We start from the raw sequence: 57671 nt of genomic DNA, 5'->3' as shown, positions 1-57671 counted from the left end.
GCTGCTGCCTTTAAAGCTATGGGCCATCATGCCCAACGGCTGCAATTGCGCGGCCGACTCGGCCGAGAAACCAGGTGTGCGGATGAGCTGGTTCAACGCCCTGACGCGCTTCTCCGAATCTTTGATGAAAACGTCCAGCAATGACGGGTATTCGCTCTCCATCACTTCACGCAACGTTCCGAGAACGCTCATATCCACATGCTCTTCCGACACTTGCTCGCTCCTTGATCAAGAATCGCGGGATTATGCCAGACCCTCCCACGCAAACTCCACACAGGCCGTACGGCCATCCGGCGACCACTGGCAGCGGTCGCTGAGTTGACGGACCAGGCTCAAGCCACGGCCGGACAACTGGTCAATCGCCGGCGGCAGCGACAAGACCTGCTGAGCGTCGAAGCCACTGCCGCTGTCCTGCACCTCGACGATGAGGCGACCACCCTGCCCGACCGGGATTATCTGAAAATTAAAGCGGATGAACCCTTGCGCCAGCGCGTCCAGTCGCTCGCCACGTTGCTGGTAGTAAAGCGCAAAACCTTCAGCATCGCGTTTGAGCGCGGAATCCAGTCCCAGCACGCCATGTTCAAGCGCATTGCTGTAGAGCTCGGAGAGCACGATGTACAACTCGCTGCTCTGCAGGCGCAACCCGTGAACCTCTTGCAGCAGTTGCAACAGGTACGGCAACGGATTGAAGCGTTTGAGCGTCGAGGCGCGGAATTCGAAACTCGCCGACCAGTCCAGCGGGCTTGAATCGCCGCTGTCGGTGTAAATGACCGACGGCGGCCCCAGCAACTCAGGCTGGGTGAAGCCGACTTCGACCATGCTGACGTCATCACGCACCTGCCCGCGGAACCGCGCCAGCGCCCACTGCACTTCCTCGATCAGCATCGCGGGATTGCGGTTGGACACAAATACGTTCTGCAGGCGCCGGGTGCCAAACATCTCGCCGCTTTCGTCGGTGCTGTCGACCACCCCGTCGGACAACAGAAACACCCGATCCCCCGCGCCAAAGGGATACACTTGGGTGTTGTCGTCAAAGCTGTTGGCGCTCAACACACCCAACGGCAGGTGCGCTGACACCAGCGGCGTATGCGGCCGGCCATCGGCGTGCAGCAGATAACCGTCCGGCAGACCGCCGTTCCAGACCTCCACCAGGTGCTGTTTGAAATTCACGCTGATCAGCGCCGCGCAGCAGAACATGTCCACCGGCAGGATGCGCTTGAGCTTGGCGTTCATCTCGCGGAGGGTCTCCGGCAAGCCGTAGCCCTTGGCAGTCATGCCGTAAAACACTTCCGCCAACGGCATTGCCCCCACCGCCGCAGGCAAGCCGTGGCCGGTAAAGTCGCCGAGCAACACATGCATGTTGCCGGAGGGCGCCCACGCCGCGAGCAGCAGATCGCCGTTGAACAACGCGTAAGGCGATTGCAGGTAGCGAATGTTCGGGGCGCTCAGGCAACCGGAATGGGCGATCTGGTCAAACACGGCCTTCGCCACACGCTGCTCGTTGAGCAGGTATTTGTGATGCCGGGCGATGAGATCACGCTGCTGCAAGACGGTTTCCTGAAGCAGTCGCAGGCGGTTCATCGCATTGATCTTGGCGGCCAGTACGCCTTGGTTGTAAGGCTTGGCGACGAAATCGTCACCGCCGGCATCCAGGCAACGGGCCAGCCCTTCACCTTCGGTCAGGGAGGTCAGGAAGATGATCGGCACCAGCGCTTCGCCTGCCAGCGCCTTGATTTGCCGGGCCGCCTCGAAACCGTCCATGACGGGCATCAAGGCGTCCATCAGCACCAATTGCGGACGGTTGCGCTCGAACAGCGCCACCGCTTCGGCACCATCACTCGCGCTCAGTACCTCATGCCCCTGGCGACTGATAATCGCCGAGAGCAGCATGCGGTCAGTGGCGTTGTCGTCGGCGATGAGAATCTTCAGGCGCTCAGGTGGCACAGATCCCGTCATTTGCCGATTGTGAAGAGTTTGGAGAAGTTGGAGATGGCGAGGATTTTGACGACGTCGGCACTGCAGTTTTCCAACCGCACATCCGCCCGCTCGCCCCCGGCGTGATCGCGCAACAGCAGCAGCATGCCCAACGCCGAGCTGTCGAGGTAATTGGTTTCTTTCAGATCGACCACGTAACGCTTGGCCTTGGTCTCTTTTTCGTAAGCACCGCGAAAGTCCTGATGCGTCGAAAAATCGAAGCGTCCCTTGATCTTGATGGTCAGTTGCTGCTCGTCTGGTGAACGATTGGAAGTTACTGACATGGACAAATCCTTTATATGAAACGACGTCAGACGGTTGAAGTTTTAGCACTGCTTGTGCGGCGCGGCAAATGGAAGATTGCGGGTTGCGCGCTGTTCTGAGTTCTGGCTAACGCCAGACCTGTTTCGCCTTCGGCGGGTTAATTGGAAAAGTCGGGTTGCCGCACCACCCAGGTAGCCCGGGAGCTTGCGGTGATTCTGGCTAACGCCAGACCTGTTCCGCCTTCGGCGAGTGACCTAGAAAAGTCGGGTTGCCGCACCACCCAGGAAGCCCGGGAGCTTGCGGTGATTCTGGCTAACGCCAGACCTGTTCCGCCTTCGGCGGGTTACTTGAAAACCCCAAGTAACCAAGGGTTGGCTCCCGGTTTGGCGACTCCTTCGTCGTCGTTCCTTCACTCCGGCGACGCTCCGTGGGCCCGCCGCCATCCGCCATCCATGGCGGGGGGCGGCTCTCGCGGCATCCATGCCGCTCGGCCCACTCCACGCCACCTGCGTTCAGCCTGCACCCAGGTCGCGCGTTGTGGTGTCTGGACTGACGAGGCAGGAAAATCAAAAGCAGGAGCAGGAGCAGGAGCGAAAATATCAGGCTGATGCAGTCACTGTAGGAGCGTGGCTTGTCCCGCGATCTGCCGGGAACCGGCAGCTAATCCTGTGGATGCGGTTTACCTGATACTGCCAAGGTGTCCGGTTTTACTGCTGCTTCGCAGCAGATCGCGGGACAAGCCACGCTCCTACAGTGACTGCATTAGCCTGATATTTCGAACCGGCAGCAAGACCGGTGCATGTGGTGTGTCAGGCATGATCGAGTCGCATGGTTTTGCTACCGCTGCGCGGCAGATCGCGGGCAAGCGCGCTCCTACAGGTATCGCGTCATCCGATGCTTTTGATTTTGCTCTTCGACATCAATGGCCCAAACACCACAAAACGCGACTTGGGTGCAGGCTGAACGCAGGCGGCGCGGAGTGGGCCGAGCGGCATGGATGCCGCGAGAGCGCCGCAAGGACATGGATGTCCGTTCGGCGCGGGCCCACGGAGCGTCGCTGGAGTGAAGGAACGACGACGAAGGAGTCGCCAAACCAGGAGCCAGGGACCCTTGGTTACTTGGGGATGGTCCGGCATTCCGGTTTTCAAGTAACTCGCCGAAGGCGAAACAGATCTGGCGTTAGCCAGAACCCAATCGCCCCAACCGAAAAAAAGGATCCACACGCAATCCAAAAGCCAGATAGCCCAAAAACTCAAAACCTCAAAACGCCTCATGCCGAGGCAACCGCTGCGACAACTCATCCAGCAGCTTCTGCTCGCGCCTGTCCTCCAGCGCACGCGCCTCATCGATATACCGCTGCACCAGCTTGCGCAAACCCTCGACCCGCGCATAAGCCTTCTGCCACTCACCGCGCGCCTTGTTCACATTGTTCTGATGCCAGGCCAGGCTCTGACGCTGCTGACTGACCGCCGTTTCCAGTTGATTGAGAAAGCGCTGATAGTTCATCAGCCACTGACCCGACACACCATGCGCGCCCTTGTCGATCCACTGCTGCTGGTAATCGGAACGAAACTTCTCCAGATCGCCCAATTTCGTCTCGGCAAGCCGGACCTGCCCCTGAAAATGCCCCAGACGCTGGACCGCGGTTTTTTCGGCTTTTTCAGCCATGTCCACCACCGGAGCCAGGCGGGCCGCGCGACTCTGCGTCATGACCTATCAGCTCCCACCCTGGGGATTGAAGATCTTCGCCAACTGAGCTTCGCTGCTCTGCATGCTTTCGTTATCGTGCAGGCCCTGACGCAAGTACTGCACCAGTTGCGGCTGCAGGTTGATGGCGAGGTCGGTTTCGCGATCACCGCCGGCCACATACGCACCGACACTGATCAAGTCGCGGCTCTGCTGATAACGCGACCACAACTGCTTAAAGTATTGCGCCTGCACCATGTGCTGCGGATCGACCACCGACGGCATGACCCGGCTGATTGACGCTTCGATGTCGATGGCCGGGTAATGCCCCTCCTCGGCCAGGCGCCGGGACAGCACGATGTGCCCGTCCAGCACGCCCCGCGCCGAGTCGGCGATCGGGTCCTGCTGGTCGTCGCCTTCGGACAGTACGGTGTAGAACGCCGTGATCGAACCACCGCCCTTCTCGGCATTACCCGCACGCTCCACCAGTTTTGGCAGCTTGGCGAACACTGAAGGCGGATAACCCTTGGTCGCCGGGGGTTCGCCGATGGCCAGCGCGATTTCCCGCTGGGCCTGGGCGAAACGGGTCAGGGAGTCCATCAGCAACAGGACGTTCTTGCCCTTGTCGCGAAAATATTCGGCAATGCGCGTGCAATACATGGCCGCGCGCAGACGCATCAGTGGCGCGTCGTCCGCAGGTGATGCCACGACCACAGAACGCTTGAGGCCTTCTTCGCCCAGGATGTGCTCGATGAATTCCTTCACCTCCCGGCCCCGTTCGCCGATCAGCCCGACGACGATGATGTCAGCCTCGGTGAAGCGGGTCATCATGCCCAGCAGCACACTCTTACCCACGCCGGTACCGGCGAAGAGGCCAAGACGCTGACCGCGACCGACCGTCAACAAACCGTTGATGCAACGAATGCCCACGTCCAGCGGCACGCTGATCGGGTCACGCTTGAGGGGGTTGATGGTCGGGCCGTCCAGCGGCACCCAGTCCTCGGCCTTCATGCCGCCTTTGCCGTCCAGCGGACGACCCGCGCCATCGAGCACGCGGCCGAGCATGGTCATGCCCATCGGCAGACGCCCGGTGTCCGGCAACGGCACCACGCGCGCGCCCGGCGCGATCCCGGCGACGCTGCCCACCGGCATCAGAAACACCTTGCCGCCGGCAAACCCCATGACTTCGGCTTCGACTTCCACCGGGTGATGGCTGTCGTCGTTGATCACCACACAGCGGCTGCCCATGGCGGCGCGCAGACCTTCAGCCTCGAGGGTCAGGCCGACCATGCGCAGCAGGCGCCCTTCGACCACCGGCTGTACCGGCAGTGTAATCGCGTCGGCGTAGGTGCTCAGGCGCTTGCCGAAGCTGGTGCGATCAAGACGCATCGGAAGCGTCCGCGTGCTTGTGCATCACTTCTTCGGCGCTTTTGATCGCCGCTTCCAGGTCGACACTGACGTCCGGCGCAGCCGGGTGCAGGGCCTGTTCATGCAACTGATCGAACATCTTGGCGATCGCCACGCTCAGCCGGGTCTCGACGGTGGCGTCGATGCGGCTGTGTTCGGTTTCGACCCGGCAACCGCCTGGCTGCAAGGTGTCGTCTTCAAGAATGCGCCAGCTTTCCTCGTGACGCTCACGCAGGGCTTTGACCTGGGCGAAGTCTTGTGAATTGACCAGAATGCGAACGTTGTTGGCGCCCATCGGCAGCAGGCGCAATGCGTCCTGCAACACTTTGCCGATCTGGCTGGAGTCGGTTTTCAATTCGCGCTGGATCACTTCGCGAGCCAGATGCTCAACCAGTTGAATCATGGATTTTTCGATCTGCGCGTCCTGATCGGCGATGGGCTCGAACAGGTGCGTCATCAAGGTCTCCAGGCCCTCCAGCTTGGCGGTCAGGGCGATTTCCGCCTCCTGACGCACCTTGAGCTGCGCGCTATGGAAACCTTCTTTCTCACCGATGGCGAAACCTTCGTTGTAGGCGTCCTGGCGGATGCTTTCCAACTCTTCCAGGGTCAGTGGCTGGACTTCTTCCAGCGGCACTTCTTCGCTTTCGGCAGGCTCCGGCTCTTCAGCCACCGGTTCAGGCTCTGGCTCCGCCACCTGAGGATCGAAGCTGGGCAAGGCCCAGACATCCAATCCGCGCAGGTCCTTGGCGCGGATGAGCTCGCTGGGTGCTTCTTTATCGGAGCTGAACATCGACTGCACCTACTGTTAAATCATTTCCTCGCCACCTTTGCCGCCGAGAACGATTTCCCCGGCCTCCGCCATACGACGGGCAATGGTGAGGATCTCTTTCTGAGCTGCTTCCACGTCGCTGACGCGAACCGGGCCTTTGGCTTCCAGATCGTCGCGCAGCAGCTCGGCGGCACGCTTGGACATGTTCTTGAAAATCTTTTCCTTGATGGCGTCGTCCGACCCCTTCAATGCCAGAACCAGCACATCGGAGGACACTTCGCGCAGCAAGGCCTGAATGCCACGGTCGTCGACGTCGGACAGGTTGTTGAAGACGAACATCAGGTCTTCGATCTGCGTCGACAGGTCTTCGTCCACTTCGCGGATGGAATCCATGAGCTGGCCTTCGATCGAGCTGTCGAGGAAGTTCATGATGTCCGCTGCACGCTTGATACCACCCAGGGTTGTACGCGACGTGTTGGCGTTGCCCGAGAACTGCTTCTCGAGGATCTGGTTCAATTCCTTCAGTGCCGCTGGCTGCACGGTGTTCAACGACGAGACACGCAGGATGATGTCCAGGCGCACCTTGTGGTCGAAATGGCTCAGCACTTCGCCGGCCTGGTCGGCGTCCAGATACGCAACGACGATGGCCTGGATCTGCGGGTGCTCGTAGCGAATGACGTCCGCCACCGCGCGCGGCTCCATCCACTTCAGGCTGTCCAGACCGCTGGTGTTGCCGCCCAGCAGGATCCGGTCGATAAGGCCGTTGGCCTTGTCTTCGCCCAAGGCCTGGGTGAGCATTTTGCGAATGTAGCCGTCCGAGCCGATGCCGACGCCGGTCTGGTCACCGATGACGTCGACGAACTCGCTCATCACCTGCTCGACCTGCTCGCGGTGCACATTGCGCATTTGCGCCATGGCCACACCGACACGCTGAACCTCTTTAGGGCCCATGTGACGCAGCACCTGCGCAGCATCTGTCTCACCCAGGGTGAGCAGCAGGATGGCGGCCTTATCAACTCGGGTCATTTTGACCGCTGCAGCGCGACTATCACTCATCTGTGTTGATCCACTCTTTTACGACCTGAGCCACACGAGCCGGGTCTTCAGCCACCAGGCTCTTGATTGCGTTGAGCTGCGCGTCATAACCCTCGCTCGGGCTAGGCAGCAGAATGCTTTGCGGACCGCCCAGACTTACGCGGTCGTTTGCCAGCTCACCGTCCAGGCCGACCATGCCGCCCAGTTCGACGTCACCGTCACCGTGCTTGCTCTTCGGATTGGTGATGTTGTTCAGCACCGGACGCAGCACACCGAACACCAGCACCAGGATGAACAGCACGCCCATGGCCTGTTTGACGATGTCCCAGAACCACGGTTGCGAGTAGAACGGAATGTCCGGAATCACTTCGCCGCGATCGGCCGAGAACGGCACGTTGATCACGCTGACGCTGTCGCCACGGCTGGCGTCGAAGCCCACGGCGTCCTGCACCAGACGGGTAAAGCGTGCCAGCTGGTCGGCGGTCCACGGCACCATGGTGGTTTCACCATTGGCCGCGTTCACTTTCACCTGATCGTCCACGACCACCGCAACCGACAGGCGATTGATCTTGCCCTGCTGTTGTTTGGTGTGGCTGATCGAACGGTCCAGCTCGAAGTTCTTGGTCGACTGGTTACGCTTGTCCGACGGGTATGGCGCCAGCATTGGCTGACCGGTGGCCGGGTCCATGATCTGTTGACCGTTGGCGTCCAGCAGCGGCTGACCGGGAGCGATCGGGCCTGTGGCACCACCCGCACCAGCGGTCGCGTTCTGCGGAGCAGTCGCCGGGCCAGGTGGCTGGTTGCTCAGCGCACCCGGAACGCCTTGCGGACCGCTGCTGCTGGAGCGCTGTTCATTGGTGGTCTGCTCACTGCGCAATGCAGGTTGGTCAGGGTTGAAGCTCTCAGCGGTGGATTCGACTGCACTGAAGTCAACGTCTGCCGAGACCTCAGCCTTGTAACGGTCATTGCCCAGCACCGGCTGCAGGATGTTCTGCACGCGTTGAGTCAGCATGCTCTCCATGCGACGGGTGTAGTCGAACTGCTTGCCGGCCATGGTCAGCTCGGAGTTCTCCGCCTGATCGGACAGCAGGTTGCCTTTCTGGTCGACCACGGTGACCTGGGACTTGGTCAGCTCCGGAACACTGGTTGCCACCAGGTTGACGATGGCCATGACCTGACCCGGCTCAAGGCTGCGACCGGCGTACATCTCCACCAGCACCGAAGCGGTGGGTTTACGATCGTCGCGAACGAACACTGAGCTTTTCGGAATCGCCAGGTGCACACGAGCGGCCTTGATGTTGTTCAGGCTGGAGATGGTACGCGCCAGCTCGCCTTCCAGACCACGGCGATAACGCGTGGCTTCCATGAACTGGCTTGTGCCCAGCCCCTGGTCCTTGTCGAGGATCTCAAAACCGACGTTGCCATCGGTCTGCGCGATGCCGGCACCGGCGAGCTTGATGCGTGCGCGGGCCAGGTCATCGGACTTGACCAGCAGCGCACCGGAGTTCGGTTCGACGGTGTACGGAATGTCGGCCTGCGCCAACGTGTCCATGACCTGCTTGGTGTCCATCCCGGACAGACTGCCGTAAAGCGGCTTGTAGTCCGGCTGTTGCGACCAAAGCACGACGGCAAAACCAATCGCCACGCTCGCAGCCAGACCGACCATGAGGCCGACCTGCCGCAGCATGGTCATCTCGGACAGATTTTGCAGGAACGCCAAACCGAACATCGGCGGTTTGCTTCCTGTCGCACCCGTTTTGGCGGGTACGTTATCGGCGACGGCTTCAGCCATGACTTAGATCGTCCTCAAACCGGCATTTGCATAATGTCTTGGTACGCCTGAACCAGCTTGTTGCGTACCTGGGTCAGCGCCTGAAACGACACGCTGGCTTTCTGCGAGGAAATCATCACGTCGGTGAGATCCACGCCGCTCTTGCCCATCTCAAAGGCCGTCGCCAATTGGCCTGACGCTTGCTGGGTATCGTTGACCTTGTTCACCGCCATGCCGAGCATGTCGGAAAAGCTGGTCGCGCCCGTCTGCTCCGGCGCCTCGATAGCCTTGGGCTTGGCCATGGCGTCCATTTGCATGGAGCGCATGTCCAACATCAAGCGATTAAATTCAACACCTTGGCTCATGGACTTCTCTCTCAAAGGGCCCGCAAATTTTTGACACGGATTTAGCGATTACCCATGTAGTAGCAACAACGGTGCCAGACCAATGGAGGCACAGTGCCAGCTTTCATGAAAGTATTGGGAGGATTGCAACGCTGCAGGTTTTGAACCTGCAGGAGCGCGCTTGCCCGCGATCGCAGCAGGTCAGTCAACAAAGACCTGGCTGACTGACCGCAATCGCGGGCAAGCGCGCTCCTACAGGCTTGCGTTCATTCAGGAAGCGAACAGATACCCCTCGACATCCATTCCGGCATCGCGCATCTGCGCCAGCTTGTAGCGCAACGTACGCGGGCTGATACCCAGGCGCTCGGCGGCTTCTTTACGGCGACCGCGCTCGGCCCGCAGGGTGTCGATGATCATCTGAAACTCACGACGCCTCAGGTCCTCACCCAATGCACCGCCCGGATCGCCGCTGGGCGTCTCGAACGACGAATCCATGGCGCCGGAGGGTGTCGGCACCGTCGGCAGAACCTGAAGGACCGGCGCAGGCGTCGGCAGGGATGCGAAGGTGATGGGGCCGGTCAGGCAAAAATCTTCCGCCTGAATCACCCCGCCCTGCTGCAGAATCAGCGCCCGCTGCACTGCGTTGTCCAGTTCGCGCACGTTGCCCGGCCAGCTGTATCCGACCAGACACTTTTGCGCGTCGGCCGAGAGACGCACCGGCGCGTGCTTCATTTTATTGACGTGTTTGGCCAGGAGACGCTCGGCCAGCGGCAAAATATCGGCGGGACGCTGACGCAGCGACTGCCACGCCAACGGGAATACCGACAGGCGATAGAACAGGTCTTCTCGGAAGCGTCCCGCAGCGACCTCACCCGCCAGATCGCGGTTGGTGGTCGCCAGCACTCGAATGTCCAGCTCGATGGGCTTGCGCGCACCGACCCGCTCCACTTCCCGCTCCTGCAGTACGCGCAGCAGCTTGGCCTGCAAACCCATGGGCATTTCGGAAATTTCGTCGAGCAAAATGGTGCCGCCATCGGCTTGTTCAAATTTGCCGGGCTGGGCCGCGATAGCGCCGGTGAACGAGCCTTTTTCGTGACCAAACAGGGTCGCTTCGAGCATGTTGTCCGGGATCGCCGCGCAGTTGATGGCAATGAATGGCTTCCCGGCACGAGGCGATTGCTGGTGAATAAAACGCGCCAGCACTTCTTTACCGGTTCCCGACTCACCCGAAATCAACACCGTGGAGTCGCTCTTGGCCACGCGGCTCGCCAGGTTCAACAGTTGTATGCTGGCGGGCTCGACCGCAATCGGCCCCTCGCCGTCGGCCGGCCCGAGACGCCCAAGGGCGTGGCGCGCTACCAGGGCGAGTAATGCCTTGGGCTCGAACGGCTTGACCAGGTAATCGGCGGCGCCTTGACGCATCGCCTCGACCGCACGGTCCACCGCGCCATGCGCCGTCATCAGCAGCACAGGCAGCTGTGGGTAACGCGTTCGCAGCTGATTGAGTAATTGATGCCCGTCCATGCCAGGCATGTTGACGTCGCTGACCACCAGGCTGAACGACGCCTGGGCAGCGGCCAGAAGGGCCTCCTCCGCCGAACCGACCGCGTGGTAGTCATGCCCCGCGAGCGTCAGGGTTTCGCCCAAGGCTTCGCGCAGTGAAGGGTCGTCCTCGACCAGCAGTACGTTGATCGTCATGAGTCATCACCCACCGTGGCGACCGCTGCGCTGAGACCCGGAATCAGCGGCAAGGAAACGATGGCACAGGTGCCGCGCCCCGGACGCGAACGAAATTGCACCTGCCCCTGATGAGCCCGCGCAACGGCGGTGACCACGGCCAGACCCAGCCCGGTGCCCGTCGTCTTGGTGGTGAAAAATGGCTCACCGATGCGGGCCAACGCAGCAGCGTCAATGCCGCTGCCATTGTCGCTGATACACAGACGCAGCGTATTGCCACGGCTGTACGCATGAACCTTGATGCGCGACCGACCGGCGCTCGCCTGCACCGCGTTCTCGATCAGATTGAGCAACGCGCCGACCAACGTGTCCCGGTTGCACAGCAGTTCGCCATTGAGGTCATCGCACTGCCAACGCACCGCCGCATCACGCACATGGGTCTGCGCGGCAGACTCAAGGGCACCGACCAGTTGACTGGGCGTGAGGCGGTCAGTCAGCGGCAACTCGCCGCGCGCGAACACCAGCATGTCGCGCACCTGATGTTCGAGTTCGTGCAGCCGCTCTTTCAAACGGCCGGCGAAACGCTGCTGCGTTTCCACATTCAGCGCCTGTTCGGTCAAATGACTGGCGTAAATCATCGCGGCAGACAAGGGCGTGCGAATCTGATGCGCCAACGAAGCCACCATGCGGCCCAGCGACGACAGACGCTCATGGCGCGCCAGCTGACTTTGCAAATGACGGGTTTCAGTCAAATCGTTGAGCAGCACCAGTTGGCCGGGTTCTGCATCGAGGGATCGGGTCGCAATCGACAGGCGACGACCGTCCTTCAGCGAGATCTCGTGACCATCGTCCTCTCGCGGCGCAAAGCAACGCGCGATGACATGGCGCCAGAGCATGCCGATCAGCGGCTCGCCCAGCAGATCGAGGGCTGCCGGGTTGGCCTCGCGGACCCTGCCGTGAGCATCGATGACGATCACACCGCCCGGCAGCAGGTCGAGCAGGTTCTGCAGGCGGTTGGCCAGACGCTCTTTCTCGGCCAGCTCCTGCATCCGCTGAGCACTGACGACCGCCAGCTCACCCTTGAGCTCGGTGACCCGCGCCTCCAGCAAACTGTAGGAATCAGTCAGTTGTGTCGACATCTGGTTGAACAGGGCAAATGCCTGTTCCAGTCCTTGGCGACTTTCCACTTCCGGGGACGGCTGCACTTGCGAACCCGGTAAAACAGGTTCGGAAGACATCTGAGCGGCCTGGGGCATAGTGTTGATCTCTCGCGTGGCGAACCGTCAGTAAACGGTATGTTGCAAGAGACTTAGCAATCCTCGTGCCGAAAAAAAACCGCTGAGAAATCAGCGGCTTATTTTTAGCGCGTCAAACGAGTGTCAGTCGTCGACCTGATCATCGCCGTCGCGGCGGCTCATGCCGTACTTGCGCATCTTCTCCACCAGCGTGGTGCGGCGGATACGCAAGCGCTCGGCGGCGCGCGCCACGATACCGTTGGCATCGTCCAGCGCCTGCTGAATCAAGCCCTGTTCCAGACCACCGAGGTAGTCTTTCAGGTCCAGGCCTTCCGGCGGCAGCATCGCACTGTTGGCGAAGTTGGGCGTGTGACCGTTGATCGCCACGCGCTCTTCCAGATCGCTGCGCAGGCTGTCCACCAATTGCTCGTCTTCATCGTCGACGTAGCGGAATTTCTTCGGCAGCTCGGCAACGCCAATCACGCCGTAGGGGTGCATGATCGCCATGCGTTCCACCAAGTTGGCCAGTTCACGCACGTTGCCCGGCCAGCCGTGGCGGCACAGGGACATGATGGCGGCCGAGTTGAAACGGATCGAACCGCGTTTTTCGTGCTCCATGCGCGAAATCAGCTCGTTCATCAGCAGCGGGATGTCTTCCACGCGCTCACGCAACGGCGCCATTTCGATCGGGAACACGTTCAGGCGGTAATACAGGTCTTCACGGAAGCCACCGGTCTCGATCATGTCTTCGAGGTTTTTGTGGGTCGCTGCAATGATCCGCACATCGACGCTCTGGGTCTTGTTGCTGCCCACACGCTCAAAGGTGCGTTCCTGCAAGACCCGCAGCAACTTGACCTGCATCGGCAACGGCATGTCACCGATTTCATCGAGGAACAGCGTGCCGCCGTTGGCCAGCTCAAAGCGCCCTGCCCGGCTGGTGATCGCGCCCGTGAACGCGCCCTTCTCGTGGCCGAACAGTTCGCTTTCCAGCAGCTCGGCCGGAATCGCGCCACAGTTGACGGGCACGAACGGCGCATCGCGACGTTTTGAATGGTAGTGAAGGTTGCGTGCAACCACTTCCTTACCGGTGCCCGACTCGCCCAGAATCAACACGCTGGCGTCGGTGTCGGCCACTTGCTGCATCATCTGACGCACGTGCTGAATCGCGCGGCTGGTGCCGACCAGGCTACGGAACAGGTTGGGTTCGCGCTGACGACCCCGCTCACGGGCCTGATCGTACATTTCACGATAGACCTGGGCGCGGTGCAGGGAGTCCAGCAATTTGCTGTAGCTGGGCGGCATCTCGACGGTGGACAACACGCGTCGGCGAAGGTCTTCGGCCAACTCGGCAGAAGAATTTTCGCCCATCAGCAAGACAGGAAGGAACTCATCCCATGCAGCGACGGTCTTAAGCAGCCCTTGAAGACTGCCCGGCGAATTCACCGAGCCGACCAGCACGCAGAGGACTTCTCGAGTGGAGGTCAAAGAACCCACGACTTGCTGCCAGTCAGTGCTGGAGCAGGAGAGGTTCTCATCGCCGAGAAAATTCAGAATCACCGCCATGTCACGGCGGCGCTGGCTATCGTCATCGATCAGCAGAATCTTGATTTCACGCCACATGCAATAGCAACTTCCCTAGTCAACTCGATGCCCATCAGGGGCAAGCTTGGCATTTGTACTGTCCGCAGGACGCTACATCAACCAGAAATTAGTGAACATCACTAGTTAAGTCAAAAAACCGTACACAGTCAATTTTATGGCGCACAAATTTTTCAGATCAACCAAGCGTCAACCAAACAGATGGTAAACCTTTGCAGCGCTTTTCGCTCGCTGGATCTGCGACATTTCATCGACAATTGCCTGACGCTCGCCAACAGCGCTGTCAATGAGCTGTCGATAGACACCTAGCAGCTCCTCCAGATTGCTGCGCAATTCATTTTCATCCATCGATTTCTCGTTGATGACGTCATCCATGCACGCTCGGCACGCCTGATCCAGCTTGCCGATTGCCTCCCAGTCACGCTCGGCGAGTGCGTCAATCAAGGCTTCCCGGGTTTCTTCGATTCGCTTGAGTGCAGCGTTCATGGACGTATCCTCACAACGCAGGTTGGGGTTCGCCGATGGCGTCCCATCCCTGCTTCACAGTAATCAACAGGCGGGCGACTTCATCGACGATTTGCACATCGTTTTTCAAATTGGCTTCTATCAACCGATTTGTCATGTAGGCATAGAGGCTATCGAGTTGCTGCACATAGGCAGGATCGCCACTTTTTTCAGCGTCCAGGCCATCACGCAAACCAATGATGATGTCAACGGCCTTGCCCAGCATCAGACCTTTTTGAGCGATGTCGCCGCGTGCAAGTGCACCCTTGGCTTGTGCCAAACGATCAAGCCCGCCCTCCATGAGCATCTGGACCAGACGATGAGGACTGGCCTCGGAGATCTGGGCGTGTGAATTGACCTTTTGGTACTGACGAAGGGCTCGACTCGGATGCATGGTGATATCTCGTGACAGTGACAAAAAAACGGAGGCTCAAGCACCACCGCTACTAATTATCTTTACTTTTATTCAACGCATTGAGGGTGGCCAGGACGCTGTCGCTCTGCTGACGCAATTGGGCAACGAGAGTGTCCATGGCGTTGTACTTATCGGAGAGGCTTTTGGTCAAGGCATCCATCCGCTCATTCAACGCATCTTGCTGCTTGGCCAAATCGGTCAAGTTGTCCTTCAACGTGGTGCTGCGCTGTGCCATGACGCCAGTCGTGGCTTTCGCGAAACCATCGGTCGCGGCGGTCATGCGGGCCAGCAGACCAGTACTGCCGGTAAAGATGCTGCTGATATCCGCAGCATTGGTCGCAACAGCTTTATCCCATTTCGCATCGGTAATGCTGAGTGTGCCGTCACTTTCAGAGGTGGTGACACCAAACTGAGCCAGTGACTTCAGCGTTCCGCTTCCAGACAACGTGTTCAACTCGCCACGAATCGCCGAGGTTAACGAGCGCATCGTCGAGTCGCCGCTCAGCGCGCCAGCGGTGATAGAGCCATCGGGATTCGTGGTGATTTTCGTTTCAGCATTGATCGCGGTCATCAACGCGTTGTAGGTATCCACAAAGCCTTTGACGGCTGACTTCAGCGCAGTGGTGCTGGTAGTCACAGAAATAGTGGTGGCGGTCGGACTGGTTGCGCCGCTGGCCGTTGGCGATACTGACAAGAGCTTGATGCTAATGCCGCTCACCGCTTCATCGATCGAGTTGCTTTTCGATGTGTTGGCGATGCCGTCGATGGTGTACTTGGCGTCCTGCGGCTTGTCTACCACGGTGTAACCGGTATCAATTCCCGAATTACCGGAGAGCGTGAGGTCCGAGCCCTCCCCCATCGTAGTGGAGGTGATGATCAGCCGGGAACCGGTGGAGTCGGTGAGCAAATTCGCACTCAGGCCGGAGGTACCAAATTGTGAGTTGAGCGAGTCGCGTACTTGTTGCAATGTCGCACCGACGGGGACGCTCAAATCGTACTTCTTGGTCCCTTGAGAAACAGTAAGGGTCGTGGGTGAAGTGCCTTTGTTGACAACAGCAGACGCGCCATCCTTATAGCTCGCAGTACTCAGCTTTGAGGCCGACGCGAGCTGGTTCACGACCAACGAAAAACTTCCATTGGACGCTTTTGAACCTGCCGTCATGGTGGCAACACTTTCATTTGAAGACTTGCCGACAAGTCCGCCATAGCTGGTGTCTGTTGCCATGGACGTCATGGCGCCACGGAATGCATCAAGCGCGGCTTGAATCTTGCCGATGGAGGTGAGTGTGGTGGTTGCTTTCAGCGATTGGGTGTTGATTTGCGATTGCTTCGGCGCCTTCGCGGAGTTGACCAGCGAGGTTACGATGGACTGCGTGTCAATATTGGAGCCGATGCCGCTAACGGTTGAACCCGCCATTTTGCTTCTCCTAAACGGTGAGCGTCGCTTCCTTGGCTAAAAGCGCCCTGGAAGCGACTTATTCACGATCCATGCCACTCAGACTTTTGCATCAAAGAACAGGCTGCTGGCTTGAGTCAGGCTTTGCGCCAGCTTTAGGGCCGTTTCCGATGGGATCTGGCGGATGACATCGCCGGTGTCGCTGGCGATGACCTTGACCACGGTTTGGCCCGTCGAGTCATCAATGGAAAAATCAAGCTTGCGCTGCAGGTTCTGGACGAACTTGCGGATGTCGGCGATGGCGTTTTCCATTTCTTCGCGCTTTGGCTGAGACTGCACCGCATCAGGCACAGAAGACGGCGCAGATACCGATGGGACTGTATCAACCGGCGGCCGGGCATCTAGGCTCGGCAGGACGGATGGATAAGACAGGTTCAGTTTGACACTCATGTCCATGACCAATCTCCTCTGAAAAACGAAAGGGCACGTATACGCGCCCTTCCGTTATCACTCAGACGTTTTGATTACTGAAGCAGTTTCAGTACAGCGGATGGCAGTTGGTTAGCCTGCGACAGGATCGCAGTCGAAGCCTGCTGCAGCGTCTGCTGCTTGGTCAGTTCGGCAGTTTCGGAGGCAAAGTCGACGTCCTGAACAGTGGAGCGTGCAGCGGTGGAGTTCTTCTGAATGTTCTGCAGGTTGTCGGCAGTGGTGGTCAGACGGTTCTGGGTAGCACCCAGGCCCGAACGAACGCTGTCGATGGAGCCAATTGCCTTATCGATAACAGCGAGAGCATTCTGCGCCATGGTGGCGCTGGTTACGTCGGTGTTCGAAATAGTGGTTTTGGTGGATGCGAAAGAAGTACCACCGCCACCAAACAGCACGCCTGCACCAGTAGCAGCACCAGTGATCGAGTAACCCTTAGCAGAGTCCAGAGAAACTTGGCCAGTGACTACAGTTGCGCCGGCTGCGGTAGCGTTAAGGGTAGCTGCGGTACCGTAATTACCGTTGCCATCTTTAGAACTTACAGAAACTGCGGCTGCGTCGGTAGTAGTACTGGTAAACACCAAGTTATCGCCAGTATCAGATTTGACCTCCAGCGTTTGAGTGGATTGGTCGTAGTTAACGCTGATACCCAGCTTAGCAGCGTTAGACTTCAATTGATCGGCCAAGCTGGCGTTATCAGTTACCAGGAAATTAACAGCGGTGCCACCACCAACAGCCAGAGAGAAGCTAGCTGGAGTGCCCGGCGCTGCTGCTGCCGCGCCAACCGAAAGCTTCACTTCTGTGCTGGCTGTAGCAGTCAAGCCACCAATTGCGCCGTTCAGGCCAGCAGCAATAGTCTTAGCCGAAGCACCGGTAGTGTAGGTGAAACCTTTTGTTGTGCCATTGCCAGTAACTTGCAGCGTATCGCCAGTCAGACCGTTGGCGTTGATTGGAATACCAGCCGACTTGAGCTGCTGGGAACCGATCTGGTTAGCAGCAACGTTATCCAGGCTAACGTTGATGGTTTCGTTGGCGTTGGCACCAACCTGGATTGCTTTTGTACCGAACGAACCGTCCAGCAGCTTCTGGCCGCCGAAAGTGGTGGTTTGCGAGATACGGGTCAGTTCCGAAGTCAGCGCCTGGTATTCGTCGTTGTTCGATTTACGGTCATCGGCGCTCAGGGAGCCGGTCGCCGAGGACAGAGCCAGGGTACGCATTTTCTGCAGGATGTCGGTCGAAGCTTGCATCGCGCCTTCAGCAGTTTGAGCGATGGAGATACCGTCGTTAACGTTTTTAACGGCTTGGCCCAGGCCGTTGATCTGGCTGGTCAGGCGGTTGGCGATCTGCAGGCCAGCTGCGTCGTCTTTGGCGCTGTTGATACGCAGGCCGGAAGACAGGCGTTGCATCGAAGTTGCCAGGGCGCTACCAGCCTTGTTCAAGTTGGCTTGAGTAGTGATCGACGCAATGTTGGTGTTAACGGTTAAAGCCATGATGAATTCCTCGTTGTATTGGGGTACTACGGCTTTCCGGCCCTGGCAACCGCCGGGTGTGGCCTAGAGAACCTTCGTAATGTTTATCGTCGTATTTGCCAGGAGCTTGAGGGCAATTTGAAAATTTTTTGCCACCGCTTTGCCACCGCTTGCCATCCCCTGAAATCCATGGGACTTGCAAAGGATTTCGGCCATGGCGCCACAACCTTTAGGCCCGACGATCAAACTTCCCCAATGGGAGGAGCCGCGCGCCCCAAAAGCGCGCGGATACACTGTGGTTGCTTCCCTTTTTTCAAAGGGCATGGAATCGATTATTAAAGAGCGCGTAGTACTTTTGGACTACTGCAGGAGTTTGAGCACCGCTGCCGGCAGTTGATTGGCCTGCGCCAAAATAGCAGTGGACGCTTGCTGAAGGGTTTGCTGCTTGGTCAGTTGGGCTGTCTCGGCTGCAAAGTCGACATCTTCGATGCGCCCACGGGAAGCCGTGACGTTTTCAACAATGTTGTTGATGTTGGCAACGGTAGAAGCCAGCCGATTTTGCTTGGCTCCCAATTCAGCCGTCGCTGCGGACACCGTTGCCAGAGCACCGTCCAGCCATGCGATTGCATCGTCGATGTTTTTTGCGGCGACCGCCGACTCAAGCTGCAGCTCCGCCTTGGTCGGCTTGAGTGGATCGACGCGCGCGATGCCCTCATAAATACCGGTCCCGTCAATCCTCGGCGTTACAACATCCCCCGCCTTCACGTCTTTTTTTCCGACCACTTGAGCGACGGAAGTTGCTGGATCTCCGAGAAGGGCAACCACCGCAGCATCATCCTTCTTCGCGGTAAAGAGTGCGTCGGCGGAAAAATCTTGCGTCAACTCCAGAGTGATCTCTTCATCCGTACCGATATTGGCACCGACGTGAAATGTCAGAACACCCGCTGTTCCATTCAATAACTTCAAGTCCTGACCGAATCGCGTACTGCCGGCGAGACGATTCAACTCGGCCATTTTTTCACCGAACTCTTTGTTGGAGGCCTCACGGTCGCTTGGGCTGTTTGTGCCATTCTTCGCCTGAATGGCCAACTCCCTGAGGCGTTGTAGGTTGCCCAATGACTCCTGCAACGCACCTTCCGTAGTTTGAATTACCGAGATAGCATCGTTTGCGTTTCTCGCGGCGACGGTCAGCCCCTTGATTTGCGTGGTTAAGCGCGTGGCGATCTGCATGCCAGCCGCATCGTCCTTTGCGCTATTGATGCGCAGCCCCGTTGAAATTCGGGTCATTGACGTACTCAGCGCATCGGATGAGCGATTCAGGTTTCGCTGCACAGACAGAGAGGCAATATTGGTATTTACGGTCAAAGCCATTTCAAGTTCCCTCGTTGATAGAAATGGTTGGCTTTCAAAAACGGGGAAGTCCATTTCTCCCAGAAAACCTACACTTTCGTTATCGACGACAGACTTATTGGCTTTAACGGTACACCTCGCACAGCAAACCCATATCCCCTACACATGTAGGGCTAAAAATGACGCAACTTACTCACTGGGCTGCAATTAAAAAAAAAGAAAAATATTTAATAAAAATCCGGTAGACATCTATAGCCCGTCAGAGCATTAGAAATATGCTGTAAGACGTTTCGTAGATTAGTTTTGGATATAGAGATAATCCAGACATAAAAAAACGGCGACCTGATTGTCAGCATCGCCGTTTCAACTGCTGCCCGCGAAAGATCAAGGACGATAAATGATCGCCGAACCCCAGGACAAGCCTACGCCGAAACCACTGAGTGCCACGCGCTTCCAGGTGGCGTTGAGCACGTGTTTTTCCAGCAGCAGCGGAATGCTCGACGACACGGTGTTGCCCGTCTCGAGCATGTCCTTGACGAACTTCTCAGGCGAGCTGCCTTCTTCGAAACGGCGGGCCACCGCGTCGACAATCGCGGCGCTGCCCTGGTGGATACAGAACGCATCGATGTCCGTCGATTGCAGACCCGAATCGGTGAGCAGCTCGTTCAGATGCGCCGGAACCTTGACCAGCGCGAAGTTGAACACCTGACGACCGTTCATGAAGAAGGCGCCGTCGGTGGTTTTGAGGAATTCTGCGCCACCGCCGTCAGTGCCGAACTTGGATTTGCCCAGTTGCCACGGCGCGCCCTCGCACATCCAGGTCGCGGTCGCGGCGTCGCCGAACAGCATGGTGGTGTTGCGGTCTTCGGGGTCGACGATCTTCGAATACGGGTCAGCGGTGATCAACAGGCCATTTTTCAGGCCAGTAGCTTCCATGAAGCCTTTGAGCGCGTAGATACCGTAAACGTAACCCGAGCAGCCCAACGAAATGTCGAAGGCCGCCACATGGGTCGGCAGGCCGAGTTTATGTTGAACGATGGCTGCGGTGTGCGGCAGGCCTTCTTCGTCACCGTTCTGGGTGACCACGATCACAACATCGATGGCGTCGCGCGAAAGCTCAGGGTTGTTGGCGAACAGCTGGTTGGCTGCTTCGACGCACAGGTCGGAGGTTTCCTGAGCATCGTCCTTGCGTGGCAGAAAAGCAGAACCGATCTTGCCGAGGATGAAGTCTTCATCCTTCCCGAATTTGGCACCCTGCGCGTAATTGTCAACGCCGGCTGCTGGCACGTAACTCGCTATGCTTTTAATGCCAATCATCATGGCTTCCCAATCAAAAACTGCTGAACATCACCCGTCGCCCAAAGGCGGGGCATTAAAAATCCGGGGCTTGAAGCCGAAAAAAAAGGCAACCGGAAGACTCTGGCCGCTTCAGAAAGTCTCTGAAATCAGCCTGATGCCTTCATCGCCTGCAAGCACGATACAGTGAAGATGCCCGTTATGACTCATAGGTCACCAAAAGTTTTACAAGCTTTTAGCTGACCGATGGGTCCGGTGCAAGGGTCGATTGCCTATCAGACAGGGAATAGACATGAAGATGTCATGAATTACGCGGATCGAGGGTGGTAGGAGCGGCCCCGATTCAAGAGAGTCCGCCCGCTTTGCGGAAGCGACCACTGAGGTCGGCAAAGCGGGCCGGAAATCGCAATAGGCTAAACCGGTGTCACAACTGACTAAACAGATTCAAGGTCGAGATTTTCGTAAAGACCAACTGTGATGCCTGGAGCATGCTTTGCTCCAACGTCAGACGGGTTATAGCTTCTGCGGGATCCGAGGCCGTGATCGAACTGGATTCCAGTTTTCCGTTGTCGAGCAACGTCTGATTCGTAACCTGCTGTTTTGTCGCCGCATCCGTCCGGGCGCCGATATCACCCAACGCCGTCCCGATCTGCTCTGATGCGCTTTGCAGGTTGCCGATTGCGGAAGAAAGGCTGGCCTGAAGACGTTGCTGCCCTAAAACATCCCCATCAACCGGCGTTGTCAGGGCGTTTATCACGGATGACAACGTGTTGAGAATATTCTGGTTTTGCTGCGTAGACCCTTGCGCGGTGAATTGATCGCCTGCAATCCGTGGACCGCTGAAATTGAATGTCACTCCGGCAACCGTGGCGGTATTACCGACCACAGTTCCCGTGGTAATTGGCTTGCTGGTCGCTGCGTCATAGGGAGACGCATAAACCTCGAAGTCATCTGCGGTGGTGAACTTCAGTATCGCTCCGCCCTGGGGGAAGGACTCGTTGAACGCAACCGGATCGGTCACGCTGGAGCCGGTGATGACTGACGAAGAAGCGTTCCCCGGCATGCGCGCCGTCGAAATGGAACTGGGGGAAATAGCCAGATCGAAGCTGTGAGTTTTCATCGCAGCGTCCGCCAGCCCCTTATCCGCCTTCTGGGCATCCGTCAGGTTCACGTTCAAACTAAATTGCAACCCGCGGAATGTCACGTTCTGGCTGGCAGCAGAGTCTGAAGAAATAGAGCCCTTACCAGACGCTTCGGCCGTGACATCGTTAAGGTCTTTATCCCGTATCACGAACTCTGTACTGCTGGTAAACGTGATGGAATAAGGCTGACCGCCTACGAATTTGGCGTTGTAATCGGCACTGGAGGTCACTACGCCTCCAGACATCGACACCAGTCCATCATTGGTGGCTGGGGACGTCAGGGTCGCGCTCGTTCGGGTCGTGTTTACTGCCTGCTCAAAGGCTTCCCACCCCGTTGTATTGGTTGCGGTCGAAATACCGTTTCCAATGTCAACGTTATTCTTGGACTGGTCGCCCTGATAGCTGTAGGTCCCGTCAGGATTAATTGCGTACGGCACCGTCGTAGATTTAGACCCCGCAAACAGGTAGCTACCATCAGCATCCTGGCTGTTCATGAGCCCCAGAATCTGCGATTGCAACTCTTTGAGTTCGGCCGCGTTTGCCAGCCTGTCTTTGTCAGAAAAAGCCGCACTGCCCGCGCCAATCACCAAATCCTGCGCGCGCTGAATCGCGGTATTAATTGAACTCAACACCGATTCAGCATGCGTACCTTTGGTATTCACCGCGCTAGCATTCGTCTGATACTGGGTCAGCATGGCATTCATTTGCTGAAGCTGGAGCACACGCGCCGCGCCTACCGGGTCATCGCCAGCGGTATTGAGTTTTACCTGGCTGGAGACTTCATCGCCTGACTTGATGACGTTCGCGTAATTACGCTGATAGTTTGCTGCGCTGGCTTCGTAATACTGAGCAGTTGAAATACGCATGATTACGCCCCCTTAAAGACTGTTGATCAGTGTGCTGAAAATGGCTTGGGCCGCTTTGATGATTTGCGATGAGGCGGTGTAGTACTGTTGATACTTGACCAGGTTTGCCGCTTCCTCATCCATCGACACGCCAGAAACACTGTCCCTTGCGCTTTTGGCCTGCCCCACCACTGCGGTGGTGGCATCAGCATCGCTTTTCGCCTGAGCTGCCTGTGCGCCTACTGAGGAGATCAGGTGCGTGTTAGCCCCAACCATGCTCATACCGGTGCCGTTGTCCGCAGCAATATCGACCGTTTGTTTGGTTTGAAGACCGAGCGTCGTGAGCGCATTACGGTTGTCGGATGATCCAGCGCCAGTAACGTCAATGTTATAGGTGTCGCCTGACGTCGGCGAGCCCGAGACCGTCATACTGAACTCATAGAACTGATCGTTGTTGGCCAAGTCCTTGTAGCCGACCTTGAAACTCAAAGGGTTACTCTGCCCAGGCGTGATGTTGCCGGTGATTGCTACACCCTTGTCATTGAGCACTGGCTTCCCGGACGCATCGAGCAACTTGAAACTCTGCGCCCCGGTGGTTGCGTCCTTATCCCCCATCACCATGCGAATGGGCATGGAGTTTTTCAACGCATTGCGCATGTCAGCCATGGCTGCGGGCGACTGGTAGATGTCCGTACGGCTCACAAGAACGGGCTGGCCGAATTGACCGGTACCTTTATTGCCGTCACCGACGCTGCCGGTTAGCGGCGCAGCGGCGGCGAGCGTCTTGGGATCAGTCATGACGGTTTTGATACCGTCGGCACCTGTCTTCGTCGGGCTGACCTGGAAGCTGTCACCCGCCTTGAAAGTAGCAGGTCCAGACGCGCTATTTGCCTGTACGAAGGAAAGCGAAAAACCTCTGTCCGTCAGTTCTTTAGGTGCACCGTCGTTGATGCTAAATGGCCCAAGACTCGCACCATTGGGCATCACCTTGACGCTGTATCCGGTAGCGTTGCCACCGGCATCAACACCGGAGAAAGTCACTTGATAGTCATCAGTGGTGAGCAATCCGGAGTTCGTAATTGACACGGCGAGATTGCCCGACGAGACGTCGTTATTCTTGTTAGCGAGGCTACGCAAAGCGGTCAGGCTAGGGTCATTAATGCTATTGAACAGGTTGGCGCCAAAATCACCATTGGCGTCGATACCCTGATTCAGTTGGCTGTTGATTTGATCGGACACCACTATCGCCAAGCGACCCAGTTCTTTGGCTGCTGGTTGCAAGACGTCGCTGCGATACCGGACCAAGCCGCCGAGGGTGCCACCGGTCACTACAGACGTAACGTCCAGACTGCTGTTCTGATAATTGACTTTCAGCGAGTAAGCGTTTGGATCAGAGTCACTTGGGCCAGCGGTGAGTGTACTTGCCTTATTCCCGGTCACTAACGGTTGCCCTGTGCCGATGTAGATGTCGTAGCTGCCGTTGTTGTCGACAACTTTGGCACCAACGAGGCCATTAAGCTGACGCACGGCCTCTTCACGCGCATCAAGCAGGGAGTTCGGTTCGTTCCCCGAGGCCCTGGCCTGGATAATCTGCGAATTGAGGTCGGCTACCGAAGAAGCCAAAGAGTTGACTTGCCCAGCAACGCTGGTCATCTGACTGTTGATCTGGGTGTTCTGATCTTTAATCTGCCCAGAGATGCTATTGAACTGAGCTGACAGGCTCTGAGCACTTTTCAGGAAAGTATTACGGGCGGCACTGTTGGTTGCATCGGTGGACATCGCCTGCATGGCAGTGAAAAAGCTGCTCAATACCTTGCTTACGCCGGTAGAGCTGTCCGACAAGATCGAGTCAAGTTTGCTCGCCTGGCCCAGATAGGCTTGGGCATCAGCATTCAGGGAGGTACTGCTTTGCAACTGGGTATCAAGGAAACTGTTGTAGATCCGGCGGACATCGGACAGCGTCGTGCCTGTGCCGATAAAGCCGACGCCGATGTTCTGCTGCGCGCCCGCGCTGGTCATTACCTGTTGACGCGAATAGCCCAGCGTACCCACGTTCGCAGTGTTGTTGCCGATGGTGGTCATCGCTGCACTGCTGGCGTTCAGTCCCGAAAGCCCAATTGAAATCAGTGACATGGTTCAAACCTTATAAAGTCGTGGAAGAGCCCGATGCGGCTGCGTAATTCTGGTAACTCTTCATCTGTTTCGCGATTTGAGAAATCTTGCTGGCATAGTCCGGGTCCGTGGCGTAACCGGCCTTCTGCAGCTCTTTCACAAACTGTTCCGGGTTATCGGCCGATTTCAGCGTGGCTTGATAGCGATTGTTGTTCTGCAGGAAGCTCACCAGGTCATGGAAGCTGCTGGCGTACGAGTCGTAGGAACGGAAGTCCGCCGTCTCCTTGACCATCTTGCCGTCACGGAACTCGCTGGTGATCGCGCGGGCTTCAGGGCCTTGCCAGTTACCCTGTGCCTTGATGCCAAACAGGTTGTGACTGCTGCTGCCGTCGGACTGACGCATGATCGATTTGCCCCAGCCGGTTTCGAGCGCCGCCTGCGCCACCAGCACGGTCGGATCGACGCCGATACGCGCGGCGGCGTCCTTGGCCAGCGGCAGCATGGTCGAGACGAATTCGTCGGCGTTGGCGAACGCCGCCTTGCCCGGTGCCAACGGGGTCTGCACCCGGCTGCGCACATAGGCATTGGCCTGGGCGTTGAATTCCGGGCCGATGGTCCAGTCGCCATTGCCCTGACTGCCCGCTTTTTTGGCGGCGTCGACGGCATTGGCAACGGCGATGCGATTCTTCAGCGTGGTCGCACTGGCAGCGGCATCCTGCGTGCCCGAGGTGTTCGGCACGATACCTGCCAGGATCCGGTCGCTGAGCTTGCTCGGGAGTGACAGGCGACGGGAATTCAGGGCGGCGACGTCGTTGTGCGGCGTGCCGTCGGCCGACGTGGCAGGCGCGGCAACGGAACGTGTGGCCCACAGCGGACGCTGGGCAATTCGAGTTGCCAACCCCGGCTGTGCCGAAGCGGCGTCAGGCTTGGCAGCGGCATTAAGTGCGTTGGTCGCTGGCGCGATTTCGGTGGTCTTGTTCTTGGACAGTTGACGCATCAACACGTCCTGCAGACCGATACCACCGCCCTCGCGAGACATGCTCACCGACAATTGCTGGTCGTACATGTCCTGATACTGCCGCGTGGCTGCGGTGTTCATCGGGTTGTCCTTGGCCAGCACTTCGTTGGCCGAACGCATGGCCTTGAGCATCTGGCTGACGAACAGCGACTCGAATTCCTGCGCCACCTTCTTCAGGTTGGCATCGCTGTCGCGGTCGCCTGTCTTCAAGGCGGTCAGACGATTGAGGTCGGTATACGCCCCCGAATCGCCAGCAGTACTGGACGGACCGCCACTTGGAATACTCATCGCTGCGCCCTTAAATCACGATCAGATCGGCTTGCAATGCGCCGGCCTGCTTGAGTGCTTCGAGAATGGCCATCAAGTCACCCGGGGCTGCGCCCACCTGGTTAACTGCACGCACGATTTCGTCCAGCGTGGTGCCGGGACCGAACTTGAACATCGGGTGCAGCTCTTGCTGCGCGTTGATCTTGGAACGCGGGACCACGGCGGTCTGGCCGTTGGAGAACGCACCCGGCTGGCTGACCACCGGGTCTTCGGTGATGGTCACGGTCAGGCTGCCGTGGGTCACCGCAGCAGGCGACACCTTGACGTTCTGACCGATCACGATCGTGCCAGTACGCGAGTTGATGATGACTTTGGCCGAGGTCTGACCCGGATCGATTTCCAGGTTTTCCAGCACCGACAGGTAATCGACTCGCTGGTTAGGGTCCAGCGGCGCGGTCACGCGCACAGAGCCGCCGTCCAGTGCCTGAGCAACGCCAGGGCCAAGCATGTCGTTGATCTTGTCGACGATGCGCTTGGCAGTGGTGAAGTCGTTGCGGTTAAGGTTCAGCGTCAGCGAGTTGCCCTGATTGAAACCGCTTGGCACCGCGCGTTCCACCGATGCACCGCCCGGGATACGACCCGACGACGGAACGTTGACAGTGATCTTGGAACCGTCACGGCCTTCGGCATCAAAACCGCCGACCACCAGGTTGCCCTGAGCGACCGCATACACGTTGCCGTCGATACCTTTCATCGGGGTCATCAACAGGCTGCCGCCGCGCAGGCTTTTCGAGTTACCGATGGACGACACGGTGATGTCGATCTGCTGACCCGGTTTGGCAAACGGTGGCAGGTCGGCGTACACCGCCACGGCCGCCACGTTTTTCAGCTGCACCGTGCCCGAGCCCGCCGGCACCTTGATGCCGAACTGCGAGAGCATGTTGTTGAAGGTTTGCAGGGTGAACGGGGTCTGGGTGGTCTGGTCACCCGTGCCGTTCAGGCCCACCACCAGGCCGTAACCGATCAATTGGTTGGTCCGCACGCCGGAAATGCTGGCGATGTCCTTCAGGCGTTCGGCGTGTGCGCCCATGGCCGTGGTGAACAGCAGCGCTGCCGCTATCAGTTGCTTGAACGTGATCATGGCTATCCCGGTATCAGAAAGGGAACAACGGGCTGAGGAAGAATCGGTCGAACCAGCCTGGCTGACTGGAATCGGCAAACGCCCCTGTACCGGAATATGTGATGCGCGCATCGGCCACGCGAGTGGACGACACGGTGTTGTCGGTGGCGATGTCATCGGCACGGATGAGGCCCGCGATACGCACCAGCTCGTCACCGGTGTTGAGCGTCATCCATTTCTCGCCGCGCACCGACAGAATGCCGTTAGGCAGCACATCGGCCACGGTAACGGTGATCGAACCGGTCAGGCTGTTGCTCTGCGCGGCCTTGCCGTCGCCCTTGGTGGCGCGGTCGCCGGAGTAACCGGCGTCCAGGCTCAGGTCGCCGCTGCCCACTGGATTATTGGTGTTCACGCCCACGCCAAACAGCGACGACAGGCCGACACTGGTTTTGCTGGTCTTGCTGATCCCGGAACTGGCCGCCTTGCTGGCTGCCATTCTCTCGGACAGGGTGATGGTGATGATGTCACCGACCCGGTAGGCCTTGCGGTCGCCATAGAGGTTCTGCTCGAAACCGGCCTGATAGATCGAACCGTTGTTCGCCGCCGAAGGCAGCGGCGTTCGTGGCAACACCGGCGCGTAGTAAGGGTCATTGGGTTTGGCCGAAGGCGCAACGCAACCTGTCAGCAGCGCGATACCGCACAGCGGTGCTGCCAACAGGGAAAGCCGCAATACAGAAAGCCGTTTCATGACACTTAAAACCTCGCGGTGTAGCAGGCGGTTTTCAGTCGCCCCATCGGATTGATCAGGTGTTTCGTTGAAGAACATCAGGTGTCTCAGGCTCCGTTTACAACGCCGGATTACAAGTTCTGCGTCACGTACTGCAGCATCGAGTCGGCGGTCGAGATGACTTTGGAGTTCATCTCGTAGGCGCGCTGAGTGGTGATCATGTTCACCAGCTCTTCAACGGTGCTGACGTTGGAGTTTTCCAGGGTGTTCTGCTTGACCACGCCCAGACCGTTCAGGCCCGGCGTACCGACTTGCGGCGCACCACTGGAAGCAGTTTCCAGGTACAGGTTGCCGCCTTGCGATTGCAGGCCGGCCGGGTTGATGAAGTCGGCGGTCTGGATGTTGCCGATGACCTGTGGCGTCGCGGTGTTGGTCGACGTGGTGATCGACACGGTGCCGTCTTCACCGACCGTGAAGGTCTGCGAGTCTTGTGGAACGACAATCGCAGGCTCCAGCGCGTAACCGTTGGAGGTCACGATCTGGCCGTTCTGGTCGAGGTGGAACGTACCGTCGCGGGTGTAGGCCAGGGTGCCGTCAGGTTGACGGATCTGGAAGAAACCGCGGCCGTTCACGGCCATGTCCAGCGGCTGGTTGGTGGTTTGCAGGCTGCCCGCCGTGAAGTTTTTCTGCGTGCCGACAATGCGCACACCGGTACCCAGTTGCAGACCGGAAGGCAGCTCGCTGTCCTGAGTGGACTGAGCACCTGGCTGACGCTTGATCTGGTAGAGCAGGTCCTGGAACTCGGCGCGATCACTTTTGAAACCCGTGGTCGAGACGTTGGCCAGGTTGTTCGAAATGGTGGTCAGGTTGGTGTCCTGAGCCGCCAGGCCGGTTTTCGCTACATACAGTGCCGGAAGCATTCGTGTTTCTCCTCGAGCGCCTGATTATCGGCGCAAGCTGTCAGTCATTAGCCCATTTGCAAGACGCGAGCCATCGACTCGTCATCCTGCTCGGCGGTCTTCATCATCTTGATGTGCAGTTCGAATTGACGGGACAACGCCAGCACCGAGGTCATTTCCTCGACGGCGTTGACGTTGCTCGACTGCAGGAACCCGGATTCCACCTGCACATCGGCATCGGCCTGCGCCGGTTTGCCGTCTTTGGTGTGCATCAGACCGTCGGGGCCTTTTTCCATGTTCGCCAGGTTCGGCTTGACCAGCTTGATGCGGTCAATCTCAGCCATGACCTGCGGGCTTTCACCCAGGGAGCGAACGCTGATCGTGCCGTCGGCGCCGATCTCGATCTGCTGCTGAGGCGGCACGGCAATCGGCCCGCTGTTGCCCATGACCGGCAAACCATTGCCATCACGCAGCACGCCGAGGGCGTCAATGTTCATGCTGGAAGTGCGGGTGTAGGCCTCACCGCCGTCGGGGGTCTGGACCGCCATCCAGCCATTGCCCTTGACGGCAACGTCCAGTTCACGACCGGTGTCGATCATCGAACCCTGGCTGAAGTCGGTGCCCGGACGCTCGCTCATGGCATAGGCGCGCGACGGGTTAACCTCGCCAAACACCGGCATCGAGCGGGCCTGTTCAAGGTCGCGCTGAAATCCGTTGGTCGAGACGTTCGCCAGGTTGTTGGCATGGGCCTTTTGCGCAATGGCGTTTTCCGACGCACCGCTCATGGCCACGTAAAGCAACTTGTCCACAGTCTTCCTCCTCCGACAGACGTTTGCCGCCTGTAGCTGTACTGCAGAGGTCATAGCAATAATCGAACCAGTTTTTCAGCGGCGATACAAAGTGCTGATTTTCCAATGCTTACGGGGCCAAATCACTGTCGCTGACCGAGACGATTTCCAGCCGCGACGGTGGACCGCCGCTTTGTGCGAAATCCGTCGTCTGCGCCGCCAAAAAAATTTCGCGTGAGGCGCTTTAACCGAGGAGCGATAATTGCAGCGATTTGCTCACCGGCCTTTTTTGCCACAGGAACCTGCCATGCGCTTGCCGCTCGTCCTCGCCCTCCTCCTCGCCTGCTCCACCGTGGCCGTTGCCGCGCGAGCGCCGTATTACCTTTGGCAAGGAAAGGACAAAACCGTCTGCGCACAGACCAGCCCTGGCAAGGGCTGGACCAAGGTCAGCAGAGGGTTTGTGAAGGCTGATTGTTCTATTTGAGTTGAATCGGGTGCTGGCACAATCATTAACCCTTTAAGCAAGCATCCAGTCCACGCCTGTGGGAGCGAATTCATTCGCGAGAGGCGTGGGCAGGCGATAGAGATCCATCGCCAGCTCGACCGCATCGCGAATAAATTCGCTCCCACAGGGTTAGTCGATAGCCTTTGGAAAGGCGGCGCACCCGGCATCCGCGCACGCCGCCATCCTCTCGATCACGTCGCCCGGATCAACGTCTGCATCAACTCGGCCTCAGTGGACAGCGTTTTCGAGTTCGCCTGGTACGCCGTCTGCGCCTGAATCAGCTCCACCAACTCCTGCGACAAATCGACGTTGGAGCCCTCCAGTGACTGCTCGGCGATACTGCCCAGACTGCCGATCGCCGCCCCGTCGTACTGGGCGACGCCCGATTCATGGGTTTCTTTCCAGCGCGTGCCGGTGATGGCCTGCAGACCCTGTTCGTTGGTGAAACTGGCAAGCATGACCTGACCGATCTTGCGGTGCAGGCCGTTGCTGAAACCGGCACTGATGACACCCGTGCGATCAATCGAGATCGCCCGGATTTCCCCCGGCGCATGCCCATCGACCACCGGCGAGGTCAAGGCCGTGGGTGCGCGGTACTGGCTGAGCTTGCTCATGTCCATGACGATCCCGTCACCGTTGGCCGAAGCGCCATTGCTGCCCCACGAACTGCCGGGGCGACCGCCCTCCATCGGCTTGGCCGGCACCCAGCCCGTCAGGGTCAATGTCTGGCTCGCCCCCACCAACCCGGCACCGCCAACCAACGACTGCAAGTTGCCACGACTGTCGAACAGCATGCTCGCCGTCACCGGATCCTTGCGGCTGGGGTCCTGGGGGTTCAGACCGTCGACCAGCACATGCATCTTCCAGCTGTTGCTGCCATCCTTGACGAAGTACTGCGCCATCGGGTGCGCGTTGCCAAGGCTGTCGAATACGGTTGAGGTGAACACCTTGTTGTAGGTGGACAGGTCGTTCGGGTTGAACGTCGGAACCGGACGCGGTATGACGGCGTCCGTCGGGCTGAGCAAACTGCCGCTGGCATCGCTGAGCGGGATGGAAATCGGACCGGCATTGGCCGCGTCACTCGGCACCCAGCCGCCATTGACCTTGATTGCCGGGCGCCAGTCTCGCAGGGCCAGTTCAGTGTTGGACGTCTTGTCGATCGCCGCCGAATTGCCGGTCAGCGAGAGTGCACCGTTGGACTGGGTGTGCAACCCGACCTCCAGCGGTGACCTGTTGGACGGGTCCAGCGGGTTGATGCCGTCGATGAAGATGTACGAGGTCCAGGTGTTGTCGTCGAGCTTGACGAAGTACTGCGTGAGCTCATGATCCTGCGGTGGCACAGCGGCTTTTGCCGGGATCACGACGGTGCTGTTCCCCGCAGCGTCGATACCCAGAACCTCCTTCACTTCCGGCACGCCCGCGTCCTGAATCGTGCGGCTGACCATACGTGTATACGTACGTGAATCATCGGGATTGAAACGCGGAACAGCCGCCAGCGAAGCCGTGGCGGCGTCAAGGTTCACGGTCTGCCCCACCTTGCTCGTGGGCTCAGGTGCAAGATTGGCGGTGTCGATTTTCAGGTCACTTCGCACCCCGCTGATGAGCTCGCCTTCGTTATTGACGCCATACCCTTGCAACCGACCGCCCTGGGCATCGACCACGAAGTTTTCCTTGTCCATGTGAAAGGCCCCCGAGCGCGTGTAGCTCAATGCGCCGCCGTCGCTCATCACAAAAAACCCCTGGCCCTGGATCCGCATGTCTAACGGGCGTCCCTCGCTCGATTTAGCGCCCCCCTGCGCGAAGTTTTGCGAGACATCCGCCACGCGTACGCCATCACCTGAAGATCGACCGCTCCCCAGGCCTGCAGAAGAATAAACCGCGGCGAATTCCGCGCGCGAAGACTTGAAACCTGAGGTATGGACGTTGGCAATGTTATTGCCGGCAACTTCCATTCGTTTATGCGCCGCGTGCAGACCGGCCACTGCGATGTTGAATGACATGAACTCTCCCTGAGCCGCTATGCACGGCACGTCCGTCAATGCATGGGTTTCGCAGGCAAACGAATGCGATCGAAAGCGACCTTTCAATGGCATTAATTTGTCAGCGAATTTGAGTCTCGCATTAACGGAAGTAGGAAATTTCCAGGAAGAGAGTGGGATGACTCTTGATGTTTTTTGCACCGCATGGGGCGGCTGTGCTGCTGTGATTCGGATGAAGATCCTGTTTGGAATGACGCTGATGGTTCGTCCTGAGGGCCGAACCCGATTCAGTTTCTAACACTCAAAAAAAAAGCCCCTCCAAGGAGGGGCTCAATAAAAAAGAACCGTTATCAGGTCATCTGAATCGTGGTCTGCATGATGGTGCTTTCAGTCGAAATGGTCTTCGCGTTCGCCTGATAGTTACTTTGCGCCTTGATCAGCTCGACCAGTTCGGTGGTCAGGTCAACGTTGGATTCTTCCAGCGCCGAACCGGTAATGTTGCCCAACGTACCGGACTCCGGCGCGCCGGTCACGGGAATGCCCGAAGCGTAGGTTTCACGCCACATGGTACCGCCCGCCGGAGACAGGCCCTGGACGTTGGCGAAAGATGTCAACGCTACCTGGCCGATAGTCTGAGACAAACCATTGGTGTAGGTAGCGAACAGCTTACCCGAGGAGTCAACGCTCATCGCACTGATCTGGCCGGTGTAGTTACCATTTTGATTCTTGGAGATCGCACCGCCAGTAGCATTGGTCTGCGTGGTCGCTAACATATCAAACTTCATGCCACCCGCTGCTGCGGCGGCGCCGTTGGCTGCCCAGGTAGTGGTGGAGCCTACGGTCTTGCTTTGGCCTGGGATCCAGTTCGCGATGGTGAACGTACCGTCGGCGTTCACCACCATGTTGGCAGTCGAAGTCGGCGCTGGCGTGGTGACCATGTTACCCGCCGAATCGAACGTCAGATTGGTCACATCCGGTGTGGTCTGCGTCGGGTCACTGATGCTGCGGCCGTCGATCTGTGTGTACATGTCCCAGGTATTGAGTCCCGTCTTCCGGAAATACTGGTTCAGCTGGTGTTCGTTACCCTGACTGTCGTAGATCTTGGTGCTGTAGGTCAGGTCATAGGTCTCGACCTTCGCCGGATCGAACGCCGCAGCGGTGTTGATTTCTGTAGCGGAATTCAGGTTCGAGCTGATGGTGATCTCGCTGGTCGCCTTCGGCGGCATGTTCGAGGTGTCGACCTTGAGGTTGGTCAAAACGCCCGTCTTCACGTTGCCATTGGCATCAACGCCATAACCCTGCAGATTATTGCCGTTGGTGTCGATGACGTTGCCGGCGGTGTCGGTGTGGAAGTTACCGGCACGGGTGTACAGCTTCTCGCCATTGTTGCTGACCATGAAGAAGCCGTTGCCGTTGATTGCCAGGTCGAGATCACGACCGGTACCGGTGGTCAACGCACCTTGGGTGAAGTTCTGCGTGACCGCTGCGGTGGTCACGCCGCTGCCGACGCTGGTGCCACCGGACGTACCGCGAATGGATTGCGCGTACTGGTCGGCGAACTCGGCACGGGACGACTTGAAGCCGACGGTCGCGACGTTGGCAATGTTGTTGCCGGTGACGTCGAGACTTTTATTTGCTGCGTAGAGCCCACTCAGACCGATATTGAAAGACATGTATCACTCCTGCGCCGTCGAGTCGGCTCTAGATTCCGATTTGTTGAACTTTGGACAAGGCGATGTTTTCGCCGTTGGCCAGGTTAAGCGTCATGGCAGTGCCAGCCGTGCCCATGGTGACGCTGGTCACCGTCGCAGGGAGGTAGGTCGTGAGCCCTGTTTTCGTACCGTCCAGACTGCCCGACGCTTTAAAGCTGTAGTTACCGGTCGCCAGTGTCTGGCCCGCGTCGTCTTTGCCATCCCAGGTAAAGCTGGCATTGCCGGCTTTCTGCTCACCGAGGTCGATCGTGCGCACGATGGTGCCGGTGCTGTCGTAAACATCGACGCTGGTCACGGTGCTGGTAGAAGGCAGAACGACCTGACCGGTCATGCCCTTAGTGGTGTCCACGTTGGTCGAACCGCTGTCGACGATCACCGAGCGACCCACCAGCGACGACGCTTGCAGCGCTTGCGATGACTGGTACATGCCGCCAATCGCATCAACCGATGTGCTCAGGTTCTGCATGGTTTCCAGGCTGCTGAACTGCGCCAGTTGCGCCACGAATTCGCTGTTGTCTTGCGGGTCGAGCGGGTTCTGGTTTTGCATCTGGGTGACCAGCAGCTGCAGGAACGAGTCCTTGCCCAGCGTGCTGGCGCCCGTGGCGGAGTCGCCGGTCTTGCCGGAGGTCACCGTCTGCAACGACTTGAGGTAGTCGCTGGTCGTCGTGTCGTTAGTCACGCTCATTGCATTCGCCCCTTATCACTGACCCAGAGTCAGGACCTTCTGCATCATTGTTTTGGCGGTGTTCATGACTTCCGCGTTGGTCTGGAACGAGCGGCTCGCCGAAATCATGTCAGCCATCTCATTGACGACGTTGACGTTCGGGTAATAGACGTAACCGTTCTTGTCGGCTGCCGGGTGGTTGGGCTCGTAACGTGCTTCCAGATTGGAAGAATCTTCGACGATGCCGGACACCTGCACGCCGGTGCCGGCCTGCCCCTGATCTTCGAACAGCGACGCGCTGCCGCCGGACTCCTGCCCTTGAAACACAGTGGCGAACACCGGGTGACGGGCGCGGTAGGTCTTGTCCAGACTGGACGAAACAGTCTCGGCGTTGGCGATGTTACTGGCGACGGTGTTCAGGCGAGTGTTCTGCGCACTCATGCCACTGCCGGCGATATTGAAAACACTGGATAGCGACATGAATTACTCTCCACGCAGGGCTGCTACCAGCCCTTTGAACTTACTGTTGAGCAACGTGAAACTGGCCTGAAAGCCAATGGCGTTCTCGGCGTAGTTGGCGTTCTCGACCTGGGAATCGACGGTGTTCTGGTCCAGCGAAGGCTGCGACGGCGTGCGGTACAGCAAGCTGGCGTCGCCATCGGTCATGCCTTGCGCTTCGATATGACGATTGTTGGTCATGTTGAGGGCGAAGGTGCCGTTGTTGGCCTTGTCGCTTTCAGCGGCCAACACCTTGGAGAAGTCCAGGTCGCGCGCCTTGTAGTTAGGCGTGTCGGCGTTGGTGATGTTGTTGGCCAGCACTTCGGCACGTTGGGCGCGGAAGTTCAGCGCCTTTTCGTGAATGCCCAGTGCTTTGTCGAAGCTGATGCTCATGTCGGGAAACCTTTACCGGTTGACCAGATGTTCGTGACAGAGAGATAGCAAGCGGCGTGCCACTTTTAGAAACGCCCGTATTCCGGGGGGTTCGGAGGCGATCGGCAAGGGTGATGCCAGAAAAGCGGCAAGCGATTTCCGCTGGTGGGGAGGCAAGCGGCAAGGTGGGTGCCGTTTTTTTGCCGCTGACGCGGTAACTGCCAGTTTGTATTTGAGAACTGGGACATATCCGTAAACGCGAGAATTCGTCCTAACGGCCGAACTGTTTCGCCTCCGGCGAGTTACTTGAAAACCGGAATGCCGGACCATCCCCAAGTAATCAAGGGTCTGAACTCCTGGTTTGGCGACTCCTTCGTCGTCGTACCCTCACTCCGGCGACGCTCCGTGGGCCCGCCTGCGTTCTGCCTGCGCCCAAGTCGCGATTTGTGGTGTCTGGACTATCGCGCTAGAAAAGCAAAATCAAAAGCATCGGATGACGCGATACCTGTAGGAGCGCGCTTGCCCGCGATCTGCCGGGAACCGGCAGCACATCCGGTGCATGCGGTGTATCAGGTACAACCGAGTCGCCTGATTTCGCTACCGCTGCGCGGTAGATCGCGGGCAAGCGCGCTCCTACAGAGATTGCGAAATCCTGATGCTTTGTTCCGCTCCTGCTTTTGATTTTGTTCTTGTACACCAACGGGTCAAACACCACAAAACGCGACTTGGGTGCAGGCTGAACGCAGGCGGCGCGGAGTGGGCCGAGCGGCATGGATGCCGCGAGAGCCGCCCCCGGCCATGGATGGCCGATGGCGGCGGGCCCACGGAGCGTCGCCGGAGAGAAGGAACCCGAGGAACGAGGGCCAAGCCAGGAGCAAGGCGCTTTTGGTTACTTTTGGCGCCTTTTCAAAAGTGACCCGCCGAGGGGCGGAAAAGTGAATTCGTGCCGCCATCGATAACGACCAAGCACTCAAAAACCAGCGCCAACAACAACCCAAAACAACTCAAATCTCGTCCATAAAAAACCCCGCCAAAGCGGGGCTCTCGACAAACCGAAATACCAGACTCACTTGGCCTGATAAATAATCCCGGGACTGCACTGAACCATCTGGTAGTGATCCGGCAGACCATTCAACGCCTCCGAAGCCCCCAGGAACAAATACCCGCCTGGTTTCAACGTTGAATGAATCCTCAGCAGAATGTCCTTCTTCACCTCAGCCGAAAAATAGATCAGCACGTTGCGACAAAACACGATATCGAACTTGCCCAACGCCGCATAACTGTCCAGCAGGTTGAACGAACGAAACTCCACACGACTCTTGATAGGCGCCTTCACCGTCCAGCGCCCAGGCGTCTTCTGGTCAAAATAACGCTGCAAACGGTCAGGCGACAAACCGCGCCCGATCGCCAGACTGTCGTATTCACCCGTCTTGCAGTTATTCAACATACTGCCCGACAAGTCCGTGGCCACGATCTGCGCACCGGCCTTCAACTGCCCCGGGTTGCTGCGCTCAAACTCATCGATCGACATCGACAGCGAATACGGCTCCTGCCCCGACGAACACGCCGCGGACCAGATACGAGGACGCAGGCCGGGACTTGCCTTCAACTGCTCCGGCAAGACCTTGTTCTTCAGCACCTCGAACGGGTAGGTGTCGCGAAACCACAGGGTTTCGTTGGTGGTCATCGCGTCCACCACCTGCTCGCGCAACCCGCTGCGCGGCTGGCTCTGGATGCGCTGGATCAACTCCCCAAGGGACTTGATGCCCTGCTGTTCCAACAGCTTGTTCAGGCGACTGGAGACCAGATACTGCTTATTTTCACCCAGCAAAATGCCACAGGCTTTTTCCAGGAAGACCCGGAACTGTTCAAAATCCAAATTACCTGTAGACATGCCGCCTCTCAAATCATGTGAACAGCCGAGGAAGTGCTTCCTCAGCTGATATCTGCCGCCCTGATACGATCTACCACTCTAGCTGCTAGATCGTCCGGCCGAAACTTGGCCAGAAAATCATCGGCACCTACTTTCTTCACCATCGCCTGGTTGAACACCCCGGACAGCGACGTGTGCAAGATGATGTGCAGCTTCTGCATGCGCGGATCGCTACGAATCTCAGCAGTGAGGGTGTAGCCGTCCATCTCCGGCATTTCAATGTCGGAGATCATCATCAAGAACTCCTCTTCCGGTTTCTTGCCCTCGTCCACCAGTTTGCGCAGGAATTCGAGTGCCTGACGACCGTCATTCAACGCAGTGACCTCGACGCCCACCGTTTGCAGGCAACGCGTCACCTGCTTGCGCGCCACCGACGAGTCATCGACCGTCAGTACCCGCAGCGACAATGCCTTGTGCGCGACCTCCTCGGTGACCACACCTGCGGAAATGTTTTCCGACACCGGCGCCACTTCGGCGAGGATTTTTTCCACGTCGATGATTTCCACCAACTGGTTGTCGATCCGCGTCACCGCCGTCAGGTAGTGATCGCGACCGGTTCCCTTGGGCGGCGGATGAATGTCTTCCCAGTTCATGTTCACGATGCGTTCGACCGAATGCACCAGGAAACCCTGAATCTTGGTGTTGTATTCCGTGATGATCACGAACGCGTTGTCAATGCTGCCCAGCTTCGCCGAGCCGGTGGCCATCGCCAGGTCGAGGATCGGAATCGTACCGCCTCGAATATTTGCCACTCCGCGCACAATCGGACTGGATTTGGGCATGTGGGTAAGTTTTGGGCACTGAAGCACCTCTTTTACCTTGAACACGTTGATCCCGTACAACTGCTTGCCGTCCAGACGGAACAGCAGCAATTCAAGGCGGTTCTGCCCTACCAGTTGAGTGCGCTGGTTCACTGAATCCAAAACACCAGCCATGCCCCACTCCTTCCCAAAACGACCAATTGCGCGCTGCCAGATGGCAAACGGCACGGGCCTTGCTATTTATCCCGTCATGAACACACAAACGACAGTATCTCGACGCCCGACATCCGCAACCCGCCATTTCTTGGGCGTGTTGGCTGCAGTGTGCCTGCTGGGCACCGCCGGCCTGAGCCGAGCAGACAACGCGACCCTGCCTGAACAACTTATCGGCGTCACCCAGGGCTTTCTTGAATTCACAGTGGAAGACTATTTGGCGACGAGTCAAACCCAGGGCCGCTATGAAATCGAGGTCAAACAGCTCGATCCCCGTTTGCGGATGCCGCATTGCGACAGGGATTTGACAGCGTCGCTGGAAAGCCCGGCGCAGCCAATTGGCCGGGTCACCGTGAAGCTGCGTTGCGAAGGCAGTGCTCCATGGACGGTGTTCGTGCCAGCCCAGGTACATTTGTTTCGCAACGTGGTGACGGCCATCCGCCCCATGAAGCGGGACGCGATCGTTTCCGAGGCTGATGTGGCGATGCGCGAGCGCGACGTAGGCACGCTGGGACAAGGTTTCCTTGATTCGCTGGATCAGGCGGTCGGGCAGAAAGTTGTCCGACCAACGGTCATCGATCAAGTGCTGACGCCCGTCCACCTGGAACAACCGCAAATGGTTCACAAGGGCGATCAGGTCGTGATCAGCGCACGCAGTGGGTCAATGAGCGTGCGCATGCCGGGCGAAGCCTTGTCCGACGGCGGTTTCAACGAGCAAATACGGGTGAAAAACCTGAACTCCAAACGGGTGATCAAGGCCAACATCGTGGCCCCCGGCCAGGTAGAGGTTGCTATGTGACGGTTATTGACCTCTGGCGCTACGCCTGCGCTTTTTCTACACTCGGAACCGATATGCCCAGTGCGAAGTCAATTCAAGACTGTTTTCGCACGGGCCCTAAAGTTATTCCGGGTTTGGCCGAAACCAAGGCAAGCGTCCTAGAACCCAGAGGTTTTCAATCATGGTCATCGACTTCAGTCGTTTGAATAACTCCACTACCGTTGGAGGTACTCCACGTACCGTCAACACCAAAGAAGCCAGCAAACCCGAAGCCCCGGCGACGGTCAGCACTTCTGGAAGCGTCAGCGGTAGCGGCGAGACAGTCAGTTTGAGCAGTGAAGCTCAACAGTTGCAGAAGATCACTGATTCGTTGCGTGATCAGCCCGTCGTCAACAACAGCCGCGTGGCTGAGTTGAAACAGGCTATTGCGGACGGCAGCTACAAGGTCGACAGCAACCGTGTTGCGAACAAACTGCTTAATTTCGAAGCCCAGCGCTAGCCCCCGGTACGCGCAGGGGCTTCTGGACGCTTAAATCCCAGGGCATGCGATGCAAGACACTACATTGCTTCAACTGATCACGGACGATATTGCGCCGACCCGGCATCTGCTGGACATCCTGAGGGCCGAGTCACTGGCGCTTCACGGCCGCAATATGGTCGAAATGGAACACATCCTGGCGCAGAAGCAGGCGTTGGTGATCGTGCTCGAACAGCACGGACGCAGACGTAGCCAACTGATGACCAGTCTAGGCCTGCCCGCCAATCGCGCGGGACTCGAAGAAGTGGCCAAGCATTCATCGGTCGGTGAAGCGTTGTTGCAAGCGGGTGATGCGCTGAGCGCGCTGATGACCGAATGTCAGGCCGCCAACGAGCAGAATGGCAGTCTGATCCAGCTCCAGCAGCTGACCACGGCCCAACAGCTCAGAATCCTCAACGGTGGCGATACTCCAGCGCTGTACGACAGCCGGGGATCGACGTCCGGGAAGATCAGACCACGTCCGCTCAGCCAGGCGTAAGTTCTTGTATCAAGGCGTGCGACATGATGGCAAAATGCCGCCCGCCGCACGCTGTCGTTTTTTGCCTGGAGATGGATAAACCGTGAATGCCTCAAGCGCGGAAGATGTTCCGCAGCCCCCGAAGGTACTTACTACGCCTTTGGAAATTGCCGCCAACCTGCGGTTGCTGATGGAAAGCCATGATCCCTTGATCATCACCTTCCACGAACGCAGCCAACGCTTCCAGAGCTATGTGATCGACGTCGACCGTGACAGCAACGAGATCTCGCTCGATGAGATGATCCCGCGTGACGGTGAACGCTTCCTGGCCAACGGTGAAGCGTTCCGTGTCGAAGGTTTCCATGACGGTGTGCGCATCGCCTGGGAAGTCAAAGCGCAGATGACCATCATCGAGGACCCGCATTGTTATCGTGGGCCCCTGCCTGAAGAAGTGGTGTATCACCAGCGCCGCAATGCCTTCCGCGCCGCCCTGAAACTGGCGTCTTTGGTCGATATCGAAATCGGTGGCGACAAGTTGAAGTTTCCGCTCAGGGGCAAGCTGCTGGACATTTCCGCGACCGGTTGCAAACTGCGCTTCGAAGGCGATGTGTCCGAACGCATGCAGCTGGGTCAGGTCTACGAGCGCTTCATCGCTTCTCTGCCCTTCGGCAGCATGACCACGCCGGTCGAGCTGCGGTATCTGCACTTCGAAGAACGAATCAACACCACCTTTGCCGGCGTGCGCTTTCACAACATCAGTGGACTGGTGCAGCGTCAGGTCGAGCGTTTCGTCTACCAGCTGCAACGCGAAGCCCGTCGCTTCGATAAAGACGACGACTTCTGATCAGGTCGCTCACAGGGTTTGTAGCCAATGCAAATCCTGTGGGCCTGCCCTCTCTTCATCTGAAAGCCATCAAGCCCACCTGCACGGGATAAACCTGTGGGCGCTGCCTCAACGTCCCACCTGGCTAAAACGCATCCACCACCGGCCCGAAACTGCGCCGTAATGACTGTGGCGATTGCCCGTAGACGCGCAGAAACGCCCGCCGCATCCTTTCCCGATCGCCGAACCCGGTTTCACTGGCCACCGCTTCCAGCGAGTGACGCCCTTGCTCCATCATCAGACGTGCGGCCTCCAGGCGCAGATTTTCCACCGCCTTGGCGGGCGAAATCCCGGTTTCGGCCCGAAACGAACGACTGAACTGACGCGCACTCAAGCACGCGGCATCGGCCAGCTCTTCAACCGACAATTCGCGACGCAGGTTCTTGCGGGCGTATTCCAGGGACATCTGGATCCGGTCCGAGCTGGGGCTCATTTCCAGCATTGCGGAGTGCTGCGACTGACCGCCGGCACGGCGGTGGTAGAGGACCAGATGCTGCGACACCTTGCGCGCGAGCTCCGGGCCATGGTCCTTTTCCACCATGCCAATGGTTAAATCCAGCGCCGCCGACATCCCGGCCGACGTCCAGATCTTGCCGTCAACGATGTAGATCCGGTCTTCCTCGACCTTGATCGCCGGAAAGTTCTGGCGCATTTCAGGCGCCCGCGCCCAGTGCACCGTCGCCCGACGACCGTCGAGCAGTCCGGCTTCCGCCAGCGCAAATGCCCCCACGCACAAAGCGCCCACTCGGCGGGAATGGGCGTAAGCCTCGATCAGAAACGCATTGATGGCCGGCGATGCCGATGAGCGATCCATGGCGCCGCTGATCAGCAAGGTGTCGAACTGCGCATGATCCAATGGCTGGGTCGACACCGACGTGAACAACGAGCTGGCCGCCACAAGGCCGCCGTGCTCTGACAGCAGATGGATGTCATACAGCTTTTTTTCGGCGGCAATGTTGGCGAACTCGAACGCCGACAGCGCTGCCAGGCTCATGACCTGAAAGTCAGGCCTGACAATGAGAGCAACGGTTTGCATGAGGGCTGGGTCCGCCACAAAGATGTCGATTCTAGACCCCGGCGCCTTGCACGCAAGCGTTGCCTGCAAGGCCTCGGTATTGCGCGTTGGATAACGGACGGTTGACCGCCACACCGGTTGATGTGGCGGCGCACTTTCTGGACGATTCAGCCCGCCAGGAATGACTCATTGAAGGCAGTCACGAAACCCATTTCGTTCGGCCCTACGGCGGCGCGCAGGGGAACGGCGCGTTCGACCAGAATTTCATCGGCGTCGGTTGCCAGCACCGCCATGGTTTCTTCAATGAACTCAGCCAGCGGCATGGCGCGCGGTTCGTCGTTGCTGCCCAGCAGGTCGGTCTGAACCCAAGGCGGCGCGATTTCCAGAACCCGTACCGACGTGTTGCGCAGCATGAAGCGCTGGGACATCGAATACGAGTGCATGGCGGCTTTGGTCGCGCTGTACACGGCCGTCACGGCCAGCGGCACGAACGCCAGTACCGACGACACGTTCATGACAACGGCCTGGGGCCTGGTTTTAAGATGCTCGATCAAACCGGAGGTGACACGGATCGGGCCAGACACGTTGGTGGTCAGCGTATCGATCAGCAGTTGTTCGTCAATCGCGCTGCTCGCGTCGTCGATCTGCATGATGCCGGCGTTATTGATCAGCACGTTCAAGTCCGGAAAACGACGGATGATGTCAGCGGTAACCCGGGCGATTTCGGCCGCATCACCCACGTCCAGTGTCACGGCTTCCATGCCCGGGTTGGCGCCGGTCACTTGTTCGAGCAACGCCTTGCGACGTCCCGCAATGATCACTTTGTTACCACGAGCATGCAGCGCTTCGGCCAAGGCACGACCGATGCCGGAAGTGCCGCCGGTGATGAAGATGGTGTTGTCAGTGAGGTTCATGTCGGTTCTCCGAGGGAAAGGGGTGATGCGCAACACGTGCCAGCTCGAGCCGTGTCGTGCATTTCGAGAACCGATGTTAGAGCGATGAACCACCCGGCATCTGTCGTAAAACCACCCTTTTCGGCCATTCGCTGCAAGGCCGGAAAAGACGTCTGGATAGGTGGGTTTTATGGCCGATCTACGGTCGGAGATCCTCTTACCCTTATGCCTGAGAACGCTGCGACAGAAGACCCACCATGTTCAAGCACCGAGGCACCGTCGTCATCACCGGCGTATCGTCAGCCCGCAGCCAGGCCTACGCCCGCCAAATGGCCGTCGACGGTTACGACCTGATCCTGATCGCTCAGGACCTGGAGCGGCTCCACACACTGGCCAGACGCATCACCGATGCGTCAGGTCAGTCCGTGGAGGTGATAGCAGGCAATCTGAGCGTCGAGCAAGACCGCCAGCGCATAGCGCGCGCTTTGAGTCAGGACGCCAGCATCACGCTGCTGGTGAACTACGCCGCTCCCCTGTCCTGCTCCAGCGGCCTCTGGCGGGCGCTCAAGCCAGGATTCATGAGGCGCCGCCGAGGGGCCGTGGTCGAGGTGACCGGCAAAGCCGCGTGCCCGACGGAGGATGTGGCATGGACTGAGTACCTTTTGGGGATGCGCAACACAGGCTTGCCGCATTGAGACGAGCCGCTACAGCGGCCGGTCCACCCCGACGTCCCGTGATGCATCGTGTGCGGCGTCGGGTCGTGCCGCCTGGGGTTCGGCGCTGACGGCTTCATCGACGACCGCCACTGGGCGCACAACGCCTTCGCCTGACGGCACAACCCGCTCCGGCGCCTCACCTTCAACCTCAGGCTCGTGTTCCGGCGGCGCAGCAGGCTCCGTTGCAGTTTGCATCTGGTCCTGAACCACTTGTTCGTCGACACGCGGATCGAGCGCGACCACCAAGGGCGAGCTGGACATGCTGTCAGGCATCGCAATGTGATGCAGCGGCGCGTCCTCGACCTGGTGCAGGTTGGTGACAGCTTTCGGACGAATACGCAGCACAAGCACCAGCGCGGTGACACAGACGAAGGCATAGAGCATGTTGCTGCCAAACTGCTTCATCAACACGCCCGACACCAACGGCCCGATACTCGCCCCGACGCCATAGGTCATCAGCAGCATGGCCGTCAGCGAAACCCGGCGCTCGCCTTCGACGTGGTCGTTGGAGAACGCCACGGCCAGCGGGTACAACGAAAACTGCAGCAGCGACGCGACGAACCCGACGGCGAACAGGACTTCCATCGGCACATTGGGAAAGATCGCCAGCGGCAATGCCGCCAGCACCAGCAACCCCGCGACGCCGCGAATCAACCAGGCACGGTCATAACGGTCCGAGAGCTTGCCCAATGGGCCCTGCACCAGCAGACCGGCGCCGATGCAGCACGCCATGAACAGACCGACGTGTTCCGTAGACAACCCCTGCTGAGCGGCGTACAGCGGCGCCAGGCCATAGAACGAACCGATGATCAACCCGGCGCTCAGTACGGTCGTCAGCGATTGCGGGACGCGGCGCATGAAGAACAACGGCTCAAGCGGCGCAGGACGCATCGGTGCGGGGTGAATGCTGCGGGTCATCGCCACGGGCACCAGACACAAGGTGAAGCACATCGCAACCAGCATCAGCAGTTCCAGCCCCAACTGAGGATGGATGACCAGAATCAGCTGACCGAGCACCAGGCCCATGTAGGACGCAATCATGTAACCGCTGAACACCAGCCCCCGCTGCTTGGGCGATGCCTGCTCGTTGAGCCAGCTCTCGATGACCATGTACTGACACATCATTCCCAGACCGACGATCATCCGCAGGAAGATCCAGGCCGGCAGATAGTTGATCAGGCCATGCCCGAGCACCGCCGCGCCGACGATACCCGCGCAGGTGGCGTAGGCACGGATGTGCCCGACCCGGCCAATCAGCCGGTGACCGATCTTGCCGCCCAGCGCCAGGCCCACATAGTTGGCGGCCATCAGCGCACCGACCCACAGGCCATCGACCTGATCGGCAGCGAGACGCAAGGCAAGGTAGGTACTCAGCAGGCCCGAGCCGATCAACATCATCAGCGAGGCAAAATACAGCGCTCGAAAGGACTTCCAGATTTGGCGCATCGGCTTTCCAAAAGAGGAAACCCTCTTCAATGGAGGGTTTCCGAACCACGGTTTTTAAGCTTGGGCAGCCAACACTCGTCGCTCCCAAGGCGATATTTCGTTGAAGAAACTGGTCAATTCCAGCGTCTTCGACGCGATGTACCCTTCGATGAATTCGGCACCAAACAGTTCCTTGGCCAAAGGGCTGCGTTTCAGACGCTCCAGCGCGGCATGCAAGGTACATGGCAGCGAAAGATTGTCCGGCACGGAGAATTCGCCCTGGATCGCATCCGACGGCTCCAGCCGTTGCTCCATTCCGTAAAGCCCGGCTGCAAGACTAGCTGCAATGGCGAGATACGGGTTGGCATCTGCGCCCGGCAAACGGTTTTCGACACGACGCGCGACCGGTGCGCTGGCCGGAATGCGCAAACCTGCCGCACGGTTATCGTGAGACCAGCACGCATTGTTCGGTGAGGCGAAAGGATGACACAAACGCTGATACGAATTGACGTTGGGCGCGAACAAAGCGGTGAAATCTGCCATCGCCGCCTGCTGACCGCCAATGAAGTGATGGAATGCCGACGTCGGTTCGCCTTGGGCGTCGCTGAAAATGTTCTGCCCGGTCACGCTGTCGACCACGCTCTGATGAATGTGCATCGAGCTGCCCGGCGTATGCGCCAGCGGTTTGGCCATGCACACCACGGTCAGCCCGTGCTTGAGCGCCACTTCTTTGAGCATGTGCTTGAACAGGAACGTCTGATCGGCCAGCAACAACGGGTCGCCGTGGAGCAGATTGATCTCGAACTGACTGACGCCCATCTCGTGCATGAACGTATCGCGCGGCAGGTCCAGCGCCGCCATGCACTTGTAGACTTCGCTGAAAAACGGACGCAGGCCGTTATGGGAACTGACACTGAACGCCGACTGGCCATCTTCACGGCGACCGTCCAGACCAATGGGAGGCTTGAACGGCTGATTGGGGTCGCTGTTGGGCGCAAAGACGAAGAACTCGAGCTCGGTGGCCACCACCGGCGACCATCCGTGACGCGCATAACGGGCAATGACCGACTTGAGCTGCCCCCGCGTCGACAGGTTCGAAGGCTCGCCGTCCAGTTCGTCGGCATCGCAGATCGCCAACCCACGGGGTTCCTCGCTCCAGGGCAATCGATGAATCTGCCGAGGGTCTGCGATCAGCGCCAGGTCACCGTCGTCGCTGCCGTAAAATTTAGCCGGCGGATAGCCGCCCATGATGCATTGCAGCAGCACACCGCGCGCCAGCTGCAAGCGTCGGCCTTCAAGGAAACCCTCGGCCGTCATCACTTTCCCGCGTGGCACGCCGTTCAGATCCGGGGTGACACATTCAATTTCATCAATGCCCATCAATCGCTGCGCGAGTGAATTGTGGCCATCGCTACTCATGACTCAGTCCTTTAATGGTTGTGCAGGCCGTACGGCGGCAAGGCGTACAAAATAAGCATCAGCCGTTCGGAATATCAAGCGCATTGACACCTTTGTGGGGCGTTTACCAAAGACCGCTCGCTTGGCCGATTTATTGCTTCTGCTGAAAACCCTATGTTCAGCGTCATTTTCATGGCAGGCACGTGCCTACAGGGCTCACGGCGCTGAGCCTCACCCTCCCATGTGCATCGGCAAAGGTCATCCTTCGCCTACCGGATACGAAGATGGAATCTCAGCGACTGGTCAGCGTCGTCATTGCTGTCTGCCAAACGGAATACCTCGACGCTGCGCTGCAAAGCGTTATCGAACAGACTTACCCCGGCATCGAAATCGTGATTTGTGACGACACGCTTGGCGGCGTGGCGCAAAGCATTGTCGGCCTCTACCAGTCGTCCTGTCCCTGGCCTATCCGCTATGTACGCAACGAGCGTCGTTTGGGCGAGGCTGCATCGCTGATTCGGGGCGTGAACGAGGCCAGCGGCGGATACATCAAGTGGCTGACCGACAGCGCCACCCTGGCGCCCGACTGCATTGAGCAGATGGTCGAGGCCCTGAGCGCCCAACCCCAAGCGAGCCTGGTCTCGGCGGCCCGTCACTGGATCGACGCAGACGGTGTGCCGCTGGGTGAAAATCTGCTCACGCGGCTGCGTTTCGCCGTCCCCACCTTGTTGAACGGGGCGGACGTCGTCGCGTTTCTGGGGGAGTTCACATGCAACTTCATCGGTGAACTCAGCAGTGTCATGTGCCGTCGGGCCGATCTCGTCGCACTCGGAAATGACCTTTTTTCGCTCAATGGGCAACCGTTGGATGCGCTGAAGGATCTGGCGATGTATGCCCAGTTGCTGCAGCGTGGCGATTTACTGTTGTTGCCTGCCTTGCTGAGCAACACACGCATCGCGCCTAAAAATTTCGTTGATCAGGGGATCGAAACCGCGGGCGTGGAGACTGAATCTGCCCACCAGTTTCATCGGCTGATCCGCGAGGCAGGCTGGGGCAGCCCCTCGCTGGAAAATGGCCGGATTCGTGTGCGCGCGGCCTCGACGCGTGGGCCTTTCAGCGAATTCGATCTGCTCGCGCAACTGAGCACCCCGCTGCCGCAACGACTGACGCCTGAACAGGTTCAGGCATGGCTCGATTTCCGCATGCTCACTGCCCAGGAACGAACGCATATCAGCGAGCATCTGGTTCAGGCGGGCATTCCCCGATTACTGATTGTCGTCCAGAACAGCCACCCTTCCACGGAGCGGGCCCAGCGCACCCTCGACAGTCTGAGTTCGCTCGACACGTTGGGCGACACATTGCAGGTGGTGGTGCTGTGCGAAACGAATCTACCGCTCACCCCGGCACCGGGTATAACGCTGAGCCAGCGGATCAATAACGGCACGAACATCGCCCAGGCTTTGAACCCCATTGTCGATACCTACCATTTCGACTGGATGATCGTGATCGAGGCTGGCACGCAATTCACGCCTTTCGGGCTCACCGCCTGCGCGCTCAAACTCATCGAATCACCGGACCGCCGCGCAGCGTTTGCCGATGAAATGCATCGCTCGCCCAAGGGGGAACTGAGCTCAGCGATGCGTCCCGACTTCAACCTCGACTATTTGCTCAGCTATCCCTTGCTTACGGCCGGACACTGGCTGTTCAGCAGGCAGATGTTGCTCGACATGGGCGGATTCGACCCGCAGTTCTGCGATGCGACGCAATTCGCCCTGATCCTGCGATGGATCGAACGCGAAGGTGCCGGTCAGATCCTGCATATCCGCGAACCGATATTGATCTGTGACACGCCGCTGGCACTGGAAAACACGCTGGAAATTGCGGCGCTGAAACGCCATTTGAAAGTGCGCGGCTATCCGGATGCCAGCGTACTGCAAACGCTGGCACGTCGTTACCACGTGCTGTACGGCCACACTGAAGCGCCTTTGGTGTCGATCATCATTCCGACCAAGGACCAGTTGCCCCTGATACAACGCTGTGTCGAGACCCTGCTGCACAAAACGCGCTATCCCCACTACGAACTGCTGATCGTCGACAACGACAGCTCGACACCCGAAGCACTGGCTTGGCTGGCGGCGGTCGAGGCACAGGGCAGTGACAGGGTTCGGGTACTGCGTTACCCCTACCCTTTCAATTATTCACGAATCAACAACGTAGCGGCCACACACGCCAAAGGCGAATACCTGGTGCTGTTGAACAATGACACGGCCATCGTCCATGAACGCTGGCTGGACGAAATGCTCAACCATGCCTTGCGCCCTGAAGTGGGCATCGTGGGCGCCAAGCTGCTATTCCCCACCGGTCGGCTGCAACATGCCGGCGTGCGCCTTGGCATGGACGGTCCCGCCGGTCATCCCCAATTGGGAGAACCGCATTTCATCCAGGGTTACATGCAGCGCACTCAGGTCGATCAGAACCTGAGCGCAGTCACCGCCGCCTGCCTCATGATCCGGCGCTCCGTTTATGAAGAAGTCGGCGGTCTGGATGAGACATTCGTGGTGTCCTATAACGATGTCGATCTGTGCCTGAAAGTCGGCGAGCGTGGTTACCTGACCGTATGGACACCCCACGCCGTATTGATCCATGAAGGCAATGTGAGCCAGAACAGCGTCGACACCGCCACCCAGCAGGCCAAGAACACACGCTTTCTGGGTGAACAACTGTCCATGTACGCCAAATGGTTACCCCGACTGGCTGACGACCCCGCGTTCAACACCCACTTGTCGTTCGACTTGCCTTCTGTCGAACTGGAGGTCGGTCTGCGTCAGGTCTGGCGCCCTTTGTACTGGCAACAGCGCCCCAATGTGCTGGCCTACACGGACGTGGCGTCGGCATCGCCTCAGGAGCGCGTCATTGCGCCTTTCGAGCACTTACAGCGCTCAGGCCGCGTGAATGGCCTGCTCAGCGGCCATCGGCTTTCAGTCCTGCAGCAGGCGCGGTTCAAACCAGACACCATCGTCTTTCAGGCAGACCTGGATGACGAGCATCTGCGCACCCTTGCCCTGGCCAAGGTGCAGGCTGGCAGTTTCGTGGTGCTGGACCTGAACAATGTTCAACTGGCCTCGGAAGATCCCCATGACGCCTTCTCGTTCAGTGCCCGGCACGTCGAACTGTTGAAAAAGAGTGTGCAGCTCGCCGACCGGGTAATTGCCGCGACGCCTTTGCTGGCTGATCTGGCGCGCGAATTTCATCCCGATGTCCGTCTTTTACCTTCTCGCCTTCCAACCGACCGCTGGGGCAAGCAGGCGCCACGCCAAGTCCCCCACCACACGCCTCGGGTGGGGCTGGTGAGTGATCACTGGCAGGCTGAAGACCTGCGCCTGATAATTCCGGTGATTCAGCACCTGGCCGATGAAGTCGAATGGGTCGTCATGGGCGATCACACCGACGTGCTGCGCGCCTATATCCGCGAACGGTATGCGCTGCCGAATGCCGACGCGTATCCCGCAGCCATCGCGGGTCTGAACCTTGATCTGGCGCTACTGCCAGCCGCCGACAACCTCTTCAATGCCTGCAAAAGCAACATCAACCTGTTGCAACTGGGCAGTTGCGGTGTGCCGGTGGTGTGCAGTGACGTTCGGGCCTACGAAGGGCCGTTCCAGGTCACGCGGGTTGCCGATTCGCTTAGCGCATGGATCGACGCTATACGCCTCCATACGCAAGATCCGGCGTTTGCCACACTCAGTGGTGATCGGCTGCGCGAGCAGGTCCTGCGTGACGGGATGCTAGACGACGCAGCGCTGCAAAGCTGGCAATCGGCGTGGCTGCGTTGACACCGGTCCGGGATGTGTCAGCAGCCGCTCACCCTCAACGTGCAGTCCGGGCGCGATAGCGTCCCGGACTTTCCGCCGTCCACTTCTTGAACGCCCGGTGAAACGCACTGGGCTCCTGAAAACCCACCAGCGCCGCGATCTCGACCACGCTCATGGCGGTTTCTCGCAGCTTCTGCTGAGCGATACCGCGTCGCACGTCATCTTTGATCCCTTGAAAGGCACAGCCCTCGCGTTCAAGCCGACGCCTGAACGTGGTGGGACTGAGTTTCAGTTCATCCGCCATTTCAAGCAATGTTGGCCAATGGCCGTAATGACTGTTTCTCAGACGCTGGTACACCTGCGCCGCCAGCCCTCGCTGATTGCGAAAACGGATGACAAGCCACTGTGGCGCGGTGCGCAGAAAAGACTTCAGTGAAGGCAACGACTGCACCACGGGCAGCCGTAAGTAGTGGCTTGAAAACTCGACCTCGGTGCGCGGCTCGCCAAAGCTCAGGTTGAACCCCCACAGCAATGAGTCGTCGCTCAGCCGGTCACGGCTGTGACGAAACTGTGCTCGATCAATGGTGATACGACGCCCGCCCAACCAGCACAACAGGCTGATCATCAACAGCAGAAAGGTCTCTTCACCGAAGCGCCGTTTGACCGGATCGGTGGCGTGATTGTCCACCGCAATGATCGCGCGCTGTCCGCGCACGATCAGGCTGCCGCGAAAGTCGCGCAGGAACAGCCCGAAGTTCGCCAGGCACTGACGCAGGGCTTTTTCCAGGTTGGGCTCCTGAATCAACCCTCGACAAATGAGCGCGAAACTGCCTGGCGGCATGCCATGGGAATCCAGGTCGAAAAACTCGTCCCCGAGTTCCTTGATCTGAATCAGCCACAGCGTCGCAAATGCACTGGCCGGAACCCGCGACTCAGGATCATTGAGCAGCGCCATGTCGATCCCGGCCGCTTCCAGCACCGATTGCAGGCGCAGCGGTTGGTCGCGTAACGCATGAACCACCAACTGGACGAAGTAGATCGACACCGAATCCTTTTCCCGCATGAGCCGCCTTTCCTTTTCTCGTGGTGCGCTCCAAACGCGCCAAGGCACCGATGGTAAAGAACGCCAGTCGATCTGGACAGTTTTGGCATAGGCCCGCCTCGAACGCCGATCTAGACTTGCCCGCAAACAGCACCTGGCCGAAATGCCGTTTGTCGGTGCCACCCACAATAAATTCAACAGGTTTCAGGAGTCGACATGAGCAATACCGAAGTTTTCGTCGTCAGCGCACTGCGTACCGCCATCGGTGGATTCGGCGGGTCTCTCAAGGACGTCTCGCCCATCGAGCTGGGCACCCAGGTCAGCCGCGCCGCCCTGGCGAAAGCAGGCCTGGCCGCTGAGCACATTGGGCATGTGGTCATGGGGCACGTGATTCCGACCGAAGTGCGCGATGCCTATCTGTCTCGGGTCATTGCCCTGGAAGCCGGCCTGACCAAAGAAACGCCGGCCATGAACGTCAACCGTCTGTGCGGCTCCGGCCTGCAGGCCATTGTCTCTGCTGCACAGTCGCTGATGCTCGGCGATGCCCAGGCCGTACTGGCCGGTGGCGCGGAGTCCATGAGCCGTGGCGCCTACATCATGCCCCAGGCCCGTTGGGGCGCGCGCATGGGCAACGTGCAGGCGTATGACTACATGCTCGGCGCGCTGCATGATCCGTTCGCCAACATCCACATGGGCATCACGGCGGAGAACATCGCCGAGCACTACGGCATCACGCGCGCCGATCAGGATGCGCTGGCGCTGACCAGTCAGCAACGCGCCGCCCGCGCCATCGCCGAAGGCCGATTCGAAGGCCAGATCGTCCCGATTGAAATCGCCACCCGTAAAGGCACCGTGACCTTCGCACAAGATGAACACGTGCGCGGGGACGTCACCGCCGAGCAGCTGGAAAAAATGAAAACCGCGTTCAAAAAGGACGGCACGGTCACCGCGGGTAATGCCTCAGGCCTGAACGACGGCGCGGCTGCGCTGGTCATGGCAAACGGCGACATGGTGCGTGAGCACGGCCTTAAGCCCATGGCGCGTCTGGTCGCTTACGCCCATGCCGGCGTCGAGCCGTCGATGATGGGATTGGGTCCGATTCCGGCGAGCCGCAAAGTGTTGGAACGCGCAGGGCTGACCGTCGCCGATCTGGACGTGATCGAGTCCAACGAAGCCTTCGCCGCGCAAGCCTGCGCCGTGGCCCGTGAGCTGGGCTTCGATCCGGAGAAGGTCAACCCGAACGGCTCGGGCATCTCCCTCGGGCACCCGGTGGGCGCTACCGGCGCGATCATCGCCACCAAAGCCATCCATGAGCTGCACCGTATCGGCGGCCGTTATGCGCTGGTGACCATGTGCATCGGCGGCGGTCAGGGCATCGCCGTCATCTTCGAACGCGTGTGAAAGGAGAGATTTCCATGACGCTGCACCACATTGCCGTGATCGGCGCCGGCACCATGGGCAACGGCATCGCCCAGGTGTGCGCAATTGCCGGCTTCGACGTCACGCTGCTGGACATCAACGACGCCGCGCTTGAGCGAGGCTTGGCGACCGTGCGCAAAAACCTGGAACGCCAGGTGAACAAGCACACGCTGACGGCCGAACGGGCAGAAGATGCCTTGGGCCGCATCCGATGCACCACAGACTATGCGCTGCTCAGCGACGCACAGGTCGTGATCGAAGCCGCCACCGAGAACCTCGACCTCAAGCTGCGCCTGCTCAAGCAGATTGCCGAGAACGTCGGTACAGACTGCGTGATCGCGTCCAACACCTCATCGTTATCAATCACCGAGCTGGCGGCCAGTGTCGACCGCCCGGAGCGTTTCATCGGTCTGCACTTCTTCAACCCGGTGCCGATGATGGGCCTGATTGAAGTGATTCGCGGCCTGCAAACCGCTGATGAAACGCATCTGGTAGCGATCAAGCTGGCCGAGCGACTGAACAAGACCGCTATCACGGCCGGCAACCGTCCAGGCTTCGTGGTCAACCGGATCCTCGTCCCGATGATCAACGAAGCGATCTTGGTATTGCAGGAAGGGCTGGCGACTGCGCAAGACATCGATGACGGCATGCGATTGGGTTGCAACCAGCCCATCGGGCCGTTGGCGCTGGCGGATCTGATCGGCCTGGACACGTTGCTGGCGATCATCGAAGCCTTTCATGATGGCTTCAACGACAGCAAATACCGCCCTGCTCCACTGCTCAAAGAGATGGTTGCCGCGGGTTATCTGGGACGCAAAACCGGGCGTGGGTTCTTTGTCTATAACTGATAAACCCGGCCTCAGTTGGCACTCCTGCCAAGACCCACACAGGACTGCGGCAATCAATCCTCTAGTGCCGAGCATCTAACCTATAGGAGCGCGCTTGCCCGCGATTGCATTGTTTCAGTCTCCGGATTTGAAGCTGACACTCCGCAATCGCGGGCAGGCGCGCTCCTACAAGTCTCGTGTTTTACCCATAAAAAAACCGCAGCCCTTCAACAGGCTGCGGTTTTTTATTTCATCCGCAGATCAGTGTGAGAACAGCGAATTGCCCACCTTGCCAGCCATCTTCTCCGGCTTGATCAGGAACCGTGCGAGCGCTGGCAACAACCACAACGCACCGAACATGTTCCACAACAGCATGAACGTCAGCATCAGGCCCATGTCCGCCTGAAACTTGATCGCGGAGAAGATCCACGTGCAAACGCCGATGGCCAGGCACAAACCGGTGAAAAGTACCGCTTTGCCCGTGGATTTCAACGTTTCGTAATAGGCTTCCTGCAACGGCAACCCGGCACGCAAGAAGCTTTCCAGGCGGCTATAGATGTAGATGCCGTAATCGACACCGATGCCCACGCCCAAGGCCACCACAGGCAACGTCGCGACTTTCACGCCAATCCCCATGAACGCCATCAGCGCGTTGCCGAGTACCGACGTCAGCACCAATGGCAGCACGATGCACAGCGTGGCCGCCCACGAGCGGAAGGTGATCATGCACATCACCGCGACGCAGATGTAGACCAGAATCAGAATGGTCAACTCTGCCTGTTTGATGACTTCGTTGGTCGCCGCCTCAATCCCGGCGTTACCCGCAGCCAGCAGGAATTCCAGGCCTTGCTTGTTGTTGACCTTTGCAAACTCCTGAACGGCATGCACCGCGCGATCGAGGGTTTCGGCCTTGTGATCGTTGAGGAAGATCAGCAACGGTGCCAAGGAGCAGGTGTTGTTATAGAGACCATCGGCACGAGAGATCGAGCTGTTGAGCACATCCTTGTTGCGCGACAGCGACTCCCACTTCAGATTGCCCTCGTTCATGCCCTTGATCACTTGCTTGGACACCGTGACCAGGGATATCGCCGATTGCACGCCGGGCGTGTTTTCCATTTTCCAGGACAACTCGTTGATGGCCGACAACGTCTGATAGGCCGAGCACCCCTCAGGCGGCGTCTTGACCATGACCACCAGCACGTCGGAACTGGTCGAGTAGTTGCTGATGATGAAGTTGTTGTCCTGGTTATAGCGAGAGTCCGGCCGCAGCTCCGGTGCCCCTTGGTCGAGGTCACCGATTTTCAGGTTGTGGCCGTACCAGAGGCCTCCGGCCAGCGCGAGCAAGGCCAGCACTACGGACACGCGCGCCACTTTTGGCGCCGCGAAGTTCGACAGCAGGCGCCAGAACGGGTGCTCGCGGACCGCATCTTCTTTACTGCGTACCACTGCCCTTTTACTGATACCCGCGTAAGAAATCGCCACGGGCAGCAGGATCAGGTTGGTGAACACGATCACCGCAACGCCGATGGAAGCGCCGATCGCCAGCTCGCGGATCACACCGATGTCGATGATCAGCAGCGTGATGAAACCGACCGCGTCCGCCAGAATTGCAATCATTCCCGGCAGAAAGAGCTGACGGAACGTCCGGCGTGCAGCCATCAATGCGTTCTCTGCGTCGCTGGACTGCAACGCGATACCGTTGATCTTCTGCACGCCATGGGATATCCCGATCGCGAAGATCAGAAACGGAACCAACATCGAGTAAGGATCCAGGCCGAAACCCACCACGTGCATCAAGCCCAATTGCCAGATCACCGCGATCAGCGTCGTGCTCAATACCGCCACGGTGCTGCGCGTACAGCGGGTGAACCACATCAGCAGCACCAGGGTAATCAGGAAGGCGACACCGAAGAACATCACGACCATGATCAGGCCGTCGATCAGGTCGCCCACCTTCTTGGCGAAACCTACGATGTGGATTTCGACGTTAGGGTTCTGTGCCTCATATTTGTCGCGGATCTTCTCTTCCAACTGGTGGGAGAACTGCCGGTAATCCAGCGGCAGCAATTTCCCCTGGTCGGCGGGGTCCGGGTAGAACTCCTGCAACGGTACGTCGATGATGCTGGACTTGAAATTATTGGCGACCAGACGCCCGACCTGACCGGACTTCAGAACGTTGTTTCGCAGCTTGTCGAGGCTTTCCTGCGACCCGTCGTAACTCTGTGGGATGACTTCACCGCCGGCGAACCCTTCTTCGGTTACCTCCGTCCAGCGCACGCTTGGACTCCACAACGACTTCAGGCCCGAGCGGTCGACACCGGAGATATAAAAGACCTCATCGTTGATCTGACGCAATGTCTCCATGTATTCCTTGGAGAAGATGTCGCCCTGCTTGGCTTCGACCGAAATTCGCACGGTGTTGCCCAGGTTCGCCAGATCATTGCGGTGCTCCATCATGTTCTGGATGAACGGGTGGCTCAGCGGGATCATCTTCTCGAAGCTGGTGGAGGGACGTACCAACGTCGCCTGCCAGAACAAGACGATGCTGACGAGCAGGCAAATGCCGATCACGGTCGGACGGTTGTTGAAGATCAACCGCTCCAGCAGCGTCGGTTTATCGTGAGGGTGTTGAAGGTTTGTCATGCGAAAGCGTCCTGGCCTGGTCAGTTCTTATTGTTGAGCGCAATCAGCTCTTACTGCTGAGTGACATCTGCGCCCGTTGGCGAGGTGACGTGAACGCCACCCTGTCCTACCAGAATCAAAGTGCCCTTGTCGCCCTCGGCGACACCCGCGAGCGAGAGCCGGTCCGAACGATTGGAGACCGTAAAGCTTTCTCCGTCATCGGTGCTGCTCATGACACTGCCTCCGTTGCCTACCAGCACAATGGAGTTGTCGGGTAGCAGAGAGGCATTTGCAATACTGAACTCCAGCGGCCCACGCTCCCCCTGCAAGGAAACCGCCTCCCAGTTGCTGCCGAAATCGGTAGAGCGGAACAGGTTGCCGCGCAACCCGTAGGCCAGCAGCGAGTTGGGCTGCGCTGTACCTATTACGCCGAACAGCGAGCCTTGATAAGGGCCCTCAAGCTTTTCCCACGTCTGGCCGTCGTCGGCCGAACGGAACATGCTGCCCATTTCACCCACGATGAACAGGCCGGCATCTTTCACGTAAGCAATGCCGTTAAGGTGAAATTGATCTTCGTTGTCCAGACGCTCACCGATGTCTTCCCAATGCTGACCGCCGTCGGTGGTTTCCAGCATCGCTCCGTACGCACCCACAGCGATGCCGGTGGACGAGTCCTTGAACCAGACATCCAGCAACGGCGCTTCGCGCTTGAGGTCCTCGAACTGTTTGTTCCAGGTTGCACCACCGTCGGCGCTGGCCAGAATCTGCGCATCGTGACCGACCGCCCAGCCATGCTGGTCGTCGACGAAGTACACGGCAGTAAGCAGTTGGCGGGTCGGCACGCTGGCCTGAGTCCAGGCTTTACCTTGGTCGTCGGAATAGAGAATGTGCCCACGATCCCCCACGACGACCATGCGCTTGCCAGCATGGGTGACGTCCAGCAAAAGGCTACGGGAGGCTTTCGCAGATTCGAGCGCGAAGACAGCTGCATCGCTGGCATTGCCTTGGGCATCGGCCGGGGTACTGTCAGCCGCTAACGCGGTGCCGCACAAGGTCATGGAGATGAGCAGCGCCACCACAACGTGCAGAGGCTTGCTCGTGTAAAACGTCCGGGAACCGTCATTGCCATGAATGACCGCGGACCGAGTGCGCCGAATGACTGGCTCACGCATGGAGCTTCCCCTTCCTTTATTTTTATTAGGTTCTCCTGAGGGCCAGTGCAGGAGCAGCGAGCGCTCTAGCCTGCGTCAGACGTGGCCTTACCGAAGCGAGCCCATCCTATCCAGCTTTAGAAACGTATGACAATCGACATGACGTTATCTTTTGTTAAGCAACGGCATGGTGATTAGAGCCCTATCACTCCGGTTGATTGGCAACTCTAGACGCTGGGGTAGGCTGAGGGTCGACATACAAGCAATGAGCCATCCTTGGATAGAGGCACGGCGTTGATACTGGGATAGGGATGGGGTGGGCTGACGCTGGCGTAAGGCGGCAAGCACTGCGCGAGTTTTTTCCGCGCGCAAAAACAAAACCCCATCTGCTTTCGCAAATGGGGTTTCGGAATTTAATCTTGACGATGACCTACTCTCACATGGGGAAACCCCACACTACCATCGG

The 57671-nt window shown here is 58.7% G+C and carries 50 protein-coding genes (1 of these 50 running past the window's edge); 9 read left to right on the top strand and 41 right to left on the bottom strand.

Annotated elements, in window-relative coordinates; genetic code table 11:
• From BLS87_RS30665 to BLS87_RS30540, 27 genes are all read right to left on the bottom strand, one after another.
• A protein-coding gene (locus BLS87_RS30665; protein ID WP_074758813.1) for an Hpt domain-containing protein crosses the window boundary here: on the bottom strand, positions 1 to 192 show its 5' portion. Its footprint begins 177 nt before the window's first position; the window shows 192 of its 369 coding nt (coding positions 1-192); the start codon lies at positions 190 to 192; its stop codon lies off the left edge, out of view.
• A gap of 51 nt (positions 193 to 243) precedes the next feature.
• Entirely contained in the window at positions 244 to 1956 is a 1713-nt protein-coding gene (locus tag BLS87_RS30660; protein WP_074758790.1) for an ATP-binding SpoIIE family protein phosphatase, read from the bottom strand.
• On the bottom strand, positions 1953 to 2258 hold the full coding sequence (locus BLS87_RS30655; protein WP_074758788.1) for an STAS domain-containing protein: 306 nt from the start codon (positions 2256 to 2258) through the stop codon (positions 1953 to 1955). The genes BLS87_RS30660 and BLS87_RS30655 overlap by 4 nt, the downstream gene beginning before the upstream one ends.
• 1240 nt (positions 2259 to 3498) lie before the next feature.
• Positions 3499 to 3948, bottom strand: a complete 450-nt coding sequence (gene fliJ / locus BLS87_RS30650) for a flagellar export protein FliJ (protein WP_074758786.1) — start codon at positions 3946 to 3948, stop codon at positions 3499 to 3501.
• 6 nt (positions 3949 to 3954) lie between these two features.
• Positions 3955 to 5313: a flagellar protein export ATPase FliI gene (gene fliI / locus BLS87_RS30645; RefSeq protein WP_074758784.1), complete on the bottom strand. Its 1359-nt coding sequence runs from the start codon at positions 5311 to 5313 to the stop codon at positions 3955 to 3957.
• A complete protein-coding gene (gene fliH, locus BLS87_RS30640; RefSeq protein ID WP_074758782.1) occupies positions 5303 to 6121 on the bottom strand; it encodes a flagellar assembly protein FliH in 819 nt (272 codons plus the stop codon). Before fliH ends, fliI begins: the two co-directional genes overlap by 11 nt.
• 15 nt (positions 6122 to 6136) lie before the next feature.
• Positions 6137 to 7156, bottom strand: a complete 1020-nt coding sequence (gene fliG / locus BLS87_RS30635; protein ID WP_074758780.1) for a flagellar motor switch protein FliG — start codon at positions 7154 to 7156, stop codon at positions 6137 to 6139.
• Positions 7149 to 8927 (bottom strand): flagellar basal-body MS-ring/collar protein FliF, encoded by a 1779-nt coding sequence (gene fliF / locus BLS87_RS30630; protein ID WP_074758778.1) that lies wholly within the window; start codon positions 8925 to 8927, stop codon positions 7149 to 7151. The genes fliG and fliF overlap by 8 nt, the downstream gene beginning before the upstream one ends.
• 14 nt (positions 8928 to 8941) lie before the next feature.
• Positions 8942 to 9271 (bottom strand): flagellar hook-basal body complex protein FliE, encoded by a 330-nt coding sequence (fliE, locus tag BLS87_RS30625; protein ID WP_074758776.1) that lies wholly within the window; start codon positions 9269 to 9271, stop codon positions 8942 to 8944.
• Positions 9272 to 9520: 249 nt separating this feature from the next.
• Positions 9521 to 10948 carry a sigma-54-dependent transcriptional regulator gene (locus tag BLS87_RS30620; RefSeq protein ID WP_074758774.1) on the bottom strand — a complete coding sequence of 476 codons (1428 nt, stop codon included), beginning with the start codon at positions 10946 to 10948 and terminating at the stop codon, positions 9521 to 9523.
• Positions 10945 to 12165: a sensor histidine kinase gene (locus BLS87_RS30615; RefSeq protein ID WP_244165926.1), complete on the bottom strand. Its 1221-nt coding sequence runs from the start codon at positions 12163 to 12165 to the stop codon at positions 10945 to 10947. Before BLS87_RS30615 ends, BLS87_RS30620 begins: the two co-directional genes overlap by 4 nt.
• A gap of 141 nt (positions 12166 to 12306) precedes the next feature.
• The gene (locus BLS87_RS30610) at positions 12307 to 13782 is read right to left on the bottom strand and encodes a sigma-54 dependent transcriptional regulator (RefSeq protein WP_074758770.1); all 1476 of its coding nucleotides are present in this window, start codon (positions 13780 to 13782) and stop codon (positions 12307 to 12309) included.
• 168 nt (positions 13783 to 13950) lie between these two features.
• On the bottom strand, positions 13951 to 14247 hold the full coding sequence (fliT, locus tag BLS87_RS30605) for a flagellar protein FliT (RefSeq protein WP_074758768.1): 297 nt from the start codon (positions 14245 to 14247) through the stop codon (positions 13951 to 13953).
• Positions 14248 to 14257: 10 nt separating this feature from the next.
• Positions 14258 to 14659: a flagellar export chaperone FliS gene (fliS, locus tag BLS87_RS30600; protein ID WP_074758766.1), complete on the bottom strand. Its 402-nt coding sequence runs from the start codon at positions 14657 to 14659 to the stop codon at positions 14258 to 14260.
• Between the two features lie 52 nt (positions 14660 to 14711).
• The gene (gene fliD / locus BLS87_RS30595; protein ID WP_074758764.1) at positions 14712 to 16097 is read right to left on the bottom strand and encodes a flagellar filament capping protein FliD; all 1386 of its coding nucleotides are present in this window, start codon (positions 16095 to 16097) and stop codon (positions 14712 to 14714) included.
• Between the two features lie 78 nt (positions 16098 to 16175).
• Complete coding sequence (locus BLS87_RS30590) at positions 16176 to 16532, bottom strand: flagellar protein FlaG (protein WP_074758762.1); 357 nt, start codon at positions 16530 to 16532, stop codon at positions 16176 to 16178.
• Positions 16533 to 16600: 68 nt separating this feature from the next.
• Complete coding sequence (locus BLS87_RS30585) at positions 16601 to 18049, bottom strand: flagellin N-terminal helical domain-containing protein (RefSeq protein ID WP_074758760.1); 1449 nt, start codon at positions 18047 to 18049, stop codon at positions 16601 to 16603.
• Positions 18050 to 18112: 63 nt separating this feature from the next.
• Positions 18113 to 18352 carry a hypothetical protein gene (locus BLS87_RS33985; protein ID WP_143024523.1) on the bottom strand — a complete coding sequence of 80 codons (240 nt, stop codon included), beginning with the start codon at positions 18350 to 18352 and terminating at the stop codon, positions 18113 to 18115.
• 36 nt (positions 18353 to 18388) lie between these two features.
• Complete coding sequence (locus BLS87_RS34500; RefSeq protein WP_074758758.1) at positions 18389 to 19399, bottom strand: flagellin N-terminal helical domain-containing protein; 1011 nt, start codon at positions 19397 to 19399, stop codon at positions 18389 to 18391.
• A 363-nt stretch (positions 19400 to 19762) separates the two neighbouring features.
• Entirely contained in the window at positions 19763 to 20695 is a 933-nt protein-coding gene (locus tag BLS87_RS30575) for a ketoacyl-ACP synthase III (protein ID WP_074758756.1), read from the bottom strand.
• A 403-nt stretch (positions 20696 to 21098) separates the two neighbouring features.
• Positions 21099 to 22682, bottom strand: a complete 1584-nt coding sequence (locus BLS87_RS30570) for a flagellar hook-associated protein 3 (protein WP_074758754.1) — start codon at positions 22680 to 22682, stop codon at positions 21099 to 21101.
• A 12-nt stretch (positions 22683 to 22694) separates the two neighbouring features.
• Complete coding sequence (gene flgK / locus BLS87_RS30565; RefSeq protein ID WP_074758752.1) at positions 22695 to 24794, bottom strand: flagellar hook-associated protein FlgK; 2100 nt, start codon at positions 24792 to 24794, stop codon at positions 22695 to 22697.
• Positions 24795 to 24804: 10 nt separating this feature from the next.
• On the bottom strand, positions 24805 to 26079 hold the full coding sequence (gene flgJ, locus BLS87_RS30560; RefSeq protein ID WP_074758750.1) for a flagellar assembly peptidoglycan hydrolase FlgJ: 1275 nt from the start codon (positions 26077 to 26079) through the stop codon (positions 24805 to 24807).
• A gap of 10 nt (positions 26080 to 26089) precedes the next feature.
• Positions 26090 to 27199 (bottom strand): flagellar basal body P-ring protein FlgI, encoded by a 1110-nt coding sequence (locus BLS87_RS30555; protein WP_074758748.1) that lies wholly within the window; start codon positions 27197 to 27199, stop codon positions 26090 to 26092.
• A 13-nt stretch (positions 27200 to 27212) separates the two neighbouring features.
• Positions 27213 to 27926 carry a flagellar basal body L-ring protein FlgH gene (flgH, locus tag BLS87_RS30550; RefSeq protein ID WP_074758811.1) on the bottom strand — a complete coding sequence of 238 codons (714 nt, stop codon included), beginning with the start codon at positions 27924 to 27926 and terminating at the stop codon, positions 27213 to 27215.
• Positions 27927 to 28036: 110 nt separating this feature from the next.
• Entirely contained in the window at positions 28037 to 28825 is a 789-nt protein-coding gene (gene flgG / locus BLS87_RS30545; RefSeq protein WP_074758746.1) for a flagellar basal-body rod protein FlgG, read from the bottom strand.
• A gap of 47 nt (positions 28826 to 28872) precedes the next feature.
• Complete coding sequence (locus BLS87_RS30540) at positions 28873 to 29613, bottom strand: flagellar basal body rod protein FlgF (protein WP_074758744.1); 741 nt, start codon at positions 29611 to 29613, stop codon at positions 28873 to 28875.
• Positions 29614 to 29899: 286 nt separating this feature from the next.
• Here BLS87_RS30540 and BLS87_RS34330 point away from each other — a divergent pair, with 286 nt between their 5' ends.
• On the top strand, positions 29900 to 30076 hold the full coding sequence (locus tag BLS87_RS34330; RefSeq protein WP_167362128.1) for a hypothetical protein: 177 nt from the start codon (positions 29900 to 29902) through the stop codon (positions 30074 to 30076).
• 212 nt (positions 30077 to 30288) lie between these two features.
• Here the strand turns inward: BLS87_RS34330 and BLS87_RS30535 are convergent, their stop codons facing one another.
• From BLS87_RS30535 to BLS87_RS30505, 7 genes are all read right to left on the bottom strand, one after another.
• Positions 30289 to 32097 (bottom strand): flagellar hook protein FlgE, encoded by a 1809-nt coding sequence (locus BLS87_RS30535; RefSeq protein ID WP_074758742.1) that lies wholly within the window; start codon positions 32095 to 32097, stop codon positions 30289 to 30291.
• Between the two features lie 329 nt (positions 32098 to 32426).
• Positions 32427 to 33749 (bottom strand): flagellar hook protein FlgE, encoded by a 1323-nt coding sequence (flgE, locus tag BLS87_RS30530; protein WP_074758740.1) that lies wholly within the window; start codon positions 33747 to 33749, stop codon positions 32427 to 32429.
• A gap of 28 nt (positions 33750 to 33777) precedes the next feature.
• Positions 33778 to 34473 carry a flagellar hook assembly protein FlgD gene (gene flgD / locus BLS87_RS30525; RefSeq protein ID WP_074758738.1) on the bottom strand — a complete coding sequence of 232 codons (696 nt, stop codon included), beginning with the start codon at positions 34471 to 34473 and terminating at the stop codon, positions 33778 to 33780.
• 15 nt (positions 34474 to 34488) lie between these two features.
• Positions 34489 to 34932 (bottom strand): flagellar basal body rod protein FlgC, encoded by a 444-nt coding sequence (flgC, locus tag BLS87_RS30520; RefSeq protein WP_074758736.1) that lies wholly within the window; start codon positions 34930 to 34932, stop codon positions 34489 to 34491.
• A gap of 3 nt (positions 34933 to 34935) precedes the next feature.
• Positions 34936 to 35343 carry a flagellar basal body rod protein FlgB gene (gene flgB / locus BLS87_RS30515; RefSeq protein ID WP_074758734.1) on the bottom strand — a complete coding sequence of 136 codons (408 nt, stop codon included), beginning with the start codon at positions 35341 to 35343 and terminating at the stop codon, positions 34936 to 34938.
• Positions 35344 to 36388: 1045 nt separating this feature from the next.
• Positions 36389 to 37216, bottom strand: a complete 828-nt coding sequence (cheR, locus tag BLS87_RS30510) for a protein-glutamate O-methyltransferase CheR (RefSeq protein ID WP_074758732.1) — start codon at positions 37214 to 37216, stop codon at positions 36389 to 36391.
• Between the two features lie 41 nt (positions 37217 to 37257).
• Positions 37258 to 38190 carry a chemotaxis protein CheV gene (locus BLS87_RS30505; protein WP_074758730.1) on the bottom strand — a complete coding sequence of 311 codons (933 nt, stop codon included), beginning with the start codon at positions 38188 to 38190 and terminating at the stop codon, positions 37258 to 37260.
• 76 nt (positions 38191 to 38266) lie between these two features.
• Here BLS87_RS30505 and flgA point away from each other — a divergent pair, with 76 nt between their 5' ends.
• From flgA to BLS87_RS30485, 4 genes are all read left to right on the top strand, one after another.
• Positions 38267 to 39028: a flagellar basal body P-ring formation chaperone FlgA gene (flgA, locus tag BLS87_RS30500; RefSeq protein WP_074758809.1), complete on the top strand. Its 762-nt coding sequence runs from the start codon at positions 38267 to 38269 to the stop codon at positions 39026 to 39028.
• Between the two features lie 160 nt (positions 39029 to 39188).
• Positions 39189 to 39506 (top strand): flagellar biosynthesis anti-sigma factor FlgM, encoded by a 318-nt coding sequence (flgM, locus tag BLS87_RS30495; RefSeq protein ID WP_074758728.1) that lies wholly within the window; start codon positions 39189 to 39191, stop codon positions 39504 to 39506.
• A 49-nt stretch (positions 39507 to 39555) separates the two neighbouring features.
• Positions 39556 to 40023 (top strand): flagella synthesis protein FlgN, encoded by a 468-nt coding sequence (locus BLS87_RS30490; protein WP_074758726.1) that lies wholly within the window; start codon positions 39556 to 39558, stop codon positions 40021 to 40023.
• A gap of 82 nt (positions 40024 to 40105) precedes the next feature.
• Entirely contained in the window at positions 40106 to 40846 is a 741-nt protein-coding gene (locus BLS87_RS30485) for a flagellar brake protein (RefSeq protein ID WP_074758724.1), read from the top strand.
• A gap of 124 nt (positions 40847 to 40970) precedes the next feature.
• On the opposite strand, the gene BLS87_RS30480 is transcribed toward BLS87_RS30485, so the two are convergent.
• Together BLS87_RS30480 and BLS87_RS30475 are read right to left on the bottom strand one after the other, a co-directional pair.
• Positions 40971 to 41921, bottom strand: a complete 951-nt coding sequence (locus tag BLS87_RS30480) for a GlxA family transcriptional regulator (RefSeq protein WP_074758722.1) — start codon at positions 41919 to 41921, stop codon at positions 40971 to 40973.
• 146 nt (positions 41922 to 42067) lie between these two features.
• The gene (locus BLS87_RS30475; RefSeq protein WP_074758720.1) at positions 42068 to 42814 is read right to left on the bottom strand and encodes an SDR family oxidoreductase; all 747 of its coding nucleotides are present in this window, start codon (positions 42812 to 42814) and stop codon (positions 42068 to 42070) included.
• A gap of 236 nt (positions 42815 to 43050) precedes the next feature.
• On the opposite strand from BLS87_RS30475, the gene BLS87_RS30470 reads away from it, so the two are divergent.
• Entirely contained in the window at positions 43051 to 43488 is a 438-nt protein-coding gene (locus tag BLS87_RS30470) for an SDR family NAD(P)-dependent oxidoreductase (RefSeq protein ID WP_074758718.1), read from the top strand.
• 9 nt (positions 43489 to 43497) lie between these two features.
• Here BLS87_RS30470 and BLS87_RS30465 read toward each other — a convergent pair whose 3' ends face one another.
• Positions 43498 to 44955 (bottom strand): MFS transporter, encoded by a 1458-nt coding sequence (locus BLS87_RS30465; protein WP_083370808.1) that lies wholly within the window; start codon positions 44953 to 44955, stop codon positions 43498 to 43500.
• A gap of 54 nt (positions 44956 to 45009) precedes the next feature.
• The gene (locus BLS87_RS30460) at positions 45010 to 46251 is read right to left on the bottom strand and encodes a glutamine synthetase family protein (RefSeq protein ID WP_208605232.1); all 1242 of its coding nucleotides are present in this window, start codon (positions 46249 to 46251) and stop codon (positions 45010 to 45012) included.
• Positions 46252 to 46616: 365 nt separating this feature from the next.
• Here BLS87_RS30460 and BLS87_RS30455 point away from each other — a divergent pair, with 365 nt between their 5' ends.
• Positions 46617 to 50165, top strand: coding sequence for a glycosyltransferase (locus tag BLS87_RS30455; RefSeq protein WP_074758714.1), 3549 nt, complete (start codon positions 46617 to 46619; stop codon positions 50163 to 50165).
• A 34-nt stretch (positions 50166 to 50199) separates the two neighbouring features.
• Here BLS87_RS30455 and BLS87_RS30450 read toward each other — a convergent pair whose 3' ends face one another.
• A complete protein-coding gene (locus BLS87_RS30450; RefSeq protein WP_074758712.1) occupies positions 50200 to 51207 on the bottom strand; it encodes an AraC family transcriptional regulator in 1008 nt (335 codons plus the stop codon).
• Positions 51208 to 51402: 195 nt separating this feature from the next.
• Between BLS87_RS30450 and BLS87_RS30445 the strand changes: the two genes are divergently transcribed.
• Together BLS87_RS30445 and BLS87_RS30440 are read left to right on the top strand one after the other, a co-directional pair.
• The gene (locus tag BLS87_RS30445) at positions 51403 to 52587 is read left to right on the top strand and encodes an acetyl-CoA C-acyltransferase family protein (RefSeq protein WP_074758710.1); all 1185 of its coding nucleotides are present in this window, start codon (positions 51403 to 51405) and stop codon (positions 52585 to 52587) included.
• 14 nt (positions 52588 to 52601) lie between these two features.
• Positions 52602 to 53453 (top strand): 3-hydroxybutyryl-CoA dehydrogenase, encoded by an 852-nt coding sequence (locus BLS87_RS30440; protein WP_074758708.1) that lies wholly within the window; start codon positions 52602 to 52604, stop codon positions 53451 to 53453.
• A gap of 240 nt (positions 53454 to 53693) precedes the next feature.
• On the opposite strand, the gene BLS87_RS30435 is transcribed toward BLS87_RS30440, so the two are convergent.
• Both BLS87_RS30435 and BLS87_RS30430 read right to left on the bottom strand, forming a co-directional pair.
• Positions 53694 to 56075 carry an efflux RND transporter permease subunit gene (locus BLS87_RS30435; RefSeq protein WP_074758706.1) on the bottom strand — a complete coding sequence of 794 codons (2382 nt, stop codon included), beginning with the start codon at positions 56073 to 56075 and terminating at the stop codon, positions 53694 to 53696.
• Positions 56076 to 56125: 50 nt separating this feature from the next.
• Positions 56126 to 57112 carry a WD40/YVTN/BNR-like repeat-containing protein gene (locus BLS87_RS30430; RefSeq protein WP_074758808.1) on the bottom strand — a complete coding sequence of 329 codons (987 nt, stop codon included), beginning with the start codon at positions 57110 to 57112 and terminating at the stop codon, positions 56126 to 56128.
• Between the last annotated feature and the right edge of the window lie 559 nt (positions 57113 to 57671).

It is taken from the genome of Pseudomonas abietaniphila, from assembly GCF_900100795.1.
GTDB classification, from domain to species: domain Bacteria; phylum Pseudomonadota; class Gammaproteobacteria; order Pseudomonadales; family Pseudomonadaceae; genus Aquipseudomonas; species Aquipseudomonas abietaniphila.
This window is presented reverse-complemented; position numbering and strand designations above follow the sequence as displayed.

Bases quoted from the DNA above. Each gene is read 5' to 3' on its own strand.
- BLS87_RS30660 (WP_074758790.1), bottom strand. From the start codon at position 1,956: ATGACGGGATCTGTGCCACCTGAGCGCCTGAAGATTCTCATCGCCGAC.
- BLS87_RS30655 (WP_074758788.1), bottom strand. From the start codon at position 2,258: ATGTCAGTAACTTCCAATCGTTCACCAGACGAGCAGCAACTGACCATC.
- fliJ (WP_074758786.1), bottom strand. From the start codon at position 3,948: ATGACGCAGAGTCGCGCGGCCCGCCTGGCTCCGGTGGTGGACATGGCT.
- fliI (WP_074758784.1), bottom strand. From the start codon at position 5,313: ATGCGTCTTGATCGCACCAGCTTCGGCAAGCGCCTGAGCACCTACGCC.
- fliH (WP_074758782.1), bottom strand. From the start codon at position 6,121: ATGTTCAGCTCCGATAAAGAAGCACCCAGCGAGCTCATCCGCGCCAAG.
- fliG (WP_074758780.1), bottom strand. From the start codon at position 7,156: ATGAGTGATAGTCGCGCTGCAGCGGTCAAAATGACCCGAGTTGATAAG.
- fliF (WP_074758778.1), bottom strand. From the start codon at position 8,927: ATGGCTGAAGCCGTCGCCGATAACGTACCCGCCAAAACGGGTGCGACA.
- fliE (WP_074758776.1), bottom strand. From the start codon at position 9,271: ATGAGCCAAGGTGTTGAATTTAATCGCTTGATGTTGGACATGCGCTCC.
- BLS87_RS30620 (WP_074758774.1), bottom strand. From the start codon at position 10,948: ATGACGATCAACGTACTGCTGGTCGAGGACGACCCTTCACTGCGCGAA.
- BLS87_RS30615 (WP_244165926.1), bottom strand. From the start codon at position 12,165: ATGTCTTCCGAACCTGTTTTACCGGGTTCGCAAGTGCAGCCGTCCCCG.
- BLS87_RS30610 (WP_074758770.1), bottom strand. From the start codon at position 13,782: ATGTGGCGTGAAATCAAGATTCTGCTGATCGATGACGATAGCCAGCGC.
- fliT (WP_074758768.1), bottom strand. From the start codon at position 14,247: ATGAACGCTGCACTCAAGCGAATCGAAGAAACCCGGGAAGCCTTGATT.
- fliS (WP_074758766.1), bottom strand. From the start codon at position 14,659: ATGCATCCGAGTCGAGCCCTTCGTCAGTACCAAAAGGTCAATTCACAC.
- fliD (WP_074758764.1), bottom strand. From the start codon at position 16,097: ATGGCGGGTTCAACCGTTAGCGGCATCGGCTCCAATATTGACACGCAG.
- BLS87_RS30590 (WP_074758762.1), bottom strand. From the start codon at position 16,532: ATGGACATGAGTGTCAAACTGAACCTGTCTTATCCATCCGTCCTGCCG.
- BLS87_RS30585 (WP_074758760.1), bottom strand. From the start codon at position 18,049: ATGGCTTTAACCGTTAACACCAACATTGCGTCGATCACTACTCAAGCC.
- BLS87_RS33985 (WP_143024523.1), bottom strand. From the start codon at position 18,352: ATGCCCTTTGAAAAAAGGGAAGCAACCACAGTGTATCCGCGCGCTTTT.
- BLS87_RS34500 (WP_074758758.1), bottom strand. From the start codon at position 19,399: ATGGCTTTGACCGTAAATACCAATATTGCCTCTCTGTCTGTGCAGCGA.
- BLS87_RS30575 (WP_074758756.1), bottom strand. From the start codon at position 20,695: ATGATTGGCATTAAAAGCATAGCGAGTTACGTGCCAGCAGCCGGCGTT.
- BLS87_RS30570 (WP_074758754.1), bottom strand. From the start codon at position 22,682: ATGCGTATTTCAACTGCTCAGTATTACGAAGCCAGCGCAGCAAACTAT.
- flgK (WP_074758752.1), bottom strand. From the start codon at position 24,794: ATGTCACTGATTTCAATTGGGCTTTCGGGACTGAACGCCAGCAGTGCA.
- flgJ (WP_074758750.1), bottom strand. From the start codon at position 26,079: ATGAGTATTCCAAGTGGCGGTCCGTCCAGTACTGCTGGCGATTCGGGG.
- BLS87_RS30555 (WP_074758748.1), bottom strand. From the start codon at position 27,199: ATGATCACGTTCAAGCAACTGATAGCGGCAGCGCTGCTGTTCACCACG.
- flgH (WP_074758811.1), bottom strand. From the start codon at position 27,926: ATGAAACGGCTTTCTGTATTGCGGCTTTCCCTGTTGGCAGCACCGCTG.
- flgG (WP_074758746.1), bottom strand. From the start codon at position 28,825: ATGCTTCCGGCACTGTATGTAGCGAAAACCGGCCTGGCGGCTCAGGAC.
- BLS87_RS34330 (WP_167362128.1), top strand. From the start codon at position 29,900: ATGCGCTTGCCGCTCGTCCTCGCCCTCCTCCTCGCCTGCTCCACCGTG.
- BLS87_RS30535 (WP_074758742.1), bottom strand. From the start codon at position 32,097: ATGTCATTCAACATCGCAGTGGCCGGTCTGCACGCGGCGCATAAACGA.
- flgE (WP_074758740.1), bottom strand. From the start codon at position 33,749: ATGTCTTTCAATATCGGTCTGAGTGGGCTCTACGCAGCAAATAAAAGT.
- flgD (WP_074758738.1), bottom strand. From the start codon at position 34,473: ATGAGCGTGACTAACGACACGACGACCAGCGACTACCTCAAGTCGTTG.
- flgC (WP_074758736.1), bottom strand. From the start codon at position 34,932: ATGTCGCTATCCAGTGTTTTCAATATCGCCGGCAGTGGCATGAGTGCG.
- flgB (WP_074758734.1), bottom strand. From the start codon at position 35,343: ATGAGCATCAGCTTCGACAAAGCACTGGGCATTCACGAAAAGGCGCTG.
- cheR (WP_074758732.1), bottom strand. From the start codon at position 37,216: ATGTCTACAGGTAATTTGGATTTTGAACAGTTCCGGGTCTTCCTGGAA.
- BLS87_RS30505 (WP_074758730.1), bottom strand. From the start codon at position 38,190: ATGGCTGGTGTTTTGGATTCAGTGAACCAGCGCACTCAACTGGTAGGG.
- flgA (WP_074758809.1), top strand. From the start codon at position 38,267: ATGAACACACAAACGACAGTATCTCGACGCCCGACATCCGCAACCCGC.
- flgM (WP_074758728.1), top strand. From the start codon at position 39,189: ATGGTCATCGACTTCAGTCGTTTGAATAACTCCACTACCGTTGGAGGT.
- BLS87_RS30490 (WP_074758726.1), top strand. From the start codon at position 39,556: ATGCAAGACACTACATTGCTTCAACTGATCACGGACGATATTGCGCCG.
- BLS87_RS30480 (WP_074758722.1), bottom strand. From the start codon at position 41,921: ATGCAAACCGTTGCTCTCATTGTCAGGCCTGACTTTCAGGTCATGAGC.
- BLS87_RS30475 (WP_074758720.1), bottom strand. From the start codon at position 42,814: ATGAACCTCACTGACAACACCATCTTCATCACCGGCGGCACTTCCGGC.
- BLS87_RS30470 (WP_074758718.1), top strand. From the start codon at position 43,051: ATGTTCAAGCACCGAGGCACCGTCGTCATCACCGGCGTATCGTCAGCC.
- BLS87_RS30465 (WP_083370808.1), bottom strand. From the start codon at position 44,955: ATGCGCCAAATCTGGAAGTCCTTTCGAGCGCTGTATTTTGCCTCGCTG.
- BLS87_RS30460 (WP_208605232.1), bottom strand. From the start codon at position 46,251: ATGACGGCCGAGGGTTTCCTTGAAGGCCGACGCTTGCAGCTGGCGCGC.
- BLS87_RS30455 (WP_074758714.1), top strand. From the start codon at position 46,617: ATGGAATCTCAGCGACTGGTCAGCGTCGTCATTGCTGTCTGCCAAACG.
- BLS87_RS30450 (WP_074758712.1), bottom strand. From the start codon at position 51,207: ATGCGGGAAAAGGATTCGGTGTCGATCTACTTCGTCCAGTTGGTGGTT.
- BLS87_RS30445 (WP_074758710.1), top strand. From the start codon at position 51,403: ATGAGCAATACCGAAGTTTTCGTCGTCAGCGCACTGCGTACCGCCATC.
- BLS87_RS30440 (WP_074758708.1), top strand. From the start codon at position 52,602: ATGACGCTGCACCACATTGCCGTGATCGGCGCCGGCACCATGGGCAAC.
- BLS87_RS30435 (WP_074758706.1), bottom strand. From the start codon at position 56,075: ATGACAAACCTTCAACACCCTCACGATAAACCGACGCTGCTGGAGCGG.
- BLS87_RS30430 (WP_074758808.1), bottom strand. From the start codon at position 57,112: ATGACCTTGTGCGGCACCGCGTTAGCGGCTGACAGTACCCCGGCCGAT.